Annotated in this window: 52 protein-coding genes and 2 pseudogenes (1 of these 54 cut by a window edge); 36 read left to right on the top strand and 18 right to left on the bottom strand. The window is 66.4% G+C overall.

Going from position 1 to position 56,701, the window contains the following annotated elements:
* From HUW43_RS05960 to dnaK, 4 genes are all read right to left on the bottom strand, one after another.
* A protein-coding gene (locus HUW43_RS05960) for a sulfite exporter TauE/SafE family protein (protein ID WP_188236520.1) crosses the window boundary here: on the bottom strand, positions 1–462 show its 5' portion. It extends 297 nt beyond the left edge of the window; only the first 462 of its 759 coding nucleotides appear in the window; the start codon lies at positions 460–462; the stop codon falls past the left edge of the window.
* Between the two features lie 10 nt (positions 463–472).
* Positions 473–1,177, bottom strand: coding sequence for a uracil-DNA glycosylase (gene ung, locus HUW43_RS05955; RefSeq protein ID WP_188236519.1), 705 nt, complete (start codon positions 1,175–1,177; stop codon positions 473–475).
* An 85-nt stretch (positions 1,178–1,262) separates the two neighbouring features.
* Positions 1,263–2,390, bottom strand: a complete 1,128-nt coding sequence (gene dnaJ / locus HUW43_RS05950) for a molecular chaperone DnaJ (RefSeq protein WP_188236518.1) — start codon at positions 2,388–2,390, stop codon at positions 1,263–1,265.
* Positions 2,391–2,508: 118 nt separating this feature from the next.
* Entirely contained in the window at positions 2,509–4,413 is a 1,905-nt protein-coding gene (gene dnaK / locus HUW43_RS05945) for a molecular chaperone DnaK (protein WP_188236517.1), read from the bottom strand.
* 165 nt (positions 4,414–4,578) lie between these two features.
* On the opposite strand from dnaK, the gene HUW43_RS05940 reads away from it, so the two are divergent.
* Positions 4,579–5,094: a copper chaperone PCu(A)C gene (locus HUW43_RS05940; RefSeq protein WP_188236516.1), complete on the top strand. Its 516-nt coding sequence runs from the start codon at positions 4,579–4,581 to the stop codon at positions 5,092–5,094.
* 108 nt (positions 5,095–5,202) lie between these two features.
* Positions 5,203–5,682 carry a vgr related protein gene (locus tag HUW43_RS05935; RefSeq protein WP_188236515.1) on the top strand — a complete coding sequence of 160 codons (480 nt, stop codon included), beginning with the start codon at positions 5,203–5,205 and terminating at the stop codon, positions 5,680–5,682.
* 102 nt (positions 5,683–5,784) lie between these two features.
* Here HUW43_RS05935 and HUW43_RS05930 read toward each other — a convergent pair whose 3' ends face one another.
* Entirely contained in the window at positions 5,785–8,859 is a 3,075-nt protein-coding gene (locus HUW43_RS05930; RefSeq protein WP_188236514.1) for a TonB-dependent receptor domain-containing protein, read from the bottom strand.
* Positions 8,860–9,008: 149 nt separating this feature from the next.
* On the opposite strand from HUW43_RS05930, the gene HUW43_RS05925 reads away from it, so the two are divergent.
* From HUW43_RS05925 to HUW43_RS05905, 5 genes are all read left to right on the top strand, one after another.
* The gene (locus tag HUW43_RS05925; RefSeq protein ID WP_188236513.1) at positions 9,009–9,338 is read left to right on the top strand and encodes a phosphoribosyl-ATP diphosphatase; all 330 of its coding nucleotides are present in this window, start codon (positions 9,009–9,011) and stop codon (positions 9,336–9,338) included.
* Positions 9,339–9,419: 81 nt separating this feature from the next.
* Positions 9,420–9,797, top strand: a complete 378-nt coding sequence (locus HUW43_RS05920; protein ID WP_188236512.1) for a histidine triad nucleotide-binding protein — start codon at positions 9,420–9,422, stop codon at positions 9,795–9,797.
* Between the two features lie 335 nt (positions 9,798–10,132).
* On the top strand, positions 10,133–15,973 hold the full coding sequence (locus tag HUW43_RS05915; protein WP_223181322.1) for an alpha-2-macroglobulin family protein: 5,841 nt from the start codon (positions 10,133–10,135) through the stop codon (positions 15,971–15,973).
* Positions 15,974–16,202: 229 nt separating this feature from the next.
* On the top strand, positions 16,203–18,344 hold the full coding sequence (pbpC, locus tag HUW43_RS05910) for a penicillin-binding protein 1C (protein WP_188236511.1): 2,142 nt from the start codon (positions 16,203–16,205) through the stop codon (positions 18,342–18,344).
* Positions 18,345–18,445: 101 nt separating this feature from the next.
* Entirely contained in the window at positions 18,446–20,002 is a 1,557-nt protein-coding gene (locus HUW43_RS05905) for an amino acid permease (RefSeq protein ID WP_188236510.1), read from the top strand.
* A 139-nt stretch (positions 20,003–20,141) separates the two neighbouring features.
* Here HUW43_RS05905 and HUW43_RS05900 read toward each other — a convergent pair whose 3' ends face one another.
* Positions 20,142–21,386 carry a multidrug effflux MFS transporter gene (locus tag HUW43_RS05900; protein WP_188236509.1) on the bottom strand — a complete coding sequence of 415 codons (1,245 nt, stop codon included), beginning with the start codon at positions 21,384–21,386 and terminating at the stop codon, positions 20,142–20,144.
* 125 nt (positions 21,387–21,511) lie between these two features.
* A complete protein-coding gene (locus HUW43_RS05895) occupies positions 21,512–23,020 on the bottom strand; it encodes a YifB family Mg chelatase-like AAA ATPase (protein ID WP_188236508.1) in 1,509 nt (502 codons plus the stop codon).
* A 182-nt stretch (positions 23,021–23,202) separates the two neighbouring features.
* Here HUW43_RS05895 and HUW43_RS05890 point away from each other — a divergent pair, with 182 nt between their 5' ends.
* The 13 genes and pseudogenes from HUW43_RS05890 to HUW43_RS05835 all read left to right on the top strand — a co-directional run bounded on the left by HUW43_RS05890 (position 23,203) and on the right by HUW43_RS05835 (position 30,680).
* On the top strand, positions 23,203–23,904 hold the full coding sequence (locus HUW43_RS05890; RefSeq protein WP_188236507.1) for a TetR/AcrR family transcriptional regulator: 702 nt from the start codon (positions 23,203–23,205) through the stop codon (positions 23,902–23,904).
* A gap of 67 nt (positions 23,905–23,971) precedes the next feature.
* Positions 23,972–24,409, top strand: coding sequence for a VOC family protein (locus HUW43_RS05885; RefSeq protein ID WP_188236506.1), 438 nt, complete (start codon positions 23,972–23,974; stop codon positions 24,407–24,409).
* Between the two features lie 24 nt (positions 24,410–24,433).
* Entirely contained in the window at positions 24,434–24,850 is a 417-nt protein-coding gene (locus HUW43_RS05880) for a DoxX family protein (protein WP_188236505.1), read from the top strand.
* Positions 24,847–25,065 (top strand): DUF4287 domain-containing protein, encoded by a 219-nt coding sequence (locus tag HUW43_RS05875; RefSeq protein WP_188236504.1) that lies wholly within the window; start codon positions 24,847–24,849, stop codon positions 25,063–25,065. Before HUW43_RS05880 ends, HUW43_RS05875 begins: the two co-directional genes overlap by 4 nt.
* A 29-nt stretch (positions 25,066–25,094) precedes the next feature.
* On the top strand, positions 25,095–26,057 hold the full coding sequence (locus HUW43_RS05870; protein ID WP_188236503.1) for an alpha/beta fold hydrolase: 963 nt from the start codon (positions 25,095–25,097) through the stop codon (positions 26,055–26,057).
* Between the two features lie 30 nt (positions 26,058–26,087).
* Entirely contained in the window at positions 26,088–26,762 is a 675-nt protein-coding gene (locus tag HUW43_RS05865) for a glutathione S-transferase family protein (RefSeq protein ID WP_188236502.1), read from the top strand.
* Positions 26,678–27,088: pseudogene (locus tag HUW43_RS15660) on the top strand (DUF1428 domain-containing protein); the annotation flags it as partial. The gene HUW43_RS05865 and the pseudogene HUW43_RS15660, both read left to right, overlap by 85 nt.
* Positions 27,089–27,106: 18 nt before the next feature.
* Entirely contained in the window at positions 27,107–27,514 is a 408-nt protein-coding gene (locus HUW43_RS15655; protein ID WP_223181331.1) for a DUF1428 domain-containing protein, read from the top strand.
* 150 nt (positions 27,515–27,664) lie between these two features.
* Positions 27,665–28,303 (top strand): glutathione S-transferase family protein, encoded by a 639-nt coding sequence (locus HUW43_RS05855; protein WP_188236500.1) that lies wholly within the window; start codon positions 27,665–27,667, stop codon positions 28,301–28,303.
* 28 nt (positions 28,304–28,331) lie between these two features.
* Positions 28,332–28,631, top strand: coding sequence for a DUF6958 family protein (locus HUW43_RS05850; protein WP_188236499.1), 300 nt, complete (start codon positions 28,332–28,334; stop codon positions 28,629–28,631).
* Positions 28,632–28,671: 40 nt separating this feature from the next.
* Positions 28,672–29,154 carry a VOC family protein gene (locus tag HUW43_RS05845; RefSeq protein ID WP_188236498.1) on the top strand — a complete coding sequence of 161 codons (483 nt, stop codon included), beginning with the start codon at positions 28,672–28,674 and terminating at the stop codon, positions 29,152–29,154.
* Between the two features lie 4 nt (positions 29,155–29,158).
* A complete protein-coding gene (locus tag HUW43_RS05840; RefSeq protein ID WP_188236497.1) occupies positions 29,159–29,818 on the top strand; it encodes a glutathione S-transferase family protein in 660 nt (219 codons plus the stop codon).
* Positions 29,819–29,903: 85 nt separating this feature from the next.
* Positions 29,904–30,680, top strand: coding sequence for an alpha/beta hydrolase (locus tag HUW43_RS05835; RefSeq protein ID WP_188236496.1), 777 nt, complete (start codon positions 29,904–29,906; stop codon positions 30,678–30,680).
* Positions 30,681–30,737: 57 nt separating this feature from the next.
* On the opposite strand, the gene HUW43_RS15940 is transcribed toward HUW43_RS05835, so the two are convergent.
* Positions 30,738–31,079, bottom strand: coding sequence for a hypothetical protein (locus tag HUW43_RS15940; RefSeq protein WP_317450827.1), 342 nt, complete (start codon positions 31,077–31,079; stop codon positions 30,738–30,740).
* Positions 31,080–31,175: 96 nt separating this feature from the next.
* On the opposite strand from HUW43_RS15940, the gene HUW43_RS05825 reads away from it, so the two are divergent.
* From HUW43_RS05825 to HUW43_RS05795, 7 genes are all read left to right on the top strand, one after another.
* Complete coding sequence (locus HUW43_RS05825; RefSeq protein WP_223181321.1) at positions 31,176–31,439, top strand: PGPGW domain-containing protein; 264 nt, start codon at positions 31,176–31,178, stop codon at positions 31,437–31,439.
* Between the two features lie 100 nt (positions 31,440–31,539).
* On the top strand, positions 31,540–31,674 hold the full coding sequence (gene rpmH, locus HUW43_RS05820) for a 50S ribosomal protein L34 (protein WP_003046693.1): 135 nt from the start codon (positions 31,540–31,542) through the stop codon (positions 31,672–31,674).
* 29 nt (positions 31,675–31,703) lie between these two features.
* On the top strand, positions 31,704–32,051 hold the full coding sequence (gene rnpA / locus HUW43_RS05815) for a ribonuclease P protein component (protein ID WP_188236494.1): 348 nt from the start codon (positions 31,704–31,706) through the stop codon (positions 32,049–32,051).
* A gap of 61 nt (positions 32,052–32,112) precedes the next feature.
* Positions 32,113–32,325 carry a membrane protein insertion efficiency factor YidD gene (gene yidD / locus HUW43_RS05810; protein WP_188236493.1) on the top strand — a complete coding sequence of 71 codons (213 nt, stop codon included), beginning with the start codon at positions 32,113–32,115 and terminating at the stop codon, positions 32,323–32,325.
* A gap of 45 nt (positions 32,326–32,370) precedes the next feature.
* Entirely contained in the window at positions 32,371–34,131 is a 1,761-nt protein-coding gene (gene yidC / locus HUW43_RS05805; RefSeq protein WP_188236492.1) for a membrane protein insertase YidC, read from the top strand.
* Positions 34,128–34,787, top strand: a complete 660-nt coding sequence (gene yihA, locus HUW43_RS05800; protein ID WP_188236491.1) for a ribosome biogenesis GTP-binding protein YihA/YsxC — start codon at positions 34,128–34,130, stop codon at positions 34,785–34,787. The genes yidC and yihA overlap by 4 nt, the downstream gene beginning before the upstream one ends.
* Positions 34,788–34,902: 115 nt before the next feature.
* The gene (locus tag HUW43_RS05795) at positions 34,903–35,574 is read left to right on the top strand and encodes a glutathione S-transferase family protein (RefSeq protein ID WP_188236490.1); all 672 of its coding nucleotides are present in this window, start codon (positions 34,903–34,905) and stop codon (positions 35,572–35,574) included.
* Between the two features lie 155 nt (positions 35,575–35,729).
* Here HUW43_RS05795 and dnaA read toward each other — a convergent pair whose 3' ends face one another.
* The 3 genes from dnaA to mutM form a co-directional block, all read right to left on the bottom strand.
* Positions 35,730–37,088 carry a chromosomal replication initiator protein DnaA gene (dnaA, locus tag HUW43_RS05790; RefSeq protein WP_188236489.1) on the bottom strand — a complete coding sequence of 453 codons (1,359 nt, stop codon included), beginning with the start codon at positions 37,086–37,088 and terminating at the stop codon, positions 35,730–35,732.
* A gap of 497 nt (positions 37,089–37,585) precedes the next feature.
* On the bottom strand, positions 37,586–37,849 hold the full coding sequence (gene rpsT / locus HUW43_RS05785; protein WP_188236488.1) for a 30S ribosomal protein S20: 264 nt from the start codon (positions 37,847–37,849) through the stop codon (positions 37,586–37,588).
* A gap of 185 nt (positions 37,850–38,034) precedes the next feature.
* Positions 38,035–38,847: a bifunctional DNA-formamidopyrimidine glycosylase/DNA-(apurinic or apyrimidinic site) lyase gene (gene mutM / locus HUW43_RS05780; protein WP_188236598.1), complete on the bottom strand. Its 813-nt coding sequence runs from the start codon at positions 38,845–38,847 to the stop codon at positions 38,035–38,037.
* A 95-nt stretch (positions 38,848–38,942) separates the two neighbouring features.
* Here mutM and HUW43_RS05775 point away from each other — a divergent pair, with 95 nt between their 5' ends.
* The 8 genes and pseudogenes from HUW43_RS05775 (at position 38,943) to HUW43_RS05740 (ending at position 44,855) form a co-directional block, all read left to right on the top strand.
* Positions 38,943–39,680, top strand: coding sequence for a class I SAM-dependent methyltransferase (locus tag HUW43_RS05775; protein ID WP_188236487.1), 738 nt, complete (start codon positions 38,943–38,945; stop codon positions 39,678–39,680).
* Between the two features lie 148 nt (positions 39,681–39,828).
* The gene (ubiB, locus tag HUW43_RS05770) at positions 39,829–41,373 is read left to right on the top strand and encodes a 2-polyprenylphenol 6-hydroxylase (RefSeq protein ID WP_188236486.1); all 1,545 of its coding nucleotides are present in this window, start codon (positions 39,829–39,831) and stop codon (positions 41,371–41,373) included.
* A gap of 44 nt (positions 41,374–41,417) precedes the next feature.
* Positions 41,418–41,663, top strand: coding sequence for a type II toxin-antitoxin system CcdA family antitoxin (locus HUW43_RS05765; protein WP_120222051.1), 246 nt, complete (start codon positions 41,418–41,420; stop codon positions 41,661–41,663).
* Entirely contained in the window at positions 41,664–41,960 is a 297-nt protein-coding gene (locus tag HUW43_RS05760) for a CcdB family protein (RefSeq protein ID WP_120222050.1), read from the top strand.
* A 4-nt stretch (positions 41,961–41,964) separates the two neighbouring features.
* Positions 41,965–43,227, top strand: coding sequence for a bifunctional phosphopantothenoylcysteine decarboxylase/phosphopantothenate--cysteine ligase CoaBC (gene coaBC, locus HUW43_RS05755; protein WP_188236485.1), 1,263 nt, complete (start codon positions 41,965–41,967; stop codon positions 43,225–43,227).
* Positions 43,190–43,651 (top strand): annotated as a pseudogene (dut, locus tag HUW43_RS05750) (dUTP diphosphatase); the annotation flags it as partial. The gene coaBC and the pseudogene dut, both read left to right, overlap by 38 nt.
* A gap of 101 nt (positions 43,652–43,752) precedes the next feature.
* Positions 43,753–44,502 (top strand): HesA/MoeB/ThiF family protein, encoded by a 750-nt coding sequence (locus HUW43_RS05745; protein ID WP_188236483.1) that lies wholly within the window; start codon positions 43,753–43,755, stop codon positions 44,500–44,502.
* Complete coding sequence (locus HUW43_RS05740) at positions 44,490–44,855, top strand: DsrE family protein (protein WP_188236597.1); 366 nt, start codon at positions 44,490–44,492, stop codon at positions 44,853–44,855. The genes HUW43_RS05745 and HUW43_RS05740 overlap by 13 nt, the downstream gene beginning before the upstream one ends.
* Before the next feature lie 60 nt (positions 44,856–44,915).
* On the opposite strand, the gene HUW43_RS05735 is transcribed toward HUW43_RS05740, so the two are convergent.
* The 7 genes from HUW43_RS05735 to HUW43_RS05705 form a co-directional block, all read right to left on the bottom strand.
* Positions 44,916–45,635 (bottom strand): class I SAM-dependent methyltransferase, encoded by a 720-nt coding sequence (locus HUW43_RS05735; protein WP_188236482.1) that lies wholly within the window; start codon positions 45,633–45,635, stop codon positions 44,916–44,918.
* Positions 45,635–46,762 carry a peptide chain release factor 2 gene (gene prfB, locus HUW43_RS05730; protein ID WP_188236481.1) on the bottom strand — a complete coding sequence of 376 codons (1,128 nt, stop codon included), beginning with the start codon at positions 46,760–46,762 and terminating at the stop codon, positions 45,635–45,637. Before prfB ends, HUW43_RS05735 begins: the two co-directional genes overlap by 1 nt.
* A gap of 84 nt (positions 46,763–46,846) precedes the next feature.
* Entirely contained in the window at positions 46,847–49,363 is a 2,517-nt protein-coding gene (locus HUW43_RS05725; RefSeq protein ID WP_188236480.1) for a penicillin-binding protein 1A, read from the bottom strand.
* A 12-nt stretch (positions 49,364–49,375) separates the two neighbouring features.
* Complete coding sequence (locus HUW43_RS05720) at positions 49,376–50,032, bottom strand: TetR/AcrR family transcriptional regulator (RefSeq protein WP_188236479.1); 657 nt, start codon at positions 50,030–50,032, stop codon at positions 49,376–49,378.
* Positions 50,029–51,174, bottom strand: a complete 1,146-nt coding sequence (locus HUW43_RS05715) for a DSD1 family PLP-dependent enzyme (protein WP_188236478.1) — start codon at positions 51,172–51,174, stop codon at positions 50,029–50,031. Before HUW43_RS05715 ends, HUW43_RS05720 begins: the two co-directional genes overlap by 4 nt.
* Positions 51,171–52,424, bottom strand: a complete 1,254-nt coding sequence (locus HUW43_RS05710) for a D-arabinono-1,4-lactone oxidase (RefSeq protein ID WP_188236477.1) — start codon at positions 52,422–52,424, stop codon at positions 51,171–51,173. Before HUW43_RS05710 ends, HUW43_RS05715 begins: the two co-directional genes overlap by 4 nt.
* An 80-nt stretch (positions 52,425–52,504) precedes the next feature.
* The gene (locus tag HUW43_RS05705; RefSeq protein WP_317450834.1) at positions 52,505–53,440 is read right to left on the bottom strand and encodes an N-acetylmuramoyl-L-alanine amidase; all 936 of its coding nucleotides are present in this window, start codon (positions 53,438–53,440) and stop codon (positions 52,505–52,507) included.
* Between the two features lie 597 nt (positions 53,441–54,037).
* Here HUW43_RS05705 and HUW43_RS05700 point away from each other — a divergent pair.
* Complete coding sequence (locus HUW43_RS05700) at positions 54,038–56,653, top strand: ribonuclease E/G (protein ID WP_188236475.1); 2,616 nt, start codon at positions 54,038–54,040, stop codon at positions 56,651–56,653.
* The last annotated feature ends 48 nt before the right edge of the window (positions 56,654–56,701 follow it).

Genomic DNA, 56,701 nt, shown 5'->3' with positions numbered 1-56,701 from the left:
CCCGCCCGCGTGCGCGATCTGGCTCGTCAGCCCCATGATCGCGCCAAAGATCGTCCCGACCCATCCCGGCGAGCGCGATGCGGCGACGATCCGCCCGCCGCGCTCGACCCACAGGCGATAGAGGCCGAAGGCGAGCGTGATCGCGCCCAGCGCCGCCATCAGCTGTGCCTCGTTCACCCGCTCGGCATAAGCATAGCCCGCCAGAATACCGAGCGCCGCGCCGGGCAGCATCCAGCCGATGATCCACCCGTCCCACGTCCTGCGGAACGACCAGACGCTGATCACATCCTGAACGATCAGGATCGGCAACAGCAGCGCCGCCGCGGTCGCGGGCGGCAGCACGAGTGCCGCCACGGGCGTCGCGAGCGCGCCGACGCCTGCGAGCCCGCCCTTCGCCATCCCAAGAAGGATCACCGCGGCGATCAGCGCCGCCAGCGTCACCGGATCCGCGAGCAGGTTCACCCCGCCAGGCTCATGCGCCGGGACTGTCGGGCAGGCGCCAGTCGATCGCGCCGCGACCGTGCGCATCGAGGAAGGCATTGGCCTGGCTGAACGGCCGCGACCCGAAAAAGCCGTTGTGCGCCGACAGCGGCGAAGGGTGGGGCGCGCGCAGGATCATGTGCGGGCTTCCCGCCCCCAGCCCCGGCACATTCGCCGCCTTCTTCTGCGCATGGCTGCCCCACAGGATGAACACCTTGGGCGCCGGATCGGCGGCGACCGCGGCGACCGCGGCGTCGGTGAACTTCTCCCACCCCTTGCCCTGATGCGACGCCGGCTGTCCCGCCTCGACCGTCAGGCAATTGTTGAGCAGCAGCACGCCCTGCCGCGCCCAATGCGCCAGATGGCCGTGCGGCGCGGGCGCGATGCCCAGATCGTCGCGCAATTCCTTATAGATGTTGACGAGGCTCGGCGGCACGCGCACGCCGGGCTGAACGGAGAAGCAAAGCCCATGCGCCTGCCCCGGCCCGTGATAGGGGTCTTGCCCCAGGATCACGACGCGTACCTGCCCCGGCGGCGTCGCGTCGAGCGCCGCGAACCAGTCGCGCGGTCGCGGATAGATGGTCTTGCCCTTGGCGCGCTCGTCGGCAAGGAATTGCTTGAGCGCCGCCATATAGGGCTGCGCAAACTCGCCGCCGATGCGGGCGATCCAGTCGGGATGCAGTTTGACCTCGGCCATGCGCGTGCTTCACCAGAGCGGCGTCGGCTTGTCCAGCCCTGCGCCCCGAACCATGGCGGCTATCCGAAATGCGTCGCGTTGCCGATCAATCGGTCAAATCGTCCCACATATCCTTGATGCGACCGAAAAAACCCTGGCTTGCCGGGCATTCCTCGCCGGTTTCGGTCTCCCGGAACGCTTGCAACAACTCCTTTTGCTTTGCGGTCAGCCGCGTCGGAGTCTCGACGTCGATCTGGATCACAAGATCGCCGTGGCCGCGGCCGTTGAGCACCGGCATCCCCGCGCCGCGCTGGCGAAGCTGCTTGCCCGATTGGATTCCCGCCGGGATCGCAATGTCGTGCTTGCGGCCGTCGAGCCCCGGAATGGTGATGCAGCCGCCGAGCGCCGCGGTCGTGAAACTGATCGGCGCGCGCGTGAACAAGGTCGTGCCTTCGCGCTCGAAAACCTTGTGCCGCGCCATGTGCAGAAAGATGTAAAGGTCGCCCGGCGCCGCGCCGCGTGCGCCGCTTTCGCCCTCACCCGACAGGCGGATGCGCGTCCCTTCGTCGACCCCCGGCGGGATGGTGACGGTGAGCCGCTTGCGCCGGTCGACGCGGCCCTCGCCATGGCACTGCGCGCACGGGTCGGCGATGACCTCGCCCGCGCCCTGGCACGCCGGGCAGGTGCGCTCGACCATGAAAAATCCCTGCTGCGCGCGCACCTTGCCATGTCCGCCGCAGGTCGAACAGCGATGCGTGCGTGTGCCGGGCTTCGCGCCCGATCCGTCGCAAGCGTCGCAGCGCGTGGCGACATCGACCTCGATCTCACGCGTTATGCCGGTGAAGGCGTCCTCAAGCCGGATCTCCATGTCGTAACGCAGATCGGCGCCGCGCGCCGGGCCACGCTGCTGTCGCGCGCCGCCGAACGCCGAACCGAAAATCGATTCGAAAATATCGCCAATGTCACCGAAATCGGCACCCTGTCCACCGCCGAACCCGCCGCCGCCATTGACGCCGGCCTTGCCGAAGCGGTCGTAGGCCGCGCGCTTCTTCGGATCGCGCAGGCAGTCATAGGCCTCGCTGATTGCCTTGAAACGCGCTTCGCTATCCTTGCACCCCGGATTTTTGTCGGGGTGATATTTCATCGCCAGCTTGCGATAGCTTGCCTTCAGCGTCGCTTCGTCGGCGCTGCGATCGCATTCGAGCAATTCGTAATAATCGATGTCGAGCGACATGCGTCAAAGCCCCTTCTTCAACCCGTCACCCCAGCGAAAGCCGGGGTCGCTGCCGGTCGGGCGGTGCCTTGCCGAAAGCGATGCCAGCCTTCGCTGGCATGACGGGTGAAGATCATCCTTATTTCTTGTCGTCTTCGACTTCAGAGAACTCGGCATCGACCACATCTTCGTCAGCCTTGCCCTTGTCGGCGCCGGCGTCGGGCGATGCTGCGGCCTGCTGTTCCTTTTCATAGATCGCCTGGCCCAGCTTCATGGCGACCTGCGCCAATGCGCCCGCTTTTTCGGTCATCGCAGCGGCGTCGCCACCCTCGATCGCGGTCTTGGTTTCGGCGATCGCAGCCTCGATCTCGGACTTCAGCGCGCCGTCGACCTTGTCGCCATGTTCGGCGAGCTGGCGCTCGGTCGTGTGCACGAGGCTCTCGGCGTTGTTCTTCGCCTCGGCCGCCTCGCGGCGCTTCTTGTCCTCTTCGGCGAACCGCTCGGCATCCTTGACCATCTGCTCGATGTCGGCGTCGCTAAGGCCGCCCGAAGCCTGGATCTTGATCTGCTGTTCCTTGCCGGTGCCCTTGTCCTTGGCATGGACCGACACGATGCCGTTGGCGTCGATATCGAAGGTCACCTCGATCTGCGGCACGCCGCGCGGCGCCGGCGGGATGCCGACGAGGTCGAACTGGCCGAGCAACTTGTTGTCCGCCGCCATTTCGCGCTCGCCCTGGAACACGCGGATCGTCACCGCCGACTGATTGTCGTCGGCGGTCGAATAGACCTGGCTCTTCTTGGTCGGGATCGTCGTGTTGCGGTCGATCATCTTGGTCATGATGCCGCCCAGCGTCTCGATGCCAAGCGAGAGGGGCGTCACGTCGAGCAGCAGCACGTCCTTGACGTCGCCCTGCAGCACGCCCGCCTGGATCGCCGCGCCGATCGCGACGACTTCGTCGGGGTTGACGCCGGTGTGCGGTTCCTTGCCAAAGAAATCCTTCACGACTTCGCGCACCCGCGGCATGCGGGTCATGCCGCCGACCAGCACGACTTCGTCGATGTCCTTGGCGCTGACCCCGGCGTCCTTGATCGCCTTCTTGCACGGTTCAAGCGTGCGCTTGACGAGATCCTCGACAAGGCGTTCAAGGTCGGCGCGCGTGATCGTCTTGACGAGGTGCTTCGGCCCGTTGGCATCGGCGGTGATGAAGGGCAGGTTAACCTCGGTCGTCGCCGCCGACGACAATTCGATCTTTGCCTTTTCGGCGGCTTCCTTCAGCCGCTGGAGCGCGAGCTTGTCGCTGCGCAGGTCGATGCCTTCGTCCTTCTTGAAGGTGTCAGCGAGGAACTCGACAAGCTTGCTGTCGAAATCCTCACCGCCCAGAAAGGTGTCGCCGTTGGTCGATTTCACCTCGAACACGCCATCGCCAACTTCGAGGATCGAAATGTCGAAGGTGCCGCCGCCAAGGTCATAGACCGCGATCGTCTTGTTCTCCGACTTGTCAAGGCCATAGGCGAGCGCCGCCGCGGTCGGCTCGTTGATGATGCGCAGCACTTCAAGGCCCGCGATCTTGCCCGCGTCCTTGGTCGCCTGGCGCTGCGCGTCGTTGAAGTAAGCGGGAACGGTGATCACCGCCTGCTCGACCTTTTCACCCAGATAGGCTTCGGCGGTTTCCTTCATCTTCTGAAGGATGAAGGCACTGATCTGTGAAGGCGAATAATCCTCGCCGCCCGCCTTGACCCACGCATCGCCGTTCGCCCCCTTGACGATCGAATAGGGGACCAGCTCCATGTCCTTCTTGGTCATGGGATCGTCGAAGCGGCGGCCGATCAGGCGCTTCACCGCAAAGATGGTGTTTTCGGGGTTGGTCACCGCCTGGCGCTTCGCCGGCTGGCCGATCAGCCGCTCGCCATCCTTGGCAAAGGCGACAATCGACGGCGTCGTGCGCGTGCCTTCGACATTTTCGATAACCTTGGGCTTGCCGCCTTCCATCACCGCGACGCAGCTGTTCGTGGTGCCGAGGTCGATCCCGATCACTTTGGCCATTTATACTCGTCCTTGTTGCTTCTTCGGCGCCCTGAAAAGGCACGCCGTCAGTTGAATCCCGTGGGGGTTTATGGGCGCGATATAGGTGCGCTAATCCTTGGCACAAGGGCTTTGAAGGCTTATCGGGGATATGAAAATGTCGCGCTTTTACGGAGTCCTCCCGAAATGAAACCCCTCGCTCTTGCCGCCCTTGCCGCCGCCTCGCTCAGCCTGACGGGCTGTGGCGAAAATCTGGGCGCGGGACAGCAGCTCAATGTCGTCAGCGGCCATATCGTGATGGGGGCGACGCCCGATCGGCCTGCGGTCGGCTATTTCCGCGTCGAGGGCGGACCGCGCGACGTCGAACTGGTGGCGGTGACCGCGGACCTTGCACAGCGGGTCGAAATGCACGAAAGCGTGCGCGAAAACGGAATGATGGTGATGAAGCCGCTCGACCGCGCGCTGGTGCCCGCCAAGGGCGAACTCGTCTTCAAACAGGGCGGAAAGCATCTGATGATCTGGGGCATCAATGGCGCCGCTGTGCGCGCGGGCAAGCTGCCGATGGCGTTTGTGTTCACCAACAACAATAATGAACGCATCCTCTTCGACATGATGATCAAGCCCGCCGAGGGCGGGGCGGAAGCGGCCGATCATGGCGCGATGGACCATGGCGCGGCGAAGGCTTCGGACGCAAAGAAATAAGGGTGGCTTTCGACACGCCGTCATTGCGAGGCGCGAAGCGGCGCGGCGATCCAGCGTGGCGTAAACCGCTGTGGATCGCAGCGCTTCGCTCGCAATGACGAGGCGGTGATGCCGCGCTCTTCCCGACCTCTGACGACCGGCGAAATCGCGCTCGCACGCAGCGTGTTCGGCGACGCGATCGCCTATGACCGCGTGCGCGTGAACCATCATAAATGGGCTTTTTTCCAGCCGCGCCACGTCGTCATGGCGCCGATGGGCCACCTGCATTTCAATCCGCACGGCGACCTTTACTGTGACGATTTCAGCGCCGCATCGCGGCGACTAAAAGGGCTGTTCATCCACGAAATGACCCATGTGTGGCAGGCGCAGACACGCGGCCGCTGGTATCTGGTGCTGATGCGCCACCCGTTCGCAACCTACAGCTACACGCTGAAACCCGGCTGGCCGCTCACCCGCTATGGCCTGGAACAGCAGGCGGAAATTGTGCGCCATTACTGGCTGCTGACCGAGGGCGCGGTCGTCGGCGGCGCACCGGGGGTCGAGGCTTATCGGGCCATTCTGCCATTTGCGGGATGCGGAGCGGGGTAGGCTCTGGCCGGTTCGCGACCGACCATCATCGCCGGCACGCAGAACGACCGGCCGCGGCCGGAGGCGGAGCTTTATCCCGTCCGCTTCCCCGAAGCCCCCCCTCTACAACCGTCCCCGCACGTTCAGGAACATCCGCCGCCCCAGATAATCATATTGCGTCCCGAACGCTGGCGCCTGACCGATCACCGGCGGCGTTGCGGTCACCACGGTTGACACCCGCGGCGGCGGCGTGTCGAACAGGTTGGCGATCCCCAGCGTGATGCGGAACCGCTCGGCGACATCGCGGCTCAGCGAAAGCGAATGATAGAAGGTCGCGGGCACGCTGACATCGGGACAGAAACGCCCACCGGGACGAAAGCTTGATGTGCGGCACGGATCGCCGCCCTGCGCGCGCAGCAATTCCTCGCTGTTCGACGCCGCGCCGGTGACGTCGAGACCATAGAAGAGCGTCCATTTGTCCTTCGTCCAGCCAAGCGTGAAATCGCCGACCCATTTCGGATTGCCGATCGTGCCATTGTCGTCGATCACCGTGCCGGGGAACAGCGCGACCTTGTCCTCGACCTGCCACGTCATCTGCGCACGGAACGCCAGCGAGCCGAGCCTGCCCAGATCCTGGTCGAGGGCGAGCGACAGGTCGACGCCGCGATTGCGCTGGCGGCTGATATTGACATAGCGGTCGGTGACGCTCGCGACGCTCCCCCTATCGGGACCGGCAGTCGCGCGCGTGAACAGGCCGCACAGCGGCTCGTCCGGGAAGAAGTCGGAATCATAGCAGCCGGTCAGGATATTGCCCGCGCCCAGCAGGGTGATCTCTTGCCTGACTTCGATGTCAAAATAATCCACCGCCAGGCGCGTGCGCAGCCCGCCCCACAGCGCCCCCGACACATCGGGGGTCAGGACGAGCGAGACCGTCTTTGCGGTCGATTTTTCAGGCGCCAGCCGCCCGATGCCGCCGCCCGACACGATCGTCGCCGGGCCGATCCCCCCGGCATAGTCGGGCGCGATGCCGTCGGCGGCGCAATTGTCGAAGACGCGCTGGCTGATCGCCCCCGCCGCCAGCCGCGCCGCGGTCTGGATGCACGGGTCGATCGCAGCCTGGCCCAGGAAACCCGTCTGATCCTCAAGGAACAGTTCGAACAGCGCGGGCGCGCGGAACGATGTGCCCCAGGTGCCGCGCAGGCGCAGCCAGCCGGTCACCGCCCAGTCGGCGCCGACCTTCCACGTCGTATCGCTGAAACGGTCGGACACGCCGTCGCGGCGCGTCGCCTCGACATGCGTGTAGCGCGCCGCCCCCGACAACGTCAGCCGCTCGATCATCGGCACGCCTTCGAGCAGCGGCAATTCGACCTCGCCGAAAACCTCTTTCGAGACGGTGCGCCCCGCGGTGATTCCCGACGTGGTGAAATTGGCGACATTGCCCGCGAGCGTCGCGGCGCCGGGCGTATCGTCGATTTCGTCGCGGCGGACCGTCGCGCCGAACGCCGCGCCCGCCGCCCCGGCAGGCAGGTCGAAGAGCTTGCCCGTCAGCAGCGCCTCGGCCGAGCTTTGCTCGAACAAGGTCCGCCCCGTCTCGCGCCCCATCAGGAAGGCGCGTTCCTCTGCCGTGAAGTCGCCGCTGAGCACGCGCGGATCGGTAAAGTCGATGTCGATGCAGTCCGCGCCGCGGATCGCGGTCACCGTGCCGATGCATGAGCGCGTGCGCAAACTCTGCGACGCCAGCGCGTCCCGATAGATGACATCCTGCGTATAGCTGGCGTCCGAGCGGCTGTGCTGGCCGTGAACGTCCCACTTCCACCCGGCCCCAAGGTCGCCGCGCAATCCCAGCACGCCGCGATAATAATCGACGTCGGCCGCGCTCGTCGACGTCACGATCACCCGCGGGCGCAGGATGATGCTGCCGCCGAACTCGGCGTTGAGCGGATCGCCGGGGTCGCCGGGATCGCAATTGAACTGCGTCGGATCGCACAGGAACATCGGCAGGAAGGACGCGCCGGTGAACTGGTCGAGCTCGATCCGTTGAAAACCATTATTGCGTGACTTGCGGTTGCTGAACAGAAACTCGCCATAGGCGGTGACGCCATCCTTCACCTCATACGCGCCATCGGCAAAGACGCTCAGCCGGCTGACGGACGAAAATACGTCCATATCCTGTTCGGCCGGCTCGAACTGGTTGAGCGCTCCCGTCGAAGGCCCGTCGAAATTGACCCCGAAGAAATCGGCGGGGCCGAATACGCCGATCGGATTATAGGCATTGATCGGGATGCCGACGCCCGCGAACTCGGCGCCATATTGGCCGGCAAAAATCGCCCGCCCGTTCGGAGCGATCAGCCCCGGTCCGAAGGTCGGAAAGCCATTCTGGTCGACGCCCGAAAAATCGCCGAACAGGATGGCATTGCCCAGCGTGCTGCTGCACGCGGGCTGCCCGGTGCGGAAATCGACGATGTCGGCGCGGCTGCCGTCGGCTTCGCGCTTCAGATATTCCTCCGAACAGAAAAGGAAATCGCGGTCGCGGCGCGTCAGATTGCGCTGGCGAAACACATCGACCGTCGCAAAAAAATGGCCACGGCCGAACGTCTTGCCAAAGCTTGCGTCGGCGCCATGGCTTTCACCGCCGCCATGCTCGGTGACCGACGAAAACCCCCCGCCTTCAAAGCCGTCGAGTTCGTCGCGGGTCAATATATTGACCACCCCGGCCACCGCGTCAGACCCATAGATCGACGAGGCACCGGTTTTGAGCAGCTCGACCTGCCGGACCACCGACAGCGGCAGCACATTGAGGTCGAAGGGCGCGACCGCGCCGCGAATCCCCGCGGGCCCGGCGCGGCGGCCGTTGATGAGCACCAGCGTGCGTTCGGCGCCAAGCCCGCGCAGCGACAGCGACTGCACATCATTGCCGCCATTGGCGACAAAGCGGTTCGAGATTGCGGAACTGATCTGGATCGACCCCTGCGCGGCGGGCGCGGATCGCAGCACGCCGACCAGCTCGACCTGCCCCTGCTGCCTTGCGGTTTCGGGATCGATGATCTGGATCGGATCGGCGCTGGTAAACTCGCTCTTCGCGATGCGCGACCCGGTGACGACGATTTCATCGCCGTCGGCCTGCGCCAGCGCGGGGCTGGCCGACATCGCGATCGCCGAGGCCGTGGCGGCCAGAAACAGCTGGGAGGGGGAGCCCATATTCATCATCCTTGTCCGAATTGATCCGCCCCCCGGCGCGGCAATTCCTAAGCCCAAGGCGTTTCAATAGGGTTGACGACGCAGTAATTTTGGCGGCGCTTGCCCGCGCCGACGGGGCGCGGTAGGCACCCCGCGAAAGGATGATCGCGATGAGCAAGGCAATGGGCGAAACGCTGGGACGGCTCGAAGCGGTCATCCACGACCGGCTCTCGGCGGGCGAGGCAGAGCTTTCCTATGTCGCGAGCCTCGCCGCCAAGGGTCGCGGCAAGATCGCGCAGAAACTGGGCGAAGAAGCCGTCGAGGCGGTGATCGCCGCGGTGAGCGAGGACGACCCCGCGCTGGTCGGCGAGGCGAGCGACCTTGTCTTTCACCTCTCGATTCTGCTCGCCGAACGCGGCCTGACCTGGGACGCCATCGCCGCCGAACTCGACCGCCGCCACGGCACCTCGGGCCACGCCGAAAAAGCCGCGCGCCCGTGAAAATCCGACCCACCCGTTTCTTCACGCCATCCGTCATCCCGGCGAAGGCCGGGATGACATAGAGGACAAGGGAAGCCCCCAATGCCGATCGACGCCACTCTGCCTTATGACGACAGCAATATCTTCGCGCGCATCCTGCGCGGCGAGTTGCCGTGCAAGACCGTCTATGAAGACGAATTCGCGCTCGCCTTTCACGACATCAATCCGCAGGCGCCGCTGCACATCCTCGTGATCCCCAAGGGCGCCTATGTCAGCTGGGACGATTTTTCGGCGCGCGGCAGCGACGCCGAGATCGCGGGCTTCGTCCGCGCGGTGGGCCGGGTCGCGCGCGACCAGGGCCTTGTCGCCGCCGGTTACCGCCTGCTCGCCAATGTCGGCCCCGACAGTCACCAGGAGGTGCCGCACCTCCATGTTCATATCTTTGCGGGGCAGAAACTCGGCCCGATGCTCGCGCGATGATGAACCGCCTTGCCCCTCGATGGGGCAAGGATAGGCAGCCTTGCCGCGATGGCGGCTAGGCGGCGCCGGATGAGGGCAAGGGCGCGTCCTTGCACCGGGGCTTCAGCACGCAACCTTACCCCTGGCGCTGCGACTGGCGAACAAGTTCGCACGTCTCGCTGCCTCCCCCCGTCAAGGGGAAGGGCAGCAAACCGCAGCGGCTCTCCTGATTGTCTGTGACCGGCGTCACAGCCTTTTTCCGCCGCGCGATCAATGGTGCACCATGCGCCGCGACGGGTGGACTCATCCCCGTCTTTCCAGCAGGATAGGTGCGGGCCAGCGAGGGGAGACAGGCGATGACGACGGGGTGGCAAAGGCTCGGCAAATGGCTGGCAAGCCGCGTCAAACTGGCGCTGATCATCCCGCTGACGCTCGCGATGGCCGCGACCGCCGCCGATACCGTCCCGCAGGTCACGCTCGCGACGCCGGGCAGCAGCGGCACCGGCGACGGCACGATCACCCGCTTCACCTTGCGCTTTTCCGAAGACATGGTCGCGCTCGGCGACCCGCGCGCCGCGGCCCCCGCGACCGACGATTGCAAACGCCCGTCGACCGCCCGCTGGGTCGACACGCGCACCTGGGTGCTTGAGTTCGACAAGCCGCTGCCCGGCGGGCTTCGCTGCCATGTCGAGCTTCGCCAAGGCCTCGTCACCGCGCGCGGCGTCGCGGTCGCGGGTAACGATCGCTTTGAGATCGACACCGGCGGCCCCTCGGCGCGCGCGGTGCTCGTCGGCGGGATCGGCGGCGGGATCGAGGAGGAGCAGGTCTTCCTTGTCGCCACCAATGTCGCCGCCGACCGCGCTTCGGTCGGCCGCTATGGCTATTGCGCCGTCGACGGCATCGGCGAGAAGATCCCGCTCGACGTGCTGCCGCGCGCGACCGCGGCCGACATCCTCACCGGACTCGGCGAAAATGACTGGTCGCGCCAGTCCTTTACCTATGACGCCGGACTGCCGCAGCGCCTGCCCGCCGCCGGGGCAGAGCGCGACGCGGCACTGGACCGGATCGTCGCGGTCCAGTGCCGCCGCCCGCTGCCGCCGGGGCGCAGCATGGCGCTCGTATGGGACGCGCGCATCAGCCAGGCCGGTGTTCCCGGCCGCACGGCGGGCCGCGACCAGCGCTTCGATTATGACGTGCGCCCCGCCTTCTCCGCGAAAATGACGTGCAGCCGCGTCAATCCGCAGGCGGGGTGCAACCCGATCAAGGATGTCGTGCTTCGCTTTACCGCGCCTGTCGCACGCGACACGGCGCTCGCGGCCAGGCTCGCCACCGCCGACGGAAAGACGATCATCGCCAGCGTCGACGACGACGATCGCAACGACCCGTATCTGACGCAGGTGCGCTTTGCCGGGCCGTTGCCGCAAAATGTCGACGCAAGGCTGATCCTGCCTGCCGACCTCACCGACCAGAGCGGCCGCCGGCTGCTCAACGCGTCGAACTTTCCGCTTGCATTCCACATCGACCGCACACCGCCGCTGGTCAAATTCGCCGCCGAGTTCGGCATATTGGAAGCGAGCGAGGGCGGTGTGCTGCCCGTCACCGTGCGCGGGGTCGAATCGGCGCTGGTGCAGAAGAATCTCAAAATGCCCGCCGCAACGCTGCGCATCGGTGACGATGATGCCGCCGTCGCGCGCTGGCTCCGCCGTGTCGAGGATGCCGACGACAGCGATTATCGCGAAGAAAAGGACGCGCGCGGCAAGGCGATCACCGTCAACTACACCGGCACCAGATCGGTGTTCGACGGCGCGCCGTCGGGCGGCGAGCGCCGCGATATGCAGCTCACCCCGCCCGCGGGTGGCAAGGCGTTCGAGGTTATCGGCATCCCGCTCGCCGAAAAGGGATTCCATGTCGTCGAGGTCGCGAGCCCCGAACTCGGCGCCGCGCTGCTCGGTCGCAAGGCGACGCGCTATGTCGCGACCGCCGCGCTCGTCACCGACATGGCGGTGCATTTCAAATGGGGCCGCGACGGCTCGCTCGCCTGGGTCACCTCGCTCGCCACCGGCAAGCCCGTCGCGGGCGCCGAAATCCGCGTTTCCGACAGCTGCACCGGTCGCCTGCTGGCGCGCGGCACCGCCGACAAGGCGGGGCGCCTCGCCTTTCCATCGGGCCTGCCGCAGCCCGAAACCTATTCAAGCTGCAAAGCCGACGCCGACCCCACGAACAGCGAGGGACATGCGCTGATGGTCAGCGCGCGATCGGGCGACGATTTCAGCTTCACGCTGACCGACTGGGGCGACGGCATCCGCCCCTATGATTTCGACCTCCCCTATGGCTGGTCCGAACGCGAGGACATCCTGCACACCATCTTCGACCGCACGCTCGTGAAAGCGGGCGAGACGGTGCATATGAAGCATGTGCTGCGCCGCCCCGTCGGGCTTGGCTTTCGCACCCCCGAACCGATGGCGGGCAAGCTGCGCCTGGTCCACCGCGGATCGGACACCGAGTTCGAAATGCCCTTCGCCATTGTTGCAGGCGGCAGCGGCGAAAGCGTGTGGAACATCCCGCAATCCGCGCCGATGGGCGATTATGAACTGGTCTTTGTCACCCGGGACAAGGATGGCGAGGACAAAAGCATCTGGACCGGCCAGAGCGTCCGCGTCGACGAATATCGCCTGCCGACGATGAAGGCCGCGATCACCGGCCCAAAAGGCGCGCTCGTGCGCCCCGCCGCCGTGCCGCTCAGCCTGTTCGTCGGCTATTTGTCGGGTGGCCCCGCGCCGGGCATCCCCGTTGAACTGCGCACCAGTTTCCGCGCCGCCTGGTCACCGCCCGAAGATTATCGCGACTGGGATTTCGACGGCCGACCGGTCAAGGAAGGCGTCGTCCAGCTCGACGACAGCGGCGAGGAACCGGGCGGCGAGCTGCCGCTCGCGCGCTCGGTGCCGCTGACGCTCGGCGCCGACGGAACCGCGTCGACCAGCGTCGTCGTCGATCAGCCGATCAGCGAGCCGACGATCATGGCCGCCGAAATGGATTATGAGGATGCCAATGGCGAAACGCTGACGGCGAGCCGCCGCATCACCCTCTATCCGTCGGCGGTGCGGCTGGGGGTCAAGACCGACGGCTGGATGATGCGCGACGACGACCTCCGCCTCAATTTCGTCGCGCTCGACTTGGATGGCAAGCCGATCCGCGGCCAGCGCGTCGATGTCGCGCTCTACAGCCGCCAGATCATCACCGCGCGCCGCCGCCTGATCGGCGGCTTCTATGCCTATGACAATCAGATGCGCACGGCGAAGCTTTCGGCGAGCTGCGCCGCGACGACCGACCGGCTCGGCCGCGCCGGCTGCGCGATGGCGCCCGGCGTGTCGGGCGAAGTCACCGTCGTGGCGACGACGCGCGACGCCGACGGCAACGAAGCGCGCGCGGTGCGCTCGGTCTGGCTCGCGGGCGGCGACGAATGGTGGTTCGGCGGCGACAATGGCGACCGCATGGACGTGATCGCCGAACAGCCGCGCTATGCCGCGGGCGACACCGCGCGTTTCCAGGTGCGGATGCCGTTCCGCGAAGCGACTGCACTCGTCACCGTCGAACGCGAAGGCGTGCTGTCGAGCTTCGTCGTGCCGCTGAAGGGCACCAACCCCGTCGTCAACGTCAAGCTGCCCGCGACCTACGCCCCCGACGTCTATGTGTCGGTGATGGCGGTGCGCGGACGCGTCACCGGCGGGGAAAGCTGGTTCCGCAAGATGAAACGCGCAGTCGGTTTCAGAATCGAGACGAGCGAGGGCGCGCCGCCCACGGCCCTGGTCGACCTCGCCAAGCCCGCCTATCGCATGGGCATCGCGCGCATCAAGGTCGGCTGGGAAGGCCATCAGCTCGACGTCAAGGTCAAGGCCGACAAGGAAAAATATGCGGTGCGCGAAACCGCGAAGGTCGACATCGAGGTCAAGGCGCCGGGCGGCAAGGCGCCGAAAAATGCCGACGTCGCCTTTGCCGCGGTCGACGAAGCGCTGCTCCAGCTCGCGCCCAACGAAAGCTGGGACATACTCGCCGCGATGATGGGCGACCGCACGCTCGACGTGCTCACCTCGACCGCGCAGATGCAGGTGGTGGGCAAGCGTCACTATGGCCGCAAGGCGCTCGAACCCGGCGGCGGGGGCGGCGGCGACCTGTCGGGGCTGACGCGCGAGGATTTCCGGCCGGTGCTGCTGTGGAAAGGCACTGTCCCGCTCGACGCCAGGGGCCGCGCGCGCGTCGACGTGCCGCTCAGCGACAATCTCTCGGGTTTCCGCCTCGTCGCGATCGCGACCGACGGGTCGCAGCTTTTCGGGACCGGCGAAATGACCGTGCGCACCGTGCAGGATCTTGGCGTTTTCGCCGGGCTGCCCGAACTGGTCCGCACCGGCGACGCCTATGACGCGCGCTTCACGCTGCGCAACGGCACCGACAAGGCGATGGAAGTCACCGCGACCGCGACGATCTCGCCCGCGATCGCGACCGCGCCGCCGCTGACGGTGACCATCCCCGCGGGCGGCGCGGTGCCGGTGAGCTGGGCGATTACCGCGCCCGATCAGGCAGGGACGCTGAAATGGACCGTCGAAGCGGCGACAAGGGATGGCAAGGCGCGCGACCGGCTGGTTTTCGAGCAGGCCGTCGAACCCGCGGTGCCCGTGGAAAGCTGGGCCGCCAGCCTCTTGCGCGTCGGGCCGAACACAAGTCTGCCCATCGCAATCCCCGCGGGCGCGCTCCCCGGCGGGACTGTCGACGTCGCGCTCGCGGGTACGCTCGCGCCGCCGCTCGCCGGGGTGCGCGACTATATGGCCGCCTATCCCTATACCTGTTTCGAGCAGCAGACGTCGCGCGCGGTGGCCCTGGGCGACCTTGGTCAATGGCAGGCGCTGGCAGGCGCGATGCCGACCTATCTCGATGACGACGGGCTGCTCCGTTATTGGCCGAACGAGCGAATGGAAGGGTCGATCGAGCTCACCGCCTATGTCCTCGGCGTGACCGCGGCGAACGGCTTTGCGATCCCCGATACGTCGCGCGCCAGGATGATCGCGGCGTTGCAAGCGGTGGTCGAGGGACGGCTGACGCGCCGCGGCTATGGCCCATGGGACATTCGCCCCGTGCGCATCGCCGCGCTCGCCGCGCTCGCACGCGCCGATGCGTCGAACGCGCGCCTCGTCGCCGCAGTCGACATGGTCCCCGGCGAAATGGCGACGGGCACGCTCGCCGACTGGCTCGTCGCGATCGAACGGACGCCGGGGGTGCGGAACGCCGCTGCGCTGCGCACCGCGGCCGAGGCCGAGCTGCGCAAGCGCCTTGTCTATGAAGGCACGCGGCTCGACCTTGTCGACGATGCGCGCGCGCCCTGGTGGATGATGGTCAGCGGCGACGAAATGGCGATCAAGGCGCTCGAAGCCGTCCTCGGCCGCAAGGGCTGGGAGGAGGACGCGGGCAAGCTGATGGTCGGCGTCGCGCAGCGCCAGCGCAAGGGCCATTGGGACACCACCCCGGCGAATGCGTGGGGCGCGGTCGCCGTCCGCCGCTTCGCCGAGCTGTATCCGGCGAGCGCGATCACCGGCGTCACCACCATCGGCCTTGCGGGCCATAGCGCGTCGCAAAGCTGGCCCCTTCCTGCCGAACCGCCCTCGCCGCTTCGCGTCGCGCTGAACGCCGCGACGATGAGCCTCAGTCACCGGGGCACGGGGTCGCCATGGGCCACCGTCAGCGTCAAGGCGGCGGTGCCTTTGAAGGAACCGCTCAATGCCGGCTACCGGATCAAGCGATCGGTGAGCATCGTCAAGGCGGCGAACAAGGACCGGCTGACGCGCGGCGACGTCATCAAGGTGCGAATCGAGGTCATCGCGGCTGCGGGCCGGACCTGGGTGGTGATCAGCGATCCCGTCGCGCCCGGCGCCACCATCGTCGGCAATCTCGGCGGCCAGTCCGAAATGCTGGGCAGCCAGGCGGGCGGATCGGGCGCGCAGCCGAGCTATGTCGAGCGCGGCAAGGACAGCTGGCGCGGCTATTTCGGCTGGATGCCCGCGGGCACGCACGCGGTCGAATATGTCGTGCGGCTCAATGGATCGGGCCGCTTCACCCTGCCGCCAACGCGCGTCGAGGCGATGTATTCCCCTGCGATTCGCGGCCAATGGCCGAACGCGCCGCTGACCGTTGGGAATGTGGGGTCGTGATGGAAAGCAGTCGGCCCTGTTCCCGTTCGCATCGAACGAAGTCGAAACACCCCGAAGCCGTGCACAACCGATGGACATGTCGACTTCGCTCGATGCGAACGGGCAAGGTCGGCTCCACTTCTTTATCGCGGTGCCCCCGCGACGACAGGGGTCCATCTCCGGTCGGCGCACGGTTGAACCCACAGGATATGGGCTTCCGCCTTCGCGGAAGCACGCGCTGAAGCAGACGATGAAACACCATCGCAAACGCCGCTGGCCCCACGCGCTCGCATGGGTCGCCCTCGCCGCACTCATCCTCACCACCGCCGCGCACCTCGCCACCAAACCGCCCCCCATGCCTTCCTTCGCCGCCGTCCGCGCCGACTGGCGACCCAGCGAAGCCTGGCTCTACGACCGCGACGGCCGCCTGCTCGACAGCGAGCGTGTCGATTTTCAGCGCCGCCGCCTCGCCTGGGTGGCGCTGAAGGACATCAGCCCCGCCGTCCGCACCGCCGTTATCCAGAGCGAAGACCGCCGTTTCTGGTCGCACGGCGGGGTCGACTGGCTCGCGGTCGCCAGCGCCGTCCGCGCGCGGCTGACGCGGGACGCGCGCGCCAATCGCTCGCGCGGCGCCTCGACGCTCGCGATGCAGCTCGCCGCCTTCCTCGACCCCGGCCTCGCGCAGCCGGGGCAGCGCGACTGGCGCGCCAAGCTGCGCCAGATGCGCGCCGCACAGTATCTTGCCGACGCGTGGACGCACGAGCAGATGCTCGAAGCCTATCTGAACCTCGTCCCCCTGCGCGGCGAGGCGCAGGGTATCGGCGCGGGCGCGGCGGGCCTGTTCGGCAAGCCGCCCGCCGACCTGAACCGCATCGACGCCGCGCTCTTTGCCGGGCTCCTCCCCAGCCCCGGCGCGGGGGCCGACGCGATCGCCCGCCGTGCGTGCCGGATCGCGGCGACAAGCGATTGCGCGGCGATCCGCGCCGCCGCCGCGACTTTGGTGTCGGGCGAGCATGCCGCGCGCACCGACCCCGGCCTTGCCCCGCACCTTGCCGTCCGCCTGCTCGACAAACCCGGCAAACGCGTCGCCACCACCATCGACCGCCGTATCCAGACGGCGGCGATCGTCGCGCTGCGCCGCCAGCTCGCCGCGCTCGGTTCGGACCGCGTCCGCGACGGCGCGGTCGTCGTGCTCAACAATGCCACCGGCGATGTGCTCGCCTATGTCGGCGGCGTCGGGCTCCAATCGACCGCGGCACAGGTCGACGGCGCCAACGCGCGGCGGCAGGCGGGATCGACCTTGAAACCGCATCTTTATGCGCAGGTGATCGAGCATGGCTGGCTCACCGCCGCGTCGATTCTCGACGACAGCCCGGTCCAGCTCGACACCGCCTCCGGCCTCTACGTCCCCAAAAATTACGACCGCAGCTTCAAGGGTCCGGTCAGCGTCCGCCACGCGCTTGCCGCCTCGCTCAACGTCCCCGCCGTTCGCGCGCTCGTCATCGACGACGTCCAGCAGTTTCGCGACCGCCTCTGGGCGCTCGGTTATCACGGCCTTGTCGAGGACGGCGAATATTACGGCTTCAGCCTTGCGCTTGGATCGGCCGAAGTGTCGCTGGTCGAACAAGCCAATGCTTTCCGCACCCTGGCCAATCACGGCCGCCACGCGCCCATCCGTTTCACGCCGGGCGAAAAGCCGGAGCGCGCGCGCCAGATCGTCAGCCCCGCCGCCGCCTTCATCGTCGGCGATATCCTGGCCGACGCCGCCGCGCGCACCGATGCGTTTGGCGCCGACAGCGCGCTCCGCCTGCCTTTCTGGGCCGCCGCGAAAACGGGCACGTCAAAGGGGATGCGCGACAATTGGTGCATCGGCTGGTCCGACCGCTTCACCGTCGCGGTGTGGGTCGGCAATCTGGAAGGCGATTCGATGCGCGCCGTGTCGGGCACTTCCGGCGCCGCGCCGGTGTGGCGCGACGTCATGCTCGCGCTCCACGCGGGTCGCCCCGGCAAGCCCCCCGCCATGCCCGCGGGGGTCGAAGCGCGTCCGATCACCCTCCCCGGCACGCGCGAGCCGCCGCGCCGCGAGTTTTTCCTGGTCGGCACCGCGCAGACTGAAATGACCGCCGCGCCCGCCACAGCGCGCCGACCGCGCATCACCAGCCCGGTCAGCGGCAGCGTCTATGCGCTCGACCCCGACATTCCGCCGGATCGGCAGCGCATCGCCGTGACCGTCAGCGGATCGCTCGCCGGATACCGGTTGATTCTCGACAAAAAACCATTGGGCGACGCCGATGCGGGGCCGCAGATCATGCCGCGCCCAGGCAGCCATATGCTTGCGCTCGTCGACCCCGGCGGGCGAACGATCGACCGCATCCGCTTCACGGTGCGATAAACCGGGTGTCATATGTCTGAAATTAAGTTGCGCTGACGTGCGGAGCGGCTAGTCTGCCCCGCCAGGAGAGGCCCGCGCCGGGCCCCAAAGGGGACTATTACATGATATTTGGTCGCGTCAAACCGCTCGACGCCATCTTGGCCACCGCCGAGAAAAAGTCGCTGCACCGCTCGCTCGGTGCCTTTCAGCTCACCATGCTCGGCATCGGCGCCATCATCGGCACCGGCATTTTCGTGCTGACCGCCGAAGCCGCGCAAAAGGCGGGGCCGGGCATGATGTGGAGCTTCGTCATCGCCGGGCTGGTCTGCGTCGTCGCGGCGCTCTGCTATTCAGAGCTTGCCTCGATGGTGCCCGTTTCGGGCAGCGCTTACACCTATACCTATGCGGTGATGGGCGAGCTGCTCGCCTGGACCGTGGGCTGGGCGCTGATCCTCGAATATGCCGTCGCCGCCTCGGCGGTGTCGGTCGGCTGGTCGGGCTATTTTGTCGGATTATTGGCGAACGCGGGAATAAACCTGCCGATGGAGCTGACGGTCGGGCCCTATGCGGGCGGTATCGTCAACCTGCCCGCACTGGTGATCGCGCTGCTTGTGACATGGCTTTTGATGATCGGCACGACCGAAAGCGCGCGCGTCAACGCGGTGCTGGTGGTCATCAAGGTCACCGCGCTGTCGCTGTTCATCGTGCTTACGCTGCCGATGCTGAAGGGCCAGAACTTCGACCCCTTCATGCCGAATGGCTGGTTCGGCCAGATGGCGGGGCTTGGCGCGGTCGGCGCCGCAGCGTCGATTTTCTTCGCCTATGTCGGCTTCGACGCCGTTTCCACCGCCGCCGAAGAAACCAAGAATCCACAGCGCAACGTGCCGATCGGGCTGATCGCGTCGCTCGGCATCTGCACCATCTTCTATCTGCTGGTCGCCGCGGGGGCGATTGGCACGATGGGCGCGCAGCCGGTCACCGGACCCGCGGGCGAAGTCCTTTCGCCCGGTTCGACGGCGCTCGCCGAACGCTGCGCCTCGCTCGCCGCGCTGGGCCAGGAACCGCTTGTCTGCTCGCGCGAAGCGCTCGCCCATGTGCTGCGCGAAATCGGCTATCCGGCAATCGGTAACGCCATCGGCATCGCCGCCTTTCTCGCGCTGCCGTCGGTGATCCTGATCATGCTGTTCGGTCAGACGCGCATCTTCTTCGTGATGGCGCGTGACGGGCTGCTTCCCGAAAAGCTGGCGTCGATCCACCCCCGGTGGAAGACGCCGCACATCGTCACGGCCATTACCGGCGTCGCCGTCGCCTGCTTCGCCGCCTTCCTGCCGGTGGGCAAGCTTGCCGACATTTCGAACTCGGGCACGCTCTTCGCCTTCTTCATGGTGGCGATCGCGGTGCTTGCGCTCCGCATCAAGGATCCGGGCCGCCACCGGCCGTTCCGCACCCCGCTGGTGTGGATCGTCGCGCCGCTCGCGATCCTCGGCACGCTCGGCCTTTACCTCAACCTGCCTTTCGACGCGAAGATGGTGCTGCCCATATGGGGCGCGATCGGGCTCGTGCTCTATTTCCTCTATGGTTACCGCAAGAGCCACGTCGGCCGCGGCATCGTCGAGGTCCACGAGGACGACGCCGACGCCCCGCCGCCTCCGGTTCCGCCCGTTCCGTCTTTCGACTGACGGCGTCGCGAACAGGAAAGGGAAAGGGGGCTTTGGCCCCCTTTCTTATGCGCACAAGCGCGGCGGCATGGTCGGGCGCCGCGCGCGGCCGCCCATCATGCCGGTATGGTCGCTGGACTTCGCGGCAGCGATCCCCGATTCAGAAGGGGCTTTTGGGCGCGGTTCCCGGCCGGGTGAACAGCTTGCCGCGCTCGGCCCACAGCACCAGCACCAGCCCGACGATCGCGCAGCCGAGGAAGGCATGGGCGAGCGGGAGCGTCGTACCATCATATTGCTGGCCGATGACCGCACCGACGGTCGCCGCGAGCAACGTCTTGGCAAAGCTCTGATAGGAGGATGCGACGCCCGCCATATGGCCGAAATCCTCCATCGCGATCGACCCGAAATTGCTGCCGATAAAGCCGATGAGGCCGACGTTGACCATCATCAACAGGGTGAACATCCACAATGTCTCGACCCCGCTCAGCGCTGCGACGATCTGGAGGATCGAGGTCGCCATGAAGGCGAAAACCGCCGACTGCGAAACGCGCCGCGCGCCGAAGCGCTCGACGATTGCGGCGTTCGAAAAATTGGCGATCGCAATGCCGATGGCGACGCACGCAAAGACCAGCGGGAACAGGCTGCGTGCGTCGAACACCTCGCCGATGATCTGTTCGCTGCTGTTGAGATAGCCATAGAGCGCGCCCTGCATCGTGCCCGACGCGATCATATAGCCCGCCGCGCGCCGATGCCGCGTCACCGTCGCCCAGCCCGCCGCCATCGTCTTGATGTCGAGCGGTCGGACGTCGGCGGGGTCGAGCGTTTCGGGCAGGCGGCGAAGCCAGACCAGCATCGCCACCGACATCACGGCCAGCAGGATGAAGATGGCGCGCCAGCCCGCAAGCGCCGCGACCCCGGCGCCGAGCGTCGGGGCGATGATCGGCACGATCATGAAGACAAGGAAAATCAGCGACAGCCGCCTCGCCATGGCGTCGCCCGCGAACAGGTCGCGGATCACCGCGACGACGATCACGCCAAGCGCGGCGCTGACCAGCCCGTGCACGAAACGCAGCACGATCAGCATTGTAAAACTTGTCGCCAGCCCGCAGCCGATCGAGAGCGCGAGATAGGCGAAGAGGGCGGGGACGAGCACGCCCTTGCGCCCAAAGCGATCCGATAAAGGGCCGTAAAGAAGCGAGCCGAAGCCGATGCCGAGCAGATAGACCGAAATGATATATTGGCGGTCGTTGGCGACGGCGACTCCCAGCGCTTCGCCGATTGCCGGGAGCGCGGGCAGCATGGAATCGATCGCGAGCGCGTTGAGCGCCATGACCATCGCCATCATTACAACCATTTCACGGTCGCCGGGCAGGCGCCGCAGAGGGGATTCGGCCGCTTTGTGCATGGCAGCAAGCCTATGCGCCCATGCCGCCGCTTTGGATAGCCCTTCGCAAAGGAAAAGCTATGCAATCGAAGGTTTGCGCCATGCCGCACATCATCGTCGATGACCCGGATCGACCGATCGCACCCCTAGTTTTTCGGCGCCTGGCGGCGATAGCTCAGCGCTTCGGCGACGTGGATGCGGCCCACCTTTTCGGCTCCGCCAAGATCGGCGATCGTCCGCGCGACGCGCAGGATCCGCGTATAGCCGCGCGCCGACAGCCGCATCGCCTCGGCCGCCTGCGCAAGCAGCCTCCGCCCCGGCTCGTCGGGTGTTGCGACCGCTTCGAGCAATTCGCCGTCGATCTCCGCATTGGTGCGCGCCCTGTGCCCGGCATAACGTGCGGTCTGCACATCGCGCGCCGCGGCGACGCGCGCCGCGACCTCGGCGCTACCCTCGGCGGGGGGCGGCAGGACAAGGTCGGCGGCGCTCACCGCCTGCACCTCGACGTGCAGGTCGATGCGGTCGAGCAGCGGTCCTGACAGTTTCGCCTGATAATCGGCGGCACAGCGCGGCGCCCGGCTGCACGCGAGCGCCGGATCGCCAAGATGGCCGCAGCGGCACGGGTTCATCGCCGCGACAAGCTGGACGCGCGCGGGAAAGGTGACATGTGCATTGGCGCGCGCGACGCTGACCTCGCCCGTTTCGAGCGGCTGGCGGAGCGAATCGAGCACGCCGCGCTGAAACTCGGGCAGTTCGTCAAGAAACAGCACACCGAGATGCGCGAGGCTGACCTCGCCCGGCCGGACGCGCAGGCCGCCGCCGACGAGCGCGGGCATCGACGCCGAATGGTGCGGTGCGCGAAATGGCCGCGCACGGACAAGCCGCCCGCCTTCGAGCTGTCCCGCGACCGAGGCGATCATCGACACCTCCAGCGCTTCGGCGGGGGTGAGTTCGGGCAGGATGCCGGGCATGCACGCCGCCATCAGCGACTTTCCCGCGCCCGGCGGCCCCGACATCAGCAGATTGTGCCCGCCCGCTGCGGCGATTTCCAATGCACGCCTGGCGATTTCCTGTCCCTTCACTTGCGACAGGTCGGCGCCGCGCCGCGCCGCCTCGACCTCGCCCGGCACCGGCGGCGGCAGCGGCGAATGACCTTTGAAGTGATTGAGCAGCGCGAGAAGGTCGGGTGCGCCGATGACCTCGACATTGCCTGCCCACGCCGCCTCCGGCCCCTGCGCGGCGGGGCAGATGAGGCCGCGCTCGACGCTGCCCGCGTGGAGCGCGGCGAGCAGCACGCCGGGCGAGGCGGCGATGCGCCCGTCGAGGCCGAGTTCACCGACGACAACGTATGACGCCAGCGTCTCGGCATCGATCACCCCCATCGCGCCGAGCAGCGCGAGTGCGATCGGCAGGTCGTAATGCGAGCCTTCCTTGGGCAAGTCGGCGGGCGACAGGTTGACCGTGATGACCCTGGGCGGAAGCGACAGGCCGATCGCGGCGATCGCGGCGCGGACGCGCTCGCGGCTTTCGCCGACCGCCTTGTCGGGCAGCCCGACGACCACAAAGCGCGGCACGCCGGGCGTGATCTGGCACTGCACCTCGACCCCGCGGGCCTCGATGCCGAGATAGGCGGCGGTTGAGACGATTGCGACCATTGGTTCCCCGGAACTGCGCGATGTGCCCCCTTTGTTCCAATGCCTTCTTAGGCGAAGCGACGGGAAGGTCGAGTCTTTTTCGGTGGTTGGCGAAAAGCCTTCCCCCGCCAGGACGGGGCGCCGCCGACCGCGGGGCGATCGTGCAATTGACAACATACCAACCAGTCGGTATGTCTGTTCACATGACGACGAATCGGATGCCCCCGACCTCCCCCGCGCGCCGCGACGCCGCCGCCCGCACCGCCCCCCCGGCGGGCGGCGGCACCGCCGGTGGCCGGGCGCCCCGCGGCAGCGCGCGCGCGGCGCTGATCGCAGCGGCGCACCAGCTCGTGCGCCGACAGGGCTATGCCGCAACGACGGTCGACCAGATCTGCGCCGCCGCCGGCGTCACAAAGGGCGCCTTTTTCCATCATTTCGCGTCGAAGGAGGCACTCGCGGTCGCCGCCGCCGAGGGCTGGACCGACCGTGCGCGACCGTTGTTTGAACTGCCGCCCCACACCCGGCTCGACGATCCGCTGGACCGGCTGCTCGGCCATATCGATTTCCGCCTGTCGATGCTGGGCGGGCCGACCGAGGACTATACCTGCTTCGTCGGCACGATGGTGCAGGAAGCCTATGCGACAAGCGAAGCGATCCGCGAAGCGTGCGAAGCCAGCCTCAACGCCTATTGCGAAGCGCTTGTCCCCGACATCGAAGCGGCGTTCGGACGCCACGGCAAGCCCGAAGGCGTCACCGCCATCGGCCTTGCGCGCCACATCCAGGCCGTTCTGCAGGGATCGTTCATCCTCGCCAAATCGGCGAACGATCCGGCGATCGCGCGCGAAAGCGTCACCCATCTGAAGCGCTATGTCGCCATGCTTTTTGCACGGAACGGCGCCGCATGATGCGACAGGTAATTGCCGCGGCGCGCGGAGCGCGCTGACCTCGACACCCCCACGAAGGAGAATGACGATGCCCCGAATGATTTTCGTGAACCTGCCCGTTGCCGACCTCGAAAGATCGAAGGCCTTTTATGCCGCGATCGGTGCCGTCAACAACCCCGCCTTCACCGACGACACCGCCGCTTGCATGGTGGTCGAGGAAGGGGCGATCCATGTCATGCTGCTGACGCATGAAAAATGGGCGAGCTTTACGCCAAAGACGATCCCCGATGCGCGCACCCACGCGCAGGTGCTGCTGGCCCTTTCCGCCGACAGCCGCGCCGACGTCGACACGCTGGTCGCCAGCGCGACCGCCGCGGGCGGCGCCGCCGACCCCACGCCGACGCAGGAATATGGCGACTTCATGTACGGGCGCAGCTTCGAGGATCCCGACGGCCATATCTGGGAAGTGATGTGGATGGACCCCGCCGCAATTTCCGCCGGCGAACCCGCCGAAACGGCCGCCTGATCGACGCATGAGGGAGGAAGAAAAATGTCCGGTACAGCCCCCGCCAAACATCGGCTGATCCTTGGCCGCGCGCTCAGCGGCCTGGTGGTCGCCTTCCTCCTCTTTGACGCCGGGCTCAAGCTGGTGTCGCCCGAGACCGCAATCAAATATAGTCCGCCGAACCTCGGCTGGCCGGCAGAGGTCGGCACCATGTATCTGCTGGCGATCCTGCTGCTGATCCCGACGCTGCTCCATGTCTGGCCGCGCACGAGCATCCTCGGCGCGATCCTGATCACAGCCTATCTGGGCGGCGCGATCGCCACGCAGGTCCGCGTCGGCAACCCGCTGTTCAGCCACATATTGTTCGGCGTCTATCTGGGCGTGATGCTGTGGGGCGGCCTGTGGCTGCGCGACCCGCGAGTCCGCGCGATGATTCCGTTCCGAAAGGGAGCGGTGGCATGAGCTTCCAAGCCTATCTCGACAATGTTCGAACCAAAACGGGGCAATCGCCCGATGCCTTGGCTGCACAGGCGATCCAGAAGGGATTGGCCGATGAAAAGGGCCTCGCTCCCGGCGTCAAGGCCGGCGCGGTGATCGACTGGCTCAGGGCCGATTACGGCCTGGGTCACGGCCACGCCATGTCAATCGTCGCGTGGATCAAAGGCAAACGAAGCTAGTCGCCGTTTTCAAGAATGAGGATCGTCCAATGATAAGCCTTTCTCCCCTCCCCCCACTGGCCGCGGGCGCGGTGTTCGCGAAAATCATTGCCGCGCTGGCGTTCGTCGCGATGCCGCAGAGCGCCGCGGCGGAAGCGCCCGCCGCCGCGGTGGCGCCGGTCAACGCCTCCGCGCATGGTCATGTGGACGTTGCCGGTGCGGCCGTCCATTACCAGATCTATGGCGATTCAAGGGCGGGTGGCACCCCGCTGCTCGTCCTGCATGGCGCCTTTATGTCGGCCGATGCGATGCGGCCGCTGATTGCGCCGCTCGCCGCGACGCGGCCGGTGATCGCGATCGATGCGCGCGGCCATGGCCGGTCAGGCGGCGTCGATACGCCGCTGAATTACGACCGCATGGCCGACGACGCCGCCGCGGTGCTGGGCAAGCTGGGCGTCGAAAAGGTCGATGTGCTCGGTTATTCGATGGGTGGGTCGACCGCGATCGCATTGGCGATCCGGCACCCCGACAGGGTCGGCAAGCAGATCATCCTTTCGGCAACCTCGCGCCTCGACGGTTGGTATCCCGAAGTGCTGGCGGGCATTGCGGCGATCAAGCCCGAGTTTTTCGCGAACACGATCATCGAGACCGAATATGAACGACTGTCGCCTGCGCCGGAAAAGTTCCCCATACTCGTCGAGAATATCAAGAAACTCGACGCCACGCCCTTTGGCTGGTCCGACGCCGCGGTCCGCGCGATCCCCGGCAAGACGATGGTGATCATCGGCGATGCCGACGGCGTGACGCTCGACCATGCGATCGCGCTCTTCAAGCTGCGCGGCGGCGGCGACGTCGCGGCGGCGACGCAGGGTTTCCTGACCGAAGCGCCCAAGGCGCGGCTGGCGATCCTGCCTGCGGCATCGCACATCGGGATCATGGCCGAAGCGCCCGCTATCGCTGCGATGGTCGTGCCTTTTCTGGACGACAAGGCGCCGCCGCCGCCGGTCTTCTGATCCCAGGGACGAAGCGAGAGGAATCCCCCCATGCCGATCAATCCTCATGCCGCCATCGAGGTTACCGCCTTCGACTGGGTGCCGGGTTTCGCGCGCGGCTTTGTCCGCGACCTGCGCCCGCGCTGGGCGTGCGAGGAAATCGACCTCGATTATGCCGAACATCTGATCAGCGCGGTCAACCGCCCCGCCGACCATTTCCTGTTCCAGCCGTGGGGGCAGGTGCCGGTGCTCAACGATAATGGCATCCGCCTGTTCGAAAGTGGCGCGATCCTGCTCCACCTCGCCGAAAAGGACGAACGGTTGATGCCGCGCGATCCACAGGGCCGCGCGAACACGCTCGCCTGGCTGTTCGCCGCCTATAACAGTGTCGAGCCAATGCTGTTCGAGCTCGGCAATGTCGATATTTTCGCGAAGGACGAAGAGTGGGCCAAGCTGCGTCGCCCTGGCCTGATCGCCTTCATCCGCGGCCGACTCGGCCGCCTGAACGACGCAATGGGCGACAAGCCCTATCTGGCGGGGGACTTCACCGTCGCCGACATCGCGATGGCGACGGTGCTGCGCGAAGCCGTCGAGGCGGGGCTGGTTGCCGAGCAGCCGCGGCTCCAGACCTATCTCGACCGATGCCTTGCACGGCCCGCCTTTCAGCGTGCGCTCGACGCACAGCTTGCCGCGTTCAGCGAAGAGGCGGGTCCGCCCGCCCGATAACGACTGCCTGCCCCCGAAGGAGAGAGACGATGACCTATGTGGAAGGATTTGTAGTCGCGGTGCCGACCGCCAACAAGGACGCCTATCGCAAACATGCCGCCGACGCAGCGCCGCTGTTCAAAGAGTTCGGCGTCAGGCGGATGGTCGAGGCGTGGGGCGATGATGTGCCCGACGGCAAGATCAACGACTTCAAGGGCGCGGTGCAGGCCAGAGCAGACGAAACCGTCGTGTTTAGCTGGTTCGAATATCCCGACCGGGCGACGCGCGATGCCGCGAATGAAAAGATCATGTCCGACCCCCGGATGAAGGAAATGGGCGCCACCATGCCATTCGACGGCAAGCGGATGATCATCGGCGGTTTCGAGTCGATCCTCGATGATCGCGGCAGCGGCGCAACCGGATATGTCGACGGTTTCGTCGCCCCCGTCCCGGACGCCAACAAGGAGCGCTATCGCGCGCTGGCGAAAATGGCGTCGGATGTTTTCATCGAACATGGGGCGACGCGCGTCGTCGAAAACTGGGGTGACGATGTGCCCGGCGGCGAGGTCACCGACTATGCCCGCGCCGCGCACAAAAAAGATGGCGAGACGGTCGTGTTCAGCTGGGTTGAATGGCCGAGCAGGGAAGCGCGCGACAGCGGCTGGGAAAAGGTGATGGCCGACGAACGGATGAACCCCGGCCCCGAAGAGGAACGGCCGTTCGATGCCAGGCGCATGATCTATGGCGGCTTCGTGCCGATCGTCGAAGCGTGACGCCCGCTGCCCCGCGTGGCCAAACCATGGGGAGGCGGCAGCCCCGACGGCTGACGAAGGCGGCACTGGCACGGCTCGCGGCCCTTCCACCCTTCCGCCGATGATCCCCCTCTCCATGCCGTCGGCGCCGGGAGGGTTGAAGGAGCGAAGATGATCAGGCTTTACGGCACTCCCCCGACGCGCGCCTTGCGCGCGATCTGGCTGCTTAACGAACTCGACCTGCCGCACGAAATCGCCCCGGTCGATCTTGCCGCCGGCGAGCAGCTGACACCCGCGTTTCTTGCGCTCAATCCCGCCGCCAAGCTGCCCGTGCTGGTCGACGGCGACACGGTGATCAGCGAATCGGCGGCGATCCAGCTCTATCTCGCCGACAAATATGGGGGGCGCTTCCCCGGCGGCGGGCTGATCCCCGCGACGCCCGAAGATCGTGGCCGCATGTACCAATGGCTGTTCTTCCTGATGACCGAGATCGAGGCACCGCTGTGGCGCATCGCGCTCCACAATTTCATCTATGCGCCGGAGGAACGGTCGGAATCCGAAATTGCGCTGGCAAAGCGCGACGCGCGGCGCATGATCGCGGTGCTCGAACAGCATATGCAGGGGCGCGACGTCCTGGTCGGCGACGCGCTGACCGTCGCCGATTTCAACGCAGCCTTCACGCTCGACTGGGCGCGCGAGGAAATGCTGCTGGACGATGCCCCGGCGCTCCGCGCCTTTCTCGACACCATGTATGCGCGGCCCAGGGCGCCGGTAACGATTGCCAAGGGGTTTGCCGCGCTGGAGGCGTGAGCGCGGCAAGCAAAGAAGGATTTGCACGATGACGAAGAATGACGACCGCGTCGAGATGCGGAACGTGAACAGCCCGGACCATGTGGTGCGCGTCGAACGCGCGAAATATGACGCGATGCGCGCGGCCATGCTGGCGGTGGTGCCGACCGAGGCGCCGGGACTGACCGCGGCGGAGATCAAGGAACGGCTGCTGCCGCTGCTGCCCGACACGCTGTTTCCCGGCGGGGCAAAGGCGGGCTGGTGGCAAAAGGGCGTGCAGCTCGACCTCGAGGCGCGCGGGCAGATGGCGCGCGCCGACACCAAACCGCTGCGCTTTTACCGGCGCTGACGCCGCGTTGCGGCCACGGATTCCAACAAGGAGAGTGACGATGAGCAAGACCCCCCTGACCCTGTGCCTCTGGTACGAAGGCGATGCCGAGGAAGCGGCCAATTTCTATGCCGCAACCTTTGCCGACAGCCATGTCGGCGCGGTTCACCGCGCCCCCGTCGACACGCCGGGCGGCAAGGAAGGCGATGTGCTGACGGTCGAGTTCACGCTGCTCGGAACGCCGTGCATCGGCCTCAACGGCCCGCCGATATTCAAGCATAGCGAGGCTTTTTCCTTCATCGTCCACACCGACACGCAGGAGGAAACCGACCGGCTGTGGGACGCGATTGTCGGCAATGACGGGCAGGAAAGCGTCTGCGGCTGGTGCAAGGACAAATGGGGCGTGAGCTGGCAGATCACCCCGCGCGTCCTGCTCGAAGCAACGACGGGCAGCGACAAGGCGGCCGCCAAGCGCGCGTTCGAGGCAATGATGACGATGAAGAAGATCGACATTGCGGCGATCGAGGCCGCAGTGAAGGGTTGACGCGATGCTGATATTCTATGGCCATCCCTTCTCGTCCTACGCGTGGAAGGCGTTGATCGCACTGTATGAAAAGGGCGTCGCGTTCGAATATCGCGCGCTTGAGACCGAGGAACCGTTCACCCATTATGACGAACTGCGATCCCATTGGCCGGTCGGTCAGTTTCCGCTGATCGTCGACGATGGCGTTCCGATTTTCGAATCGTCGATCATCATCGAATATCTCGACCAGAGAGTCCCGGACCCGCGACTGATCCCTGCCGACCCGCGGGTGGCGCTCGAACTCCGCTTCCTCGACCGGATCTTCGACAATCATTTCCAGGCGCGTTTTCAGGCCGTGGTTGCCGAATATCTGCCCTTTATCACCGAAAAACCCGACCTTGCCCGCGTCGAACGCGCACGCGACCTGCTCGAAAAAGCCTATGGCTGGCTCGAGACCAAGCTGCCCGACGACGGCTGGGCAACGCCGCACGGCTTCTCGCTGGCGGACTGCGCCGCCGCGCCGGCGCTCTTCTATGCCGACTGGGTTCATCCGATCGATCCACGCCATGCACGAGTGCGCGCGTATCGCGCCCGCCTGCTCGCGCGGCCGAGCGTGTCGCGGTGCATCGAGGATGCCCGCCCCTATCGCAGCCATTTCCCGTTCGACGTGTCGGGCCGCGATTGACCTGCGCCGTCCCATATCGCGGTTAATGCGGCGCTGACATTGCCGCTTTGCCAATTGGTCATCGCGGGCGCGCGAGAATGGGGGCATGGTTTCGCCCTTTGCCCTGTTGCGCACGCTTGTCGTCGCCGCGTTCGCCGCGGTGCTGGCGCTCGCGCCGGCGCAGGCGCAGTGGGTCACGATCGTCACCACGACCGTGACGTGGACCCATATCGACGCGAGCGACGATGACCTGGGCTTTATCGAGGAGGATGCGGCGCTCCTCGACGATGAAGCGCTGGCCGAGGAAGAGGCGTTCGGGGCGACGCGGCGTTATGCGCCTGCCGCCACGCTTGCCACGCTGGGGCATCCAAAGGCGCGTTTCGGTCCTTTTTCGGTGGTCGACGCGGCAACAGTCCGCATGGTCGGCGACGTCACTTCGGCGACCCCACGCCAGTTCGCGGCGATGCTCGTCGCCTTTCCCGGCCTCAAGCGCATAGAGATGGTCGATTGCCCCGGCAGCCTTGACGAGGATGCCAATCTGGCGCTCGCCCGCGCGATCCGCCGCGCCGGGCTGGAAACCGTGGTGCCGAGCGGCGGGTCGGTCCGATCGGGCGCGGTCGAGCTGTGGCTCGCGGGCGCGACGCGGCGCGCGGCGCCCGACGCCGAGTTCGGCGTCCATAGCTGGGCCGACGAACATGGGCGCGAGGCGAACGACTATCCGGCCGACGACCCGGTCCACGCCGACTATATCGCCCTTTATCGCGAACTGGGCATGGACGCGGCGAAGGCGCGCGAATTTTATGCGCTGACCAATGCGACGCCTTTCAACGAGGTGCGCTACCTGACCCGCGCCGACATGGCGCGGTTCGTCACGATCAACTGAGCATCGCCGCCGTCGAGACACGAACGGGACGATGGATCAGATTAAACGCACGCCGCGCTAACAGTTGCCTTTGACGCCATCGGCGCAGTCGCCAACGGATTCGACGTCCTTTACGGCACCGTCGACGGTATTGCAGGCCGACAGGAACAGCAGCGAGCCGCTGATTGCGAAAATCGTCAAAAGCCTTTTCATTCTCTTTCTCCGACACGAGGGCCAACCAGCCTGCCATTTCAACATTTTGGCAACGGTGGCCTGAACGCATCGTTCCGTTGCACCGGCGACCTGCTGGCCGAAGCGTTCACAAAGACCGCCGAGCCGGGGAAGGCGATGGATGAGCGGCGTCCAGTGCGGGCGCATCCGCCCAGCACCCTGCCGCCGCTTGCGCTCGGCCGTTCGCACCCACGCTGCTTTATCCTTGCAACACGCCGCTGGCTTTCCCACATCGCCCCCATGGCGAAGCGGAGCCTTTATCAGCGATTAAGGTCGAATGCCCAAATGCGCACGGCCTTGTTCGCGCTCGGCCTGCTGCTGATGCTCGTCGGCATCGCGATCGGGCCATTGCCGGGACCGGGTTTTCTGATCGTCTTTCCGGTCGGGCTGATGCTGTGCCTTCAGAACAGCGCGTGGGCGAAGCGCGTCTATGTCCGCTTCAAATGGCGGCATCCCCGCTATGGCGCGTGGACCGACCGGGTGATGCGCCGCGTCAGCGCCGCGCGGCGGCGCGCACGCGAGGCGCTGGACCGGGCAGATGGCGATTGACTTTCCACCGACTCTTGCTTATCCGCGCCCCAACGGTGGCCGCCCACGCTTGGCGGCCCTTTTCTGTTGCAGCATTTGACGAAATCTAGGGAAAACCGCGATGAAGCGCACCTATCAACCCAGCCGCCTCGTGCGCAAGCGCCGTCACGGCTTTCGCGCCCGCAAGGCGACCGTCGGCGGCCGCAAGGTTCTGGCCGCCCGCCGTGCCCGCGGCCGCAAGAAGCTGTCGGCCTGATCGCCGACGCTTCGCCGCCAGCGCGTCTGGTGCGAACGCTTAACAAGCGCAGCGACTTTCTGGCCGCGAATCGCGGCCTTCGCTTTCCCATGCCCGGCTTCGTCCTGCTCGTCCGCCCGCGCGGCGACGGCGACAGCGCCATGGGAATCGGTTACACTGTCAGCAAAAAAATCGGCAACGCGGTGACGCGCAACCGGATGAAGCGCCGGCTGCGCGAACTTTGCCGCGTCGCGCTGCCCAAAGCGGGAATCGCAGGCGCCGACCATGTGTTGATCGGCCGCCCCGGCGGCAACGAAATCCTCTTTGCCGATCTCGGCGAACAGCTCGGCACGGCGCTTGCGCGCGCGGCAAAGAAGCTGGCGGCGAAAGTCTCGTGACCGCTCCCCCTTCTCATCATCACGCCGATCGCGTCCGGGGTGACGAAACGGGACAACACGCATGATCGCCCGGCTGCTCATCCTGATCGCGCGCGGCTGGCAACTGGGCCCGTCGCGCATTCTGCCGCCGACGTGCCGCTATGCGCCGTCGTGCAGCGAATATGCGATCGTCGCGCTTCGGCGTTATGGCGCGATCAAGGGTGGCTGGATCGCGACAAAGCGGCTATTGCGCTGCCATCCTTGGGGCGGTCACGGCTACGACCCGGTGCCTTAGTGCCCGCATCCCCCGACATTTTGAGACGAAGAGAGATCGAAGAGCGTGGACGACAAGCGTAACCTGATCGCGGCAATCCTGTTGTCGGTGGCGATTTTGATCGGCTGGAACTTCGTCGCCGAGCGGTTTTTTCCGACCCCCGCACAGCCCGACGTGACCAGGACGGTCGCCGGCGCCAATGGCGCGCCCGCCAGCGCCCCCGCAGCGCAGGGCCAGCCGAGCGCGCTGCCCTCTCCGACGGCCGCTGCGCCCGCGGCGCCCGCGCCGCAGACGATTCGCCCAATCGACGTCGTGCTCGCCGAAGGGCGCCGCATCCCGATCGAAACCCCGGCGATCCGCGGCTCGATCAACCTTACCGGCGCGCGCATCGACGACATCACGCTCACCAAATATCGCCAGACGATAAAGAAGGACTCGCCCGCCGTCCGCCTGTTCGCGCCGGGCGGCACGCCGGCGGCCTATTTCGCCAGCCTCGGCTGGGCAGCGCAGGGCGTCCAGGTTCCGGGCGCCAACACCGTCTGGACCGCGAAGGGGACAAAGCTGACCCCGACCAGCCCGGTCACGTTGAGCTGGGCAAACGGCACGGGCCAGACCTTCCGCATCGAATATCGCATCGACAGCAATTATCTGATCACCGCAAAGCAGACGGTCGTGAATGCGGGCACCGCGCCGGTATCGCTGAACAGCTTTGCGCTGATTGACCGTCTCGGCAAGCCGACCGACCCGCACGAGGTCGACAGCTGGACGATCCATGTCGGCCCGACGGGCTATCTGGACGGCAAATCGGTGTTCGATGTCGATTATGACGACGTCGAGGAAGCCCCGAACCGCAGCGTGCGCTACGCTTCGGCCGCCTGGCTGGGCTTCACGGACAAATATTGGCTCGCCGCGATCATTCCGGCCAAGGGCGAGCGCGTGACCGCGGCGATCAGTTCGCCCGCCCCGAACAATTACCAGACGCTTTTCGCGCGCGACTTTACGGCAGTAGCGCCGGGGCAACAGCTGACGACCACCAGCCGCATCTTTGCCGGCGCGAAGGAAGTCGAGATCCTCGAAACCTATCAGAACGGCCAGGGCATTACGCGCCTGTCGAACGCGATCGACTGGGGCTGGTTCGAATTTTTCGAAGTGCCGATCTTCAAACTGCTCCACTGGCTGTTCCTGCAGCTCGGCAATTTCGGCCTCGCGATCATGGCGCTGACGCTGATCATCCGCCTGCTGATGTTCCCGATCGCCAACCGGCAGTTCGCATCGATGGCGCAGATGCGCGTCGTCCAGCCGAAGATGAAGGCGCTGCAGGACCGTTACAAGGACGACAAGCCGAAGATGCAGCAGGAGCTGATGAAGCTCTATAAGGACGAGAAGATCAATCCGCTCGCCGGCTGCCTGCCGATCCTGATCCAGATCCCCATTTTTTATGCGCTCTACAAGGTGCTGATGCTGGCGATCGAAATGCGGCACCAGCCGTTCATCCTTTGGATCAAGGATCTGTCGGCGCCCGACCCGCTGCACATCCTCAATCTTTTCGGCCTGCTCCCCTTTACCCCGCCGTCGATCCTCGCGATCGGACTCCTTGCGGTGATCCTGGGCGTGACGATGTGGCTTCAGTTCCGTCTGAACCCCGCCCCCGCCGATCCGGTGCAGGCGCAGGTGTTCAAGATCATGCCCTGGCTGTTCATGTTCATCATGGCGCCGTTCGCGGCGGGCCTGCTCCTCTACTGGATCACCAACAATATCCTTTCGATCGGGCAGCAGCAGTGGATGTATCGCAAATTTCCGGCGTTGAAGGCGGCGCCGACGAAGTGAGCGAGGTCGAACCCGAACCCGGTGCGGATCCCGAACGGGCGGAGCGCGCGCGCAAACTGTTTTCAGGCCCGGTTGCCTTTCTGAAATCGGCGCCCGCGCTCCAGCACCTGCCCTTGCCGTCGGTGCCGGAGATTGCCTTTGCGGGCCGGTCGAACGTCGGCAAATCGTCGCTGCTCAACGCGCTGACGAACCGGAACGGTCTCGCACGCACCTCGGTCACGCCGGGGCGGACGCAGGAGCTTAACTATTTCGACGTGGGCGCGCCGCTGGTATTCCGGCTCGTCGACATGCCCGGTTATGGTTTTGCCAAGGCGCCGCGGGACGTCGTCAAGAAATGGCGCTTCCTCGTCAACGACTATCTTCGCGGGCGACAGGTCTTGAAACGGACGCTGGTGTTGATCGACAGCCGCCACGGCATCAAGGACGTCGACCGCGAGCTGCTCGAAATGCTCGACACGGCGGCGGTGAGCTATCGCCTCGTGCTGACCAAGGCCGACAAGGTGAAGGCGAGCGCGCTCGCCGACGTGCATGCGGCGACCGCGGCGGAGGCGCGGCAACATCCTGCCGCGCATCCCGAGGTCATCGCGACAAGCAGCGAAAAGGGCATGGGGATCGCCGAGCTGCGCACCGCGGTGCTGGAGGCGGTGGAGTCATAATATCCTCTGCCCCAGCGGGAGAGGATGGTGAAGGTTGCGGACTTGTCCGCTACCGTCAGCAGGATGGCCGCTCTACACAACCCGCTCCCGTCAAGGAGGAGGGAGGAGATATCGCATGAAACTCTTCATCGGCAACAAGGCCTATTCGAGCTGGAGCCTGCGCGGCTGGCTCGCCGCCAAGCACAGCGGCCTGCCGTTCGAGGAAGTCACCGTCCCGCTCTATAATGAGGAATGGAGCCGGCGCCGCGAGGGCGACGAGTTCGCACCGTCGGGGGGCAAGGTGCCGATCCTGTGGGACGGCGCCGACATCGTCGTGTGGGACAGCCTGGCGATCATCGATTACCTTAACGAAAAGACCGGTGGCACCCGCGGATACTGGCCCGACGACATGGCGGCGCGCGCCATGGCGCGGTCGATGGCGGCCGAGATGCATTCGAGCTTTGCGGCGCTGCGCCGCGAGCACAGCATGAACATCCGCCGCATCTATCCCGCCGCCGAACTGACCCCCGAGGTGCAGGCCGATGTGATCCGTATCCTGCAGATCTGGGCCGAGGCGCGCGCGCGCTTTGGCGGCAAAGGCGATTATCTGTTCGGCGACTGGTCGGCGGCGGACATGATGTTCGCGCCGGTGGTAACGCGCTTCATCACTTATTCGATCCCGCTGCCGCGCTTTGCCCTGCCCTATGCACAAGCGGTGATCAGCCACCCGCACATGCAGGAATGGATCGGCGGCGCGCAGGCCGAGGATTGGGTGATCGAAAAGTTCGAGGGGCGGGCCGAGGAGTAGCGCGCGCGGGATTTCGAGCGCAACCAGAGCGGCATCCTGTCGTCATCCCGGCGACCGCGGAACGCTTTGCAATCCACCCCAAAGCCGACATCGACCGCATAACCGGCCGCGCCCGGTGGACAACTCCGCGGACAACTCCGGGACAGCGCTGTGGATCAGCTGTTGAGGCTGCGCCGGATCGCGGCGATCTCGGCATCGAGTTCGCTGTCGGCGACGCGCAGCGCCTCGACCGTGCGCACCGCGTGGATCACCGTCGAATGATCGCGACCGCCGAAACGGCGCCCGATTTCGGGGTAGGAGCGCGGCGTCAGTTCCTTGGCCAGATACATGGCGACCTGGCGCGGGCGGGCGACCGCGCGGACGCGGCGCTTCGAGCTCATCTCCGACTTGTCGAGCCGGTAGTGCGCACACACGGCGCGCTGGATCTCGTCGATCGTGATGCGCGGGCGCGCCGATCGGACATTTTCGGCGAGCCGGTCCTCGGCGAGGGCGAGGTCGATGCGCGCACCGGTGAGCGCAGCATAAGCAAGGAGTTTGTTAAGCGCGCCTTCAAGCTCGCGGATATTGCGCGTGAAATGCCGGACCAGCCAGGTGACGACGTCGCCCGGCACCTCGACCATCGGCATCGCGGCGAGTCGCTGGCGGATGATGCGTTCGCGCAGATCATCCTCGGGCGCCTCGATGTCGGCGACAAGGCCCCCCGACAGTCGCGACAGCAGCCGCGCCTCGACCCCGTCGAGCATCGCCGGCGGGCGATCGGCCGTAACGACGAGGCGGCGCTGCGCGGTCATCAGATCGTCGATCGTGTGGAGCAGTTCCTCCTGCGTCGAATTCTTGCCCATCACGAATTGCAGATCGTCGAGCAGCAACAGGTCGGCGGCGCGCAGCCGCGCCTTGAACGCCATCATGTCGCCGCTGCGCATCGCGCCGACGAATTCGAGCATGAACTTTTCGGCCGACATCAGGATGATCGTCGCGGTCGGGTGCGATGCGGCATATTCCTGCGCGATCGCTTGCAAAAGATGTGTCTTGCCCTGCCCCGTGCCCGAGCAGAGATAGAGGGGGTTGAACTGCGGCCGCTCGACCATCGCCATGCGGCGCGCGGCGTTGGCGGCGAGAATGTTCGAGCGCGCGACGACGAAGCGGTCGAACGACAGGCGCGGGTCGAAACCGAGCAGCGCGGGATTGGTCGCGGCGGGCGCCGCATCGAAAGCGGGGAGCGGCGCCGAAGCGAGCGTCGCGGCGCGCTCGGCCGCTGCCGCACCGCCGCGCACACTGACGCTGCGCACCGCGGGCAGTTGCTGCCGCCACGCAAGTTCGAGCCGGTCGCCGAAGCGCTCGTTGATCCAGTTCGCCGAAAAGCGGCTCGCGGTCTCGAGCGTCACGACGCCCGACAGCGCGCAATAGTCGGCGAAGCGCACAGGCTTCAGCCAATGATCGAAAGTGCGGGCGCCAAGATCGCGGCGCAGGCCCTCGGCGACGCGCGGCCAGAGCGCCGCGGCATCGCCGTTCACTGCTCCACCCTTTGCATCTTGCTCATGCCGAATGCCGCTCTCTGTCACGCCCTGCCGCCCCCTGGTCCCCTCGCGCCGGTATCGGGCAGCCGCCACGCGCCGATCCGTTGCCTGCGCCGGGCACAGGTCAACTGTCCGGGACAAACGGCCCGAAAGAATACGAACATGTCGATGTGGCGGCCGCCGGCGAAGGCCGACGACGCACCTGTCTAGGCAAGGCGCGCCGAGTCGATCAAGGGGCGCTCATGTAAAAATAGTGAAATAAAAATCTTGACTCGCCCCCGCTCGCAGAATCGCGTGAATGAGCGTTTTTTTTTCATCAATTTCATATGTTTATGGGAAACGCGCGGAGACGATCCCAACGAATCGCCGAAAATCCGCCACTTACCGCGATGCAACACTATTGCCATCGCGATGTCACAATAGAGCACGCAAAAAAGGACCCGCAGGCCAAAAAGCCGGCGAGTCCTTTTTGTTCCCTTTCGGGACAAGCGAGATCAGGCGATCGCGTTCACGCTCTTGGTCAGGCGCGCATATTTGCGCGCGACCGTGTTCTTGTGGAGGACACCCTTGGCAACGCCGCGCGCCATTTCCGGCTGCGCAGCCTTCAGCGCGGTCGCGGCGGCGTCCTTGTCGCCCGCCGCGACGGCGGCTTCGACTTTCTTGACGAGCGTGCGGATGCGCGAAACGCGATTCTTGTTCACAACGGCGCGCGCCTGGTTGCGGCGGATGCGCTTCTTTGCCTGCGGCGTATTGGCCATAAAATCCTCTAATCTCAAACGGTCAACATGGTCGGAGCGCAGCCGCATCGGAGCAGCCGAATCGCGCGCGGAGCAGCGAATCAATGTCCGGATGTGGCCGGTTCCGGACGACCGGACCCTGCTCGAAGGGTGCGCGCATAGCGATGACAGGCGATTTGGTCAATGCCTTGCGGCAATATCCGGGCTCAACGCTGGCATTTGCGGCAGTAAAAGGTCGAGCGCCCCGATTGCACGACGCGCACGATCGAGCCGCCGCATTCGCAACGATCGCCCGCGCGACCATAGACGCGCCAATCCTTTGCGAAATAGCCAAGGTCGCCATCGGGACTCAAAAAATCCCGCAGCGTCGAACCGCCCGCGGCGATCGCGGCGGCGAGCACCGCCTTGATGGCGGGCACGAGCGCGCCGATTTTGGCTTTGGGCACGTCGGCTGCGGGCTTCAGCGGCGATATGCGCGCCATGTTGAGCGCCTCGCAGACATAGATGTTGCCGAGCCCCGCGACGACATTCTGGTCAAGCAGCATCGCCTTCACGGGCGCGCGTCGCCCGGCGAAGGCGCGCACCAGATGGGCGGCGTCGAACGCGTCCGACAGCGGTTCGGGGCCGAGCGTCACGAACGCCGCGAATGCCGCCAGCGGATCGCCCGCGACCAGATCGACCGAGCCGAAACGCCGCGGGTCGTGCAGGAACAGCCGGTGCCCCGCCGCAGTTTCGAGAAGCAGATGGTCGTGCTTGCCCGGCTCGCCCCCCTCGGTCCGCCAGCGCCCCGACATGCCGAGGTGAAAGATCATATGATCGTCGCGGTCGGTTGACACGATGCCATATTTGGCGCGGCGCGACAGAGCAGTGACGGTCGCGCCGGTGAGGCGCTGCGCAAGGTCGGCGGGAAAGGGGCGGCGCAGGTCGGGGCGAAAGGTGGTCACGGCCGCCAGCCTTTGCCCCTCGAGGAAGGGCGCGAGGCCGCGCACGGTGGTTTCGACTTCTGGAAGTTCGGGCATATCGCGCATCGGGCTACGCGCCATTTGCGCGCGCGGCAAGGCCCGGCTAAAGGCCGACGCAACAGATGATCTCCCCCGCAAAAGGCGCGCAAACGATGGCCACTCCCGATACCGTCAGCTTTGGCTATGAGCAGGTTCCCGCGGGTGCAAAGACCGCAATGGTCGGCGAGGTGTTCAGCCGCGTCGCACGCAAATATGACATCATGAACGACGCGATGTCGGGCGGGATGCACCGGTTGTGGAAGGACCGCTTTGTGCGCCGCGTCAAGCCGCGCGCGGGCGAGGCGATCCTCGACATGGCGGGCGGCACCGGCGACATCGCGTTCCGCATGGAACCATCGGGGGCAAGCATCACCGTCGCCGACATCAACCCCGACATGCTGGCCGTCGGCATGGAGCGCGCGGCGGCGCGCGGCATCGACAGCCTGGTGTGGTCCGAACAAAATGCCGAAAAGCTGACCTTCCCCGACCGCTTTTTCGACGCCTATACGATCGCTTTCGGCATCCGTAACGTCACCGACATCCCCGCGGCGCTCAGCGAAGCGCACCGCGTGCTGCGCTTTGGCGGGCGCTTTTTCTGCCTGGAGTTTTCAACGAACGAATGGCCGGGGTTCGCCCAAGCCTATGACGCCTATTCGCACCATCTGGTGCCGAAGCTCGGCAAGCTGATCGCGGGCGACGAGGACAGCTATCGTTACCTGATCGAATCGATCCGCCGCTTTCCGCCGATGCCCGAATTTGCCGGGATGATCCGCGATGCGGGCTTTACCGCGGTCAAGGTCGAACCGATCCTGGGCGGACTGGTCGCGATTCACAGCGGGTGGAAGGCGTGAGCGGGCGACTGGCGTTCATCCCTCCCTTCAGCGAAGGGCAGCGAGCCCCGGCCCTGATCCGGGTCGCTGCGGGTGGGGGCCAGAGGCCTTGCGCCACGCCGCGAGGCCCCACCCCGACCCATCCCCTGAAGGGAGCGGGCTTTCGGATATGACCCGTCCCGTCACCCATATTGCCCGTCTGCTGAAATGGGGCCGCATCCTCGCGCGTCACGGCGCGCTGCGGGGCATCGAGACCGCACCGGCGACCCCGCCTGGCGTCAAGCGGCTGTGCCGGATCGCGCGGTTCGGCACGATCCAACCGAAAACGCCCGACTATGCCGCCGCCTTTCAGGCGATCGGCCCCGCCGCGGTCAAGCTGGGACAGACGCTGGCCACGCGGCCCGACCTGGTCGGCGAGGACGCCGCGCGCAACCTGCTCACGCTTCAGGATGCGTTGCCCCCCGTCAGCTTTGCGCGCATCCGGCAAGAGATCGAGGCGACCTTCGAGGCGCCGCTCGAAAGCCTCTTTAGCGAATTCGACCCCGATCCCGTCGGATCGGCGTCGATCGCGCAGGTCCACCGCGCGGTCACCACCGACGGGCGCCGCGTCGCGGTCAAGATCCGCCGCCCCGGCATCGACAAACAGTTCGCACGCGACATCGAAACCTATGAATGGGCGGCTGCGCATCTCGAAGCCTTCGGCGGCGAGGCATCGCGGCTGCGCCCGCGCCAGGTGATCGCCAATTTCCGCCGCTGGACCTTGCGCGAGCTCGACCTGCGGCGCGAGGCGGCCTCGGCTTCGGAATTGTCCGACGCGATGGCGGCGGTGCCCGAATATGAGGTGCCCGCGATCGACTGGGACCGCACCAACAGCCGCGTGATGACGATGAGCTGGATCGACGGCATCAAGATATCGCATCGCGACGCGCTGGTCGCCGCCGGGCACGACATGGAGAAGCTGGCGGCGAATCTGGTCCACGCTTTCTTGCGGCAGGCGATTGCCGAAGGCTTTTTCCACGCCGACATGCACCAGGGCAATTTGTTCGTGAAGGCCGACGGGACGATCGCCGCGGTGGATTTCGGCATCATGGGGCGGATCAACCGGCAGGCGCGCTATTGGCTGGCCGAAATCCTCTATGGACTGACGACGGGCAATTATCGCCGCGTCGCCGAGATTCATTTCGAGGCGCAATATGTGCCCGATTACCACAATGTCGAGGAGTTCGCGACGGCGCTGCGCGCGGTCGGCGAACCGATGCGCGGCAAGCCGGTGAGCGAGCTCAGCGTCGGGCAGATGCTCGACGGGCTGTTCGCGATCACGCGCGATTTCGACATGCAGACGCAGCCGCACCTTCTCCTGCTCCAGAAAACGATGGTGATGGTCGAAGGCGTCGCAACGATGCTGAACCCCCAGATCAACATGTGGGACGTGTCGGGACCGTTCGTCAAAGAATGGATCCGCGACGAGCTGGGCCCCGAAGCCGCGCTCGCCGACGGGCTGCGCGAACAGGGCCGGACGCTGGCGCTGATCCCCGACATCATCCGCCGCCTCGACGAACAATTGCCGCGCAAGGGCGCCGCGCCGCCCGCGCCGCCGCTGCCCGACATTCCCTTGATGTGGGAACGCGGCGAGCGGCGCGTCTGGTGGCGTTACGCGCTGACCGCGCTGGTCGGCGCGGCGGCGGGTGCCGCGGCGCTGAACTGGCTGGGTTGAATCGGAAATCCAATGCGCATATGTTATGCGCAAGGAGAATGGGGATGAACCGTCCGGCGCGATTTGAAGGCCCCAAAAAGCCGACCAATGTGTCGCTGAACGCCGAGCTGGTCGAGGAAGCGCGAAAGCTGGGCATCAACGTCAGCGAGGCCTGCCAGTCGGGGTTGGCAGCCGAGGTGAAGAAGGCTCGCGAGTTGGTCTGGAAAAAAGAAAACCGTGCCGCGATCGAAAGCTGGAACGACTATATTCGGGAAAACGGAATGCCCTATGACGAGTATCGGCAGCTCTGAATGGCGCGATACGACGTCTACCCCGGTGCTCCCGGTCGCGGGCTGCTTCTCGATTGCCAGGCCGACGTGCTCGATCATCTGGCGTCACGCGTCGTCGTGCCGCTGATGCCGACCGCGAAAGTCGAACCAATCCCGCGGCTAAACCCGCTCTTGACGGTCAACGGCCAAACATTGGTAATGGCGACGCATCTGATCTTTGCGATTCCGTTCGAGCGTCTGCAACGCCCGGTCGCCAATCTTGAAGCGGAGCATTATGCGATCATGGGCGCGCTCGACATGTTGACCACGGGGTTCTGACCTGATGACCCAGCCCCGCATCCTGCTCATCGTCGGCGGCGGGATCGCCGCGTACAAGAGCATCGAGCTTGTCCGCCTGCTGCGCAAGGCGGGTTATGTCGTGCGCTGCGTCCTCACGCGAGCGGGCGCACAGTTCGTCACGCCGTTGACTCTCGCCGCGCTGTCCGAAAACAAGGTTTACACTGACCTGTTTGACCTGAAGGACGAGGTCGAGATGGGGCATATCCAGCTGAGCCGCGAGGCCGACCTGGTCGTCGTCGCACCCGCAACCGCCGATCTGCTCGCCAAAATGGCGGGCGGTATCGCCGACGATCTGGCAACGACGTTGCTGCTCGCGACCGACAAGCCGGTGCTCGCGGCGCCCGCGATGAATGTGCGCATGTGGCTGCACGCCGCGACGCAGCGCAATGTCGCCGTGCTGCGCGGCGACGGCGTGACGGTGATGGAGCCGGACGAAGGCGAGATGGCGTGCGGCGAATATGGGCCGGGACGGCTGCCCGAACCCGACGCGATTTTTGCGGCGATCGAAGCGATGCTGGCGAACGCGCCCGCATCCGTGATCCTTTCTGGGCAACCCGATTTCGCGCCCGCGAACCACCGCCCGCTCCACGGCCGCCGGATCCTCGTGACCGCCGGGCCGACGCACGAGCCGATCGACCCCGTGCGCTACATCGCCAACCGGTCGAGCGGCAAGCAGGGCTTTGCCATCGCCGCCGCCGCCGCCGAGGCAGGGGCCGAGGTGTTGCTGATCGCCGGCCCGGTGCCGCTGCCAACCCCCGCCGGGGTAATCCGCGTCGATGTCGAAACCGCGGTCGAAATGGCCGAAGCGGTGCGGCAGGGACTGCCCGTCGATGCCGCGATCATGGTTGCTGCCGTCGCCGACTGGCGGGCCGCCGACCCCGCGGAACAAAAGATCAAGAAGGACGGCAGCGGCGCCGTGCCGCCGCTCGCGCTCGCTGAAAATCCCGACATATTGGCAAGCGTCGCGAAGTCGTCCGAACGTCCGCCGCTGCTGATCGGTTTTGCCGCCGAGACCAGCGATGTCATCGCGCATGCCGAGGCAAAGCTGGCGCGCAAGGGGTGCGACTGGATCGTCGCCAATGATGTGGCGGCCGACCCGATGGGCGGCGAAAGCAACCGGGTGCATATCGTTAGCAAAGACGGGGTAAACAGCTGGGACCGGCTGCCCAAAGCGGCCGTCGCCCGCAAATTGATGGAAAAGATCGCCGATGAGCTCGAACAACGCGCCCCACTCGACCGCGATTGAAATCGCGATCCAGCGCCTGCCGAACGGCGGCGGCCTGCCCCTGCCCGCCTATGCGTCGGGCGGCGCGGCGGGGATGGACGTCGTCGCGGCCGAAACGCTGACGATCCGCCCCGGCACGCGCCACGCGGTCGCGACGGGATTCGCGATGGCGATCCCGCCGGGATATGAGGTGCAGGTGCGGCCGCGGTCCGGGCTCGCGCTCAAACATGGCATCACCTGCCTCAACACGCCGGGGACGATCGACAGCGACTATCGCGGCGAAGTGAAGGTGATCCTCGCCAATCTGGGCGACGAGCCTTTCGAAATCCGGCGCGGCGACCGCATTGCGCAGATCGTCCCCGCGCCCGTCCAGCGCGCGGCCTTTGCCGAAGTCGACCGGCTGGACGATACCGCGCGCGGCGCGGGCGGGTTCGGATCGACGGGCCTTGCGAGCGGCGGGACCGGGGAAGAGGAAGAAGATACCGGCACGCGCGCAAAACTCGCCTCGCTCTCCGCGATCAAGATGCGGCGGCCGGGCGAATAGGCTTGTTGTCCGACGCCGAACTCGACCGTTATGCCCGCCAGATCATCCTGTCCGCGTTCGGCGGCGCGGGACAGGCGAAACTGAAGGAGGGCCATGTCGCGATCGTCGGCGCGGGCGGAATCGGTTGTCCCGCGATCACCTATCTGGCCGCGGCAGGGGTCGGGCGGCTGACGATCATCGACCATGATGTCGTCGAACTGTCGAACCTCCAGCGCCAGCCCTTGTTCACCGACGCCGACATTGGCGCATCGAAGGCCGCGGTCGCGGCCGATGCGGCGCGGCGGATCAATCCCCATGTCGAGGCCATTCCGGTCGCCCGGCGGCTGGACGCGGCCAACGCCGCGACGCTGCTGGCGGGCGCAAGCCTGATCCTCGACGGCTGCGACAATTTCGCTACGCGACTGGCGGTCAACCGCGCGTCGGTGGCGCTGCAAATCCCCCTGCTCTCGGCGGCGATCGGTGCGTTCGAGGGGCAGGTCGCGCTTTACGAGGGGTGGCGCGCCGCGAATCCCTGCTATGCCTGCCTGGTCGGCGACGATCCCGACCGGCCGGAGATCAACTGCGCCGAGCAGGGTGTGATGGGTGCGCTCGCGGGGATGGTCGGGACGATGGCAGCGCTGGAAGCGGTGCGCGCGCTGGCGGGCTGGGGGACGCCGCTGGCCGGGCGGCTCGCGATCATCGACATGATCGACCGGCGCTGGCGCGAGGTGACGGTCGCGAAGGAGCCGGAGTGCCCGATATGCCGGGGCTGAACATCATCGTCGCGGCGGCCGAAGGGCGGCGCTTTTGCGCGGCGCTGGAGACCGCGATCGCCGCCGCCGCGCTGGGACAGCGCGCGCGCCTGTTCCTGCAGGGCGATGCCGCCGCGATGCTGCGCGCGCCCGCGGGGTTCGCGGGCGACAGCACGCGCCGCACCGCGGGACTACCGGGGCTGGACGAACTGATCGGCGAAGCGCTGGCGAGCGGGGTGGAAATGGTCGTGTGCCAATCGGGTCTCGCGCTCGTCGGCCTGACCGCGGACCGGATCGTCGACGGCGTCAAGGCGGGCGGCGTCGTCAGTTTCCTGGCGGCGGTCGCGGCGGAGGACCGGCTGCTCGTTTATTGAACGCGATCGCGGACCGAAATCCCTCGTCATTGCGAGCGAAGCGAAGGAAACGGAGACGGTCTAGGGATTATCGCAGACCTGGATCGCATCGGGCGCGGGGCGCTCGCCTTCGGGGACGAAGCGCGCGAGATAGCCGCCCGCGTGCTGCTTGTCGTCATAGGAGACGAGCTTGTAGCCCACCGCCTCGAACTCGCAGACGAGCAGGCGGAAGGGCGTGCCATGCTGGGGGATCGGACGGTCGCCGTCGACGACGATCACCTGTCCGCCCGCGCGCAGCGCGGGGCGCAGCCGCCAGAGGAAGGCATAAGGTTCGCCGATCTCGTGATACATATGGACCATGAACACGCGGTCAAAGCTGGCCGCCGGCAGGCGCGGGTCGTCGACCGCGCCGAGTTTGAGCGAGACATTGTCGAGCCGTTCGCGTGCGACGCGATCGGCGAGCCGCTCGATCACCTCCGGGATGATGTCCTGCGCCAGCACGCGCCCCGCGGCGCCGACACGCTGCGCAAGGCGCACGGTATAATAGCCGTCGCCCGCGCCGATGTCGGCGACGGTCATGCCGGGGCGGACGTCGGCCGAATCCATCACGTCCTCGGCCTCGTTGACGCGGTCGCGCGCTTCCTCGGTCGACCATTTGGTCGAAACGGTCGGCGCGACGGGACGGTCGGCGGGCGGAAAGTCGCGCGCGGTTTCGATCCGGCTGCTGTCCTCGTTCCAGGGGCCGTCGCAGCCGCCGAGCAGCGGCAGCAGCGTCAGCGCCGCGAGGGCAGCGCGCCGCATCAGTCGATGTCCTCCACCTCGACCTTTTCGCCCGTCACCTTCTGCGACAGCGCCGCGGCCATGAAGGGGTCGAGCGCGCCGTCGAGCACGTCCTGCGGCGCCGTCGAGGTGACACCGGTGCGCAGATCCTTCACCAGCTGATAGGGCTGAAGCACATAGGAACGTATCTGGTGACCCCAGCCGATCTCGGTCTTTGCCTGATATTCGCCCGACGCCGCGGCCTCGCGCTTTTGCAGCTCGGCCTCGTAAAGCCGCGCCTTCAGCATCCCCATCGCGGTCGCGCGATTCTTGTGCTGCGAACGGTCGTTCTGGCTTGCCACGACGATACCCGTCGGGATGTGCGTGATGCGCACCGCCGAATCGGTGGTATTGACGTGCTGCCCGCCCGCGCCCGATGCGCGATAGGTGTCGATCTTGAGGTCGCTCTCGTTGATCTCGATCTCGATATTGTCGTCGATCACCGGATAGACCCAGACGCTCGAAAAGCTGGTGTGGCGCCGCGCCGAGCTGTCGTAGGGCGAGATGCGGACAAGGCGGTGGACGCCGCTTTCGGTCTTGGCATAGCCATAGGCATTCTCGCCTTTCACGAGCATCGTCGCCGATTTGATGCCCGCCTGTTCGCCCGCCTGATATTCGATCAGTTCAACCTTCAGCCCGCGCTTTTCGGCCCAGCGCATATACATGCGCTGAAGCATTTCGGCCCAGTCCTGACTTTCGGTGCCCCCCGCGCCGGCGTGCACTTCGATATAGCAGTCGTTGCCGTCGGCCTCGCCCGCGAGCAGCGCCTTTACCTTGTCCTCCTCGGCGCGTTCGGCGAGCGCGGCGAGGCTGGCGATGGCCTCATCCACCATCGCCTCGTCGCCCTCCATCTCGGCCAGTTCGATCAGTTCAGCGGTGTCGGCGCATTCGCGTTCGATCGCGCGCGTCGCGGTAATCGCCTCATCAAGGCGGCGGCGTTCCCGCATGACCTCCTGCGCCGCCTTGGGATTATCCCACAGCGTCGGGTCTTCGACCTTGGCATTCAGTTCGTCGAGGCGGCGCACCGCTCGATCCCAGTCGAGAAAGCGGCGCAGCAGCGCGAGGGCAGCCCTGATCCTGTCGATATGATCCTGCGCTTCGGCGCGCATGTCGTTGCTCCTGAACAATGTTGACCCCGCCCTTAGGGCTTCGCGGCGATGAAGAAAAGGCGAGTCGAAAAATGGCGCGCGCCGTCAGATGATGCCGCCGCGATCCTCCAGAAACTCGCTGTCGCTGCGGCGCGCGGGCCGCTGCTCGACGGGCGCGTCCTGTCGCTGCGGGGTTCTGGGCGGCTTGATTTCGTCTTCGCGGATCGTGCGCCGGGGTTCGCTTTCGGGCTTGAACGCTTCCCAGATGATCGCCGCGAGCGGATCGGTCCCCGGCCAGCTGCCATAGACGCGGCGTCCCGACCGACGGTCGATGCGGACCATCCGTATCCCCTTGGGCGCGGCGAAGGGAATCGGCTGGCGATCGGCGAGCGCTTCGAGCGCGAAGTCCTTGAAAATCGGCGCCGCATAGCTGCTGCCCTGGGCATAGCCGCCCATGCTGCGTGGCTGGTCAAAACCAATATACACGCCCGCGACGACGTCGGGCGTGCCGCCGACGAACCAGACGTCGTTCGGGCCAGACGTCGTGCCCGTCTTGCCGAACAGCGGCACATTGAGGTCGCGCAGCCGCACGGCCGTGCCGCGCTGGACGACGCCTTCGAGCATGTGGACGACCTGATAGGCGGTCATCGGATCCATCAGTTGCCGCCCCGAACGCTCGAAACGCGGCATCGGGCGGCCGTCCCAATCCTTCATGTTGCAACCGTCGCACGGTTTCCAGTTCCGGGGGAAAATCACCTTTCCGCGGCGGTCCTGCGCATAGTCGATGACGCGCGGTTTGAGCTCGCGGCCGTGATTCGCCAGCATGGCATAGGCATTGGTCATCTTTTCCACCGTCGTCGATCCGGCGCCAAGCGCGGTCGAGAGATAGGGTTCGTGCTGGCCGATGCCCATCCGGGCGATCATTTCGACCACCGGTTCCATGCCGATCTGGCTCGCCGCCCGCACCGTCATCAGGTTGCGCGACTGTTCAAGCCCCCAGCGCATCGTATGTTCGCCCGACCCCCCGGCGCCCCCGAAATTGCGGAAACATTTGTTGCCGAAACGCGCGCCCTGATAGACGCAGAAGGGCCCGTCGACGATCATCGTCGCGGGGGTCATGCCATTGTCGAGCGCCGCGGCGTAAACGAAGGGCTTGATCGTCGAGCCCGGCTGGCGCTCCGCCTGCGTTGCGCGGTTGAAGGGTGACAGGCGGACGTCGAAACCGCCCTGCATCGCATAGATGCGCCCCGAATGCGGGCTTTCAACGACCATCCCGCCCGACACTTCGGGGATGTTGCGCAAGGCATAGCTGTTGCCGCCGGTCGATTTGACGACGATCAGGTCGCCCGGACGCAGCGCCGAAAAGGCGCTGCCGCCCGTGCGGCGATAACCCATCGTCGCGGCGCTCGCGGGGAGCGTGCCGGTATCGCCATCGGCAAAGCCGATGCGCGCCGCGCCCGCACTTTTCGAAAGCACCGCCGCGACGCGCCAATTGTCATAGTCGATGCCGATAAAGCTCGACGCGAGGCGGCTTTGCCACTGTTCGTCGGGCTCGATCCTCGCGATCGGCCCCGACCAGCCCTTGCCCGCGTCATAGCGTTGCAGCCCCTTGCGCAGCGCCCGCGTCGCCGCGACCTGCATCTTGCCGTCATAGGGCGTGCGCACCCACAGGCCGCCGGCATAGACGCTGTGCGGCCCGTCTTCGGCGGTTTCGCCGAACTCGGCGATCAGCTGGCGTCGCACCTCTTCCATATAATAGCCGCCGACCTGCGCCACGGCGCGGTTCCCGCTGGTCGTCAGGCCGAGCGGCATGGCGCGCGCGGCGTCGCGCTGCGCCGCTGTGATCCAGCCATTATCCTCCATCGCGCCGAGCACGAAATTGCGCCGGGCAATCGCGTCGCGCTCGAACCGCGCGCGGCCATAGCGTTCGGGTGCCTTGGGCAGGATGGCGAGGAAAGCCATTTCGTGCAGCGCCAGTTCGTCGACATCCTTGTCGAAATAGGCGCGGCTCGCCGCCTGAACGCCAAAGCTGCGCCGACCGAGCGGGATTTCGTTGAGATAAAGTTCGAGAATCTGCTCCTTGGTCAACGCATCCTCGATCCGCATCGCAAGGATCGCCTCGCGAATCTTGCGGCGGTAGCTGAGCTCGTTGGTCAGCAGCAGATTCTTCGCGACCTGCTGGGTGATCGTGGAAGCGCCGACCGGGCGCCCGCTGTTCGACAGGTTGGTGATGATCGCCGATACAATGCCCGGATAGTCGATCCCGCCATGGCTGAAGAAGGTCTTGTCCTCCGCCGCAAGGAAGGCGCGCACCAGCAACGGCGGATATTCGCTGTAGTCGAGCTGGACGCGGCGTTCGCGCGCATAGCTGTGGACCGGCTTGCCCTCGGCATCGCGGACCATGGTCGGCAGCGGCGGTTCGTAGGTGCGCAACTGGTCGACCGACGGAAGGTCGCGCGCGAAGATCGCCCAGACGAGCGCGATCGCAAGCAGGCCCGCGCCGGCGAGATAGCCGAGCCAGCGAAACCAGCGCCGCGTCCACATTTCGCGGAGCCAGGCGATGACGGCGTTGCTGTCGCGGCGCAGGCGCAGGCGGAAATCGGTCGAACGGTCGGCGGCCATAGGCCCCCGCCTCTAAAGCGTGGATCGCCGAAAGGGAAGCATCGTTGCGGCGGGGAGCGGCGCATCGACATCGAGAAGCGCGGCGCGCAGCAGCGCCGCGACATCGGCAAACAACCGCTCGGCGGCAATGCGATCCTCCTCATGGAGCATTTCGTCGGCGGCAAAGCCGATCTCGACCGCAAGGCGCAGCCGCGCCCAGAGGATCGCCGGATCGAGGTGCGGCAGATACGGCGCGCAGGCGGCGGCGAGGCGGTCGGTCACCGCACGGTGCGATTCGATCCGGACATGGACGAGCTGCGGCGAAGCATGGAGCGCGCGCAATATCCACACTGCCCCCGGTTCGGCGCGCGTTATCGCGGCGTTGGCAGCGAGCAGGTCGCCGATATGGTCCGCCATCGCCGCGATCCCGCCGGGCGCGTGACGGCCAATCCAGCGATCGAGCACAGCATTCTGCCGGTCCATCAGCCGGTGCCCCAGCGCCTCCAGCACCGCATATTTGTCGGCGAAATAGCGATAGAGCGCAGGCGGGCTGACCCCTGCGCGCGCGGCAATCAAATTGGTCGAAATCCGCTCCAGCCCGACCTCGGCAAGCAAGCCTCCCGCAACGTCGAGCAGGCGGTCGCGCGTCTGCTGCGCGCGCGCCTGTTTGGGCGCGGGCCGCGTCGTCATCGGGCGCAGCCGCGCGCGCTGACCGGCCAGATGTCGATCAGCGTGTCGCCCGCGACGACATGATAATGGTCGTAGAGATTGACGGTCGGGTCGCAGTGCGGAACCGTCAGGCTGACCGGATCGCCGGGGCGCAGTGTGTCGCCGATGCCGGGGGCGATCAGCGCCGCATGTTCGTCGCCCATGAAGGCGAAAAAGGCGGTTTCGGGCGCACCGCGCCGCACAACCGCGACGCCGCCGTCGGTCGACAGCGACTTGAACCCCGCGTCGATCGTGACGAGGCCGCCGTGGTTGGCGCTGACCACGCGCGCATCGACCGCAAGCGCCACCTCGAACGGCGCGGCCTCGCCCTCGGCCAGTTCGCAATCGAGATATTGCTTGTCCATGAAGACATAGCTGCCCGCCTGAAGCTCGGTGAAGACGCCGAGGTCGAGGTCGATGCGGTGCGTGCCCGTGCCCGACCCGGTGACGATGGATGGCGCAAAACCGGCGGCAGCGAGCGCAGCAATGACGTCCCGCAAATAGTCCGTCCGCTCGATGATCGCCGCGCGGCGTTCGGCATAGCTTTCGATATGCTGCTGCGACCCGCAATAGAATTGCACGCCGCAATAGGTCAGCGTCGGCAGCGCCTCGATCGTCCGCGCCAGCGCGACCGCCGATTCGGCCGACGCCACACCGGTGCGCGCGATGCCGGGGTCGATGTCGATGATGACGTCGAGCCGCGCGCCTTCGGCCGCGAGCGCCGCGTCCAGCCGCGCGGCGACCGCCGGATGATCGACGACCGCCATCAGACCCTCGGCACGCCCCGCAAGCGTCGCGAGACGCGCGATCGCAGCGGGCGCGGCGACGGGCGAGGTGATGAGGATGCCGGTGATGCCGCCGCCCGCCAGCACCTCTGCCTCGCCGATCTTGGCGCAGCAGACGCCGACCGCGCCCGCATCGAGCTGACGGCGCGCGATGGCGATGCTCTTGTGCGTCTTGGCGTGGGGGCGGAGCGCGACGCCCGCCGCCTTGGTGAGTGCCGCCATGCGCGCGATGTTGCGGTCGAGCGCGCCCTGGTCGAGGATCAGCACCGGGGTGTTGAGGTCGGCGCGGCTTCCCTGCCGACCGATCAGCGCGTCGTGGAGGATGCGGTCGCTGGTCATGCGAAAAGGCTTTCGAGATGGGGGTTCAGGAACTTGCCTGCCGGGTCGGCGGCGCGGCGGACTGCAATGTAGCGCGGCGCCATCGGATAAAGGGCGGCGACGTCGGCGCGGGTCAGGCCGTGGCGTTTCGCCCAGTGCGGACGGCCGCCATGGCTGCGGAAAATCGCCTCGGCCTCCGCAAACAGATTTTGCCACGGCATCTTCGCATATTGGTGCATCGAAATGGCGGCCACCGGCCCCGCATTCATCGGGCTCATCCAGATGTCGTCGGCGGCGACGACACGATATTCAAAGGGAAAGGCGACGGGCAGGCCTTTCCTGCGAATCCAGCCGACAAGCTCGGCAAGCGTCTCCAGCCCCGCGGCGCGCGGCATTTCATATTCCATCTCCTCGAAACGGATCGTGCGGTCGGACGGGAAAATGGCGTGCGCCGGTCCGCGACGGCGACCCGAAATGGGGCTTTTCATCATCAGCCGCTGAAGCATGGGCGTGAGGAAAGGCAGGCGCGCGGATGCATTGAGGATGCGGCGGAAGGTTGCTTCCTCCATGTCGGTCGTCGTCGGCGGCGGATCGCATGGGTCGCACGGGTCGAGCGTTTTTACGATCAGCTGGTCGCTGTGCGGAAAGAACCAGAATTCGACGTGGCGGTGCTGGCGCGCCAGCTCGTCATAGCTTTCGCGCACCTCTGCCCAGGGTCGTTTTTCGATGCGTTCGGCAAGGTGAAAGGCAGGGACGACCGCAACGTCGATTTCGGTCACAACGCCGAACAGGCCGAGCGACAGGCGCTGCGCCTGATAGAGATCGGCGTTGGTTTGGGCGTCGCACCAATGCACCTCGCCCGCCGCATCGACGAAGCGGAAGCCGCGTGCAAAGGTCGACAGCGAGCCAAGGTCGACGCCGGTGCCGTGGGTGCCCGTCGCCATCGCACCCGCGAGCGACTGCGGATTGACGTCGCCCTGATTGGCGAGCGCGAGCCCATGATCCCAAAGCGCCGCGGTCAGCCGCCGGATGCTCCAGCCCGCCGGGATTCGGGCGGTCTGGCGATCGGGCGCCACGCTGAGTTCGCCCGCCATGGCATCAAGGCTGACGATCAGCTCGTCCGATTCGCACAGCGGCATGAAACTGTGCCCTGCCCCCGCGACGCGCAGGCGGTGCGCATCGCGGACGAGCGCCGCAAGTTCATCCTCGCTTTGCGGCCGCGCGATCGCGGCGCGCGCGCTGACACTGCCCGACCAGTTGCTCCACGCCATGCCCGCCCTCCTTCGCTCGCGGCAAGGCTGCCGCCGCGTCGAAAGTTAGTCAAGACTAACTTATTTGCTGCCTGCGGCGATCATTCGGCGGCGATGCGCCGCGCGAAGTGGATCTGCACCGCCTGGCGCACGCCGCGCGCAACCTTCTTGCGCCCCGATGCCGAGGCGAGAAATGCGGCGTCGTCCTTGTTCGAAAGGAAACCCGTTTCGAACAGCACCGACGGCGTGTCGGGCGCTTTCAGCACGACGAAGGAGGCAAAGCGGTGCGCGGTGGTGCGGAACGGCACCTCGTCCGATGCCTCGCGCTGGAGCAGACGGGCGAACTCGGCCGCGGCATTCATCGTTTCGCGCTGGGTCAGGTCGATGAGGATCGACGACACATCGTCGCCGTGCGCGCCGAGGTCGACGCCGTTGATGATATTCGCCTTGTTCTCGCGCGCCGCGAGCCGCGCCGCCTCGCGGTCGGACGCGACTTCGGACAGGGTATAGACCGACGCGCCGTGCGCTTCGCGATTTTCCGCGGCGTCGGCGTGGACCGAAATGAACAGGTCGGCCTTCAGCCGCCGGGCGATGCCATAGCGTTCCTCGAGCACCAGAAAGCGGTCGTCGTCGCGGGTCAACGCAACGCGGACGCGGCGCGAGGCGACGAGCTCGTCGCGGATCGCGCGCGCGATCGCCAGGGTGACGTCCTTTTCGCGGCGGCCGTTGTGCGGCGAAATCGCGCCCGGATCGTGCCCCCCATGCCCCGCGTCGATCACGACAAGCGGCAGGCGTTTGTCAGCCGGCCCTTCGATCCGCGGCAGCGGCACCGCAGGCTTCGGCTTGCCGATCGGCACGGTGACGCTGTAGCGCCGGGCCGGCCGCTGCGCGCGAAATGCAACCGCAGCGCCGAACTCGGTTCGCGGACGATCGATACCCCCACCCGTCATCGGCGGCGTCATGATCAAGCCGACAAGGGCGAACATGCTCATGGCGCGTCTATGCCGTCCGGCGTGGCGGTTGGTCCAGTGCTTAATCGAAAAGGTGGGGATTTCGGCGGCTCACAAGCCTGAACGCTGCGTTAAAGACGATCCGGTGATCGCATTTTCAGCATAAGGCGGCATCGGGCGCGCATGACATTGTTGCAACAGTGGGCGGCGATCCTATCTTTGGGGGCGGTTGTGGTTGCCGTCGGCGCGCGCCGATGCTAGCACCCCATCACTGACGGCGTTCTTTCCGGTGCCGTCCGGCCTTTTGAGGGGAAGGCCTGGTCCGCGAAACTCGCGGAACATGGTCGCCTTGGCGCCGGACATGCGGGAACGGACACGCCTGCCGCCAGTCCACCCGGTTGACCGGACAGTCGGGGCGTTCGCTTCATCGCCCGCCCTGCCCGCCCGCTCACCCCGTAACAGGTTGATGCCGCATGAGGCTTGCCATGCCCTCTTTCCATCCCGACGCGGGCGCTTTTGCCCCGCTCGCCGGACGGGAGGACCGCATGCGCGTCCAGGACCGGACGCAAGCCGCCTTCGGCAATAACGATATTTTTCATTTCACCCTTATCCGCCGCGGCCCTCCACCAGGGGGATCTGCGGGATTTTTTGATGGCGCGCCGCGGCGCGCTTGGAGTGTTACCAATGACCACGCGCATGTTGATCGACGCGCGGCACCGGGAAGAAACCCGGGTCGCCGTCACCAAGGGAAACCGCATCGAGGAGTTTGATTTCGAGTCCGCCGAGCACAAGCAGCTCAAGGGCAATATCTATCTGGCCAAGGTCACCCGCGTCGAACCGTCGCTGCAGGCGGCGTTCGTCGAATATGGCGGCAATCGCCACGGTTTCCTGGCGTTCAGCGAAATCCACCCCGATTATTACCAGATTCCGAAAGAAGACCGCGACGCGCTGTTGCGCGAAGAGGCCGAACATGCCGCCGCCGCGGCGCAGCGTGCCGAGGACGATCTCGACGAGCTGGAGGGCGATGTCGCCGACGTCGAGGAGCATGACGACGAAAATGGCGATGCCCCGGCGCCCGAAACGATCGGCGAAAGCGAGGACGACGGCGAAAACGGCGATGCCGACGGTGACGAGAGCGCCGAAGAGGACAAGGATAGCCGCGGCGACCGCAAGCGCCGGGGGCAGAACGGACGCAAGGGCGGCCGGGGCCGCGGGCGCGGGCGCCGCAACGACGACGAGGACGGCGAAAGCCGCATGTCGCTCCGCCGCCGTTACAAGATCCAGGACGTCATCCGCCGCCGCCAGGTGATGCTGGTGCAGGTCGTCAAGGAAGAACGCGGCAACAAGGGCGCGGCGCTCACCACCTATCTGTCGCTCGCCGGCCGTTATTGCGTGCTGATGCCCAACACGATGCACGGCGGCGGGATCAGCCGCAAGATTTCGAACGGCGCCGATCGCCGCAAGCTGAAGGCGATGATCGACGAGATGAACCTGCCGCCGACGATGGGTTGCATCGTCCGCACCGCGGGGATGAGCCGCACCAAGACCGAAATCAGGCGCGACTTCGACTATCTCGCCCGCCTGTGGGACGAGATTCGCGAAAAAACGCTGGCGTCGAGCGCGCCCGCGCTGATCCATTCGGACAGCGACCTCATCAAGCGCGCGATCCGCGACATCTATCACAAGGACATCGAGGAAGTGCTCGTCGAGGGCGACGACGGGTACAAGGCGGCCAAACAGTTCATGAAACTGTTGATGCCAAGCCACGCGCGGCGCGTGAAACAATATGCCGATCCTGTCTCGCTCTATCAGCGCTATGGCGTCGAGGACCAGCTTGCCGGGATGCTCAACCCGGTCGTGCAGCTGAAGTCGGGCGGCTATCTGGTGATCAACCCGACCGAGGCCCTGGTGTCGATCGACATCAACTCGGGCCGCTCGACGCGCGAACATAATATCGAACAGACCGCGCTCAACACCAACCTGGAAGCGGCAGCCGAGATCGCGCGCCAGCTGCGTTTGCGCGATATGGCGGGGCTGATCGTCATCGACTTCATCGACATGGATCATGGATCGAACGTCCGCAAGGTCGAGCGCGCGATGAAAGAGGCGCTGAAGAACGACCGCGCGCGTATTCAGGTCGGCCGCATTTCGGGCTTTGGCCTGATGGAAATGAGCCGCCAGCGACTGCGCACCGGCGTGCTCGAAGCCTCGACGCGGCCGTGCCCGCATTGCGAAGGCACCGGGCTCGTGCGCACCGCATCGTCGGCGGGGCTCAGCGCGCTGCGCCTGATCGAGGAAGAAGCCGCGCGCGGCAAAGGCAGCAAGATCACGCTGCGTGCAAGCCAGGAGGCGACCTTCTATCTCCTCAACGAAAAGCGCCGCGAGCTGCACGAAATCGAAGAGCTTTACGGCGTCCGCGTCGAAATCCTGCCCGATGGCGAGACCGAGGGCGCGCGCATGGCGATCGAGGTCGGCGGTCCGCCGCCGACCCAGCGCCGCAGCTTTGCGCCGATCGAACCGATCGAGGATGAGGAGGACGACATCCCCGAAGCGGAGGATGAAGACGAAGAGGAAGCGGCCGAAGAGCGTCCGCGTTCGCGCGATCGCGACGAAGCCCCCGGCGATGGAGAGGGCCGCAAGCGTCGCCGCCGCCGCCGCCGTGGCCGTCGCGGCCGCCGCGACGAGGAAGGCAATGAGGTCGGCGGTGAAAGCGGCGAGGATGGCGACACCGCCCAAGCTGTCGATTCGGAGGCGGGCGAAGCCGCACCGGCCGGAACCGCCGAAGCCGCCGAAACCGCCAAAGCCGCTCCCGCAATGGAGGCCGGCGAGGCCGAATCCAAACCGCGCCGCCGCCGCGGGGGACGCGCTCGCAAGAAGGCCGATACGGCCGACGCCAGCGAAGAGGCGGTCGTCGCGGCGGAGGCTGCGCCGGTAGAGGCGGTCGAGGCCGCCGCACCCGTTGCCGAAGAAGCACCGCCGCCCGCCGAGGAAAAGCCAAAGCGCAAGCGCGCGCCGCGCAAGACCAAGGCCGCGGTCGATGCCGCCGAAGCGGGGACGGTCGTTGCCGACGCCGCGCCGGAACCCGCCGAAACCGTCGCCGCCGCGCCCGCACCCGAACCGGCCAAGCCCGCGGCCAAAAAGCGCGCGAGCCGGGCGAAAAAGGCCGTTGCCGCCGAAGCGAGCAGCGAACCGGCGACCGCAACCGAGGCGGAACCGGTTGCCGCCGACGCGGGCGAGGCCAGCGAAACAACGGACGGCGAGCCGCGCCGCGGCTGGTGGCAGCGCACCTTTGGCAATTGAGTCATCGTGTAATTGCGGCTACTTCCCTCGGACCTCGGTTGAGGCGCA

The organism is Sphingopyxis sp. LK2115, from assembly GCF_014595975.1.
Lineage (GTDB): Bacteria > Pseudomonadota > Alphaproteobacteria > Sphingomonadales > Sphingomonadaceae > Sphingopyxis.
Note: the sequence above shows the minus strand (reverse complement) of the source record. Positions and strands in the feature narration are given on the sequence as shown.

Coding starts and splice junctions, on each gene's coding strand:
- ung (WP_188236519.1), bottom strand. CDS start 1,177: ATGGCCGAGGTCAAACTGCATCCCGACTGGATCGCCCGCATCGGCGGC.
- dnaJ (WP_188236518.1), bottom strand. CDS start 2,390: ATGTCGCTCGACATCGATTATTACGAATTGCTCGAATGCGATCGCAGC.
- dnaK (WP_188236517.1), bottom strand. CDS start 4,413: ATGGCCAAAGTGATCGGGATCGACCTCGGCACCACGAACAGCTGCGTC.
- HUW43_RS05940 (WP_188236516.1), top strand. CDS start 4,579: ATGAAACCCCTCGCTCTTGCCGCCCTTGCCGCCGCCTCGCTCAGCCTG.
- HUW43_RS05935 (WP_188236515.1), top strand. CDS start 5,203: ATGCCGCGCTCTTCCCGACCTCTGACGACCGGCGAAATCGCGCTCGCA.
- HUW43_RS05930 (WP_188236514.1), bottom strand. CDS start 8,859: ATGGGCTCCCCCTCCCAGCTGTTTCTGGCCGCCACGGCCTCGGCGATC.
- HUW43_RS05925 (WP_188236513.1), top strand. CDS start 9,009: ATGAGCAAGGCAATGGGCGAAACGCTGGGACGGCTCGAAGCGGTCATC.
- HUW43_RS05920 (WP_188236512.1), top strand. CDS start 9,420: ATGCCGATCGACGCCACTCTGCCTTATGACGACAGCAATATCTTCGCG.
- HUW43_RS05915 (WP_223181322.1), top strand. CDS start 10,133: ATGACGACGGGGTGGCAAAGGCTCGGCAAATGGCTGGCAAGCCGCGTC.
- pbpC (WP_188236511.1), top strand. CDS start 16,203: ATGAAACACCATCGCAAACGCCGCTGGCCCCACGCGCTCGCATGGGTC.
- HUW43_RS05905 (WP_188236510.1), top strand. CDS start 18,446: ATGATATTTGGTCGCGTCAAACCGCTCGACGCCATCTTGGCCACCGCC.
- HUW43_RS05900 (WP_188236509.1), bottom strand. CDS start 21,386: ATGCACAAAGCGGCCGAATCCCCTCTGCGGCGCCTGCCCGGCGACCGT.
- HUW43_RS05895 (WP_188236508.1), bottom strand. CDS start 23,020: ATGGTCGCAATCGTCTCAACCGCCGCCTATCTCGGCATCGAGGCCCGC.
- HUW43_RS05890 (WP_188236507.1), top strand. CDS start 23,203: ATGACGACGAATCGGATGCCCCCGACCTCCCCCGCGCGCCGCGACGCC.
- HUW43_RS05885 (WP_188236506.1), top strand. CDS start 23,972: ATGCCCCGAATGATTTTCGTGAACCTGCCCGTTGCCGACCTCGAAAGA.
- HUW43_RS05880 (WP_188236505.1), top strand. CDS start 24,434: ATGTCCGGTACAGCCCCCGCCAAACATCGGCTGATCCTTGGCCGCGCG.
- HUW43_RS05875 (WP_188236504.1), top strand. CDS start 24,847: ATGAGCTTCCAAGCCTATCTCGACAATGTTCGAACCAAAACGGGGCAA.
- HUW43_RS05870 (WP_188236503.1), top strand. CDS start 25,095: ATGATAAGCCTTTCTCCCCTCCCCCCACTGGCCGCGGGCGCGGTGTTC.
- HUW43_RS05865 (WP_188236502.1), top strand. CDS start 26,088: ATGCCGATCAATCCTCATGCCGCCATCGAGGTTACCGCCTTCGACTGG.
- HUW43_RS15655 (WP_223181331.1), top strand. CDS start 27,107: ATGATCATCGGCGGTTTCGAGTCGATCCTCGATGATCGCGGCAGCGGC.
- HUW43_RS05855 (WP_188236500.1), top strand. CDS start 27,665: ATGATCAGGCTTTACGGCACTCCCCCGACGCGCGCCTTGCGCGCGATC.
- HUW43_RS05850 (WP_188236499.1), top strand. CDS start 28,332: ATGACGAAGAATGACGACCGCGTCGAGATGCGGAACGTGAACAGCCCG.
- HUW43_RS05845 (WP_188236498.1), top strand. CDS start 28,672: ATGAGCAAGACCCCCCTGACCCTGTGCCTCTGGTACGAAGGCGATGCC.
- HUW43_RS05840 (WP_188236497.1), top strand. CDS start 29,159: ATGCTGATATTCTATGGCCATCCCTTCTCGTCCTACGCGTGGAAGGCG.
- HUW43_RS05835 (WP_188236496.1), top strand. CDS start 29,904: ATGGTTTCGCCCTTTGCCCTGTTGCGCACGCTTGTCGTCGCCGCGTTC.
- HUW43_RS05825 (WP_223181321.1), top strand. CDS start 31,176: ATGCGCACGGCCTTGTTCGCGCTCGGCCTGCTGCTGATGCTCGTCGGC.
- rpmH (WP_003046693.1), top strand. CDS start 31,540: ATGAAGCGCACCTATCAACCCAGCCGCCTCGTGCGCAAGCGCCGTCAC.
- yidD (WP_188236493.1), top strand. CDS start 32,113: ATGATCGCCCGGCTGCTCATCCTGATCGCGCGCGGCTGGCAACTGGGC.
- HUW43_RS05795 (WP_188236490.1), top strand. CDS start 34,903: ATGAAACTCTTCATCGGCAACAAGGCCTATTCGAGCTGGAGCCTGCGC.
- rpsT (WP_188236488.1), bottom strand. CDS start 37,849: ATGGCCAATACGCCGCAGGCAAAGAAGCGCATCCGCCGCAACCAGGCG.
- mutM (WP_188236598.1), bottom strand. CDS start 38,847: ATGCCCGAACTTCCAGAAGTCGAAACCACCGTGCGCGGCCTCGCGCCC.
- HUW43_RS05775 (WP_188236487.1), top strand. CDS start 38,943: ATGGCCACTCCCGATACCGTCAGCTTTGGCTATGAGCAGGTTCCCGCG.
- ubiB (WP_188236486.1), top strand. CDS start 39,829: ATGACCCGTCCCGTCACCCATATTGCCCGTCTGCTGAAATGGGGCCGC.
- HUW43_RS05765 (WP_120222051.1), top strand. CDS start 41,418: ATGAACCGTCCGGCGCGATTTGAAGGCCCCAAAAAGCCGACCAATGTG.
- HUW43_RS05760 (WP_120222050.1), top strand. CDS start 41,664: ATGGCGCGATACGACGTCTACCCCGGTGCTCCCGGTCGCGGGCTGCTT.
- coaBC (WP_188236485.1), top strand. CDS start 41,965: ATGACCCAGCCCCGCATCCTGCTCATCGTCGGCGGCGGGATCGCCGCG.
- HUW43_RS05740 (WP_188236597.1), top strand. CDS start 44,490: ATGCCGGGGCTGAACATCATCGTCGCGGCGGCCGAAGGGCGGCGCTTT.
- HUW43_RS05735 (WP_188236482.1), bottom strand. CDS start 45,635: ATGCGGCGCGCTGCCCTCGCGGCGCTGACGCTGCTGCCGCTGCTCGGC.
- prfB (WP_188236481.1), bottom strand. CDS start 46,762: ATGCGCGCCGAAGCGCAGGATCATATCGACAGGATCAGGGCTGCCCTC.
- HUW43_RS05725 (WP_188236480.1), bottom strand. CDS start 49,363: ATGGCCGCCGACCGTTCGACCGATTTCCGCCTGCGCCTGCGCCGCGAC.
- HUW43_RS05720 (WP_188236479.1), bottom strand. CDS start 50,032: ATGACGACGCGGCCCGCGCCCAAACAGGCGCGCGCGCAGCAGACGCGC.
- HUW43_RS05715 (WP_188236478.1), bottom strand. CDS start 51,174: ATGACCAGCGACCGCATCCTCCACGACGCGCTGATCGGTCGGCAGGGA.
- HUW43_RS05710 (WP_188236477.1), bottom strand. CDS start 52,424: ATGGCGTGGAGCAACTGGTCGGGCAGTGTCAGCGCGCGCGCCGCGATC.
- HUW43_RS05700 (WP_188236475.1), top strand. CDS start 54,038: ATGACCACGCGCATGTTGATCGACGCGCGGCACCGGGAAGAAACCCGG.